This is a genomic window from Rhizobium sp. PP-CC-3G-465, assembly GCF_004343445.1.
Lineage (GTDB): Bacteria > Pseudomonadota > Alphaproteobacteria > Rhizobiales > Rhizobiaceae > Ferranicluibacter > Ferranicluibacter rubi.
In genome coordinates, this window is record NZ_SLYH01000004.1 from 1 (window position 1) to 57671 (window position 57671).

The following is a 57671-nucleotide window of genomic DNA, read 5'->3' on the forward strand; positions in this document are numbered from 1 at the left end:
TCAGTCACAATCCCTTCCGCGGGGTGGAGCAGCCCGGTAGCTCGTCAGGCTCATAACCTGAAGGCCGCAGGTTCAAATCCTGCCCCCGCAACCAAATCAAATAACACAGTCACAAACGCACAAAACCCCCGACGCTCTCGCGTGCGGGGGTTTTGTGCGTTTGGGGCGTTGGAAGTTGTTATCAAACTGAGCTGGTAGGGCGAGAGATGACAACCTGGCGCATCCACGTGACCTGAGCCCCTGAACTTCCTCCAGATTTTGGTAGAGTCCGTCACAATGAGGAGACGGACGAATGAAGCGTTCACGGTTCACGGAAGAACAGATCATCGGGATATTGAAGGAGCAGGAGGCGGGCGCGAAGACAGTCGATGTCTGCCGCAAGCACGGCATCTCGGACGCAACCTTCTACAAATATAAGGCAAAGTATGGCGGCATGGACGTGTCGGATGCCCGCAAACTGAAGGCGCTTGAGGACGAGAACGCCAGGCTGAAGAAGCTGCTCGCCGAGGCCGTGCTGGACAATGCGATCCTGAAGGATGTCGCTGCAAAAAAATGGTGACGCCCGATGTGAAGCGGGATGCGGTGGCTCACGTCTGTGCGCAGCACGGGGTGAGCCAGCGTCGGGCGTGCGAGGTTCTGTCGGTGGATCGGTCGAGCATGCGATATCGCAGCGTGCGGCCTGACGATGCATCCATCCGCGAGGCCATGAAGAAGCTGGCGTCCGAACGGCGGCGCTTCGGTTATCGCCGTATCCACGTCATGCTCGACCGGCAGGGGATCGTCATGAACCTGAAGAAGCTTCGGCGTCTCTACCGGGAGGAGAAGCTGACGGTGCGCAAGCGTGGCGGCCGAAAGCGGGCCTTGGGCACGAGACGTCCTCTGGCTTTGCCGTTGCGTCCGGGCGGGCGCTGGAGCCTGGACTTCGTCAGCGATGCCTTCACCGACGGTCGCCGCTTTCGGGTCCTGGCCGTCGTCGACGACTTCACCCGAGAATCCCTATGCCTGGTTGCCGATACATCCCTGTCAGGCGCAAGGCTTGCCCGCGAACTGGACAGTCTCATCGCCAGACGCGGAAAACCGAGGACGATTGTCTCGGACAACGGGGGGATATGACCAGCATGGCCATCCTCAAATGGTGCCAGGAGACCAAGGTGGAATGGCATTACATCGCCCCCGGCAAGCCGATGCAAAACGGCTTCGTCGAAAGCTTCAACGGCAGCTTCCGCGATGAGTGCCTGAACGAGACGCTGTTCTCGTCGCTCGCTCAGGCCCGCGCCGCAATCACTGCATGGAAGGAGGATTACAACAGAAACAGACCGCACTCGTCGCTGGGCAACATCACCCCCAACGAGTTCGCAATGAAAATAGCTATGGAAAAACAGGCCGCATGAGGCCAGATTAAAAACCCAAGACTCTCTGAAAACTGGTGGGAAAGTGGGTCTCAGGTCAGCATCTCGAAAACCGTCTCTCCCCATGACCTTCATCCCGCTTCCCGTTGTCGTTGCCCTCCTGCCGCCGATCAGCCTGTCGTCAACGCTAAGTGGGTTCATCGCATCATGGGCATGCTGCTGGAGAACCATACGGCCGTTCGCAAAGACCGCATCAACGACGGCAAGATCATGGTCATACGCTCGAACCTGCGCTGGTGCTCCGTTGGGCTGGAGTCCACCTGCTGGAATGGCGAGGTCATTCGTCTCGCCTTCATCATCAACGCCTTCGACCACGAGATCATCGCCTGGACGGCGGTCGCCAATGCAGGCATCTCCGGCTCAGACGTGCGCGATATGATGCTGGAGGCAGTCGAGAAACGCTTCCGCGCAACGAGAGCGCTTCATGCTATCGAGCATCTCTCGGACAATAGTTCGGCTTATACAGCGCGCGACACGAGGCTGTTTACCTAGGCGCTCAATCTGACACCCTGCTTCTGCACGGCCTTTTCTTTTATTATACTTAATTAACGCACTGGAGCAATCTAAGGTTGCAATTTCAAGTGCACGGGGTATCGCGCACTGTTGCGATCAGCCTCGGTAACGCAAAGCCTCCAGTAGGACCGCAAAGGCAGGTGAGGGCAGGCGTCGGCTGGGGTAGTAGAGGTGATAGCCCGGAAAGGGGGGACACCAGTCTTCCAGGGCACGGATAAGCCTGCCCTCGCTGATCGCATGCAGGGCCATGTCCGCTGTGACGAAGGCAAGTCCAAGCCCGGCAATGGCGGCTTTCAGCGATTGGCTCCCGGTATTGAAGGTCAGCTGGCCGTCGACCCGCACGTTCAGTGCCTGGCCATCTTTCTCGAACTCCCAGGCATAAAGCCCGCCAAAGGTCGGCAGGCGCAGGTTGATGCAGTTATGTTCGGTCAGGTCGCGCGGGGTCAGCGGCATGTCGCGGTTTTCGAAGTAGCCGGGTGACCCGACCAGCGCCATGCTGACCTCCGGACTGACCCGTACCGCGATCATGTCCTTGTCGACCTGCTCCCCCAGGCGGATGCCGGCGTCATACCGTTCCGCCACGATGTTGGTGAGCCCGTTGTCGAGGATCACCTCCACGCGGATGTCCGGATAGGCTGGCAGGATCTTCTGCAGGGCGGGACGCAGGATGGCGTCGGCGGGATGTTCGCTGCACGTGATACGGATCGTGCCGGCCGGCCGGTCGCGGAAGTCGCTCAGCGCCGCCAGTTCGCCCTCAATGTGATCAAGATCGGGCCCGATCGACTGCAGCAGTCGCTCGCCCGCTTCGGTGGGCGCCACGCTCCGCGTCGTGCGGGTGAGCAGCCGGACCCCGAGCCGGGATTCCAGTTCCCGTATCGTATGACTGAGAGTCGATTGTGAAAAGCCGAGCTTTGCGGCTGCCTTGGTGAAACTCCGCTCCTGTGCCACCGCGCGCAAGGCCAGCAGGTCGTTCAGGTTTTCGCGTAGCATTCATGGCTCTCCTGCATATGTTCATGCGGATCATACCATCTAATCAGAATGATCTGACAAGCGTATCTTGGCACACATCCGACGGAAAGGATGCGCGCCAACGGACATCGAACGTGACGGCTCTCAGGCCTTCGCCAAGGGGTCCGAAGGGCCCTTCGTCACCGGCAGCGACATCCTGATGGATGGCGGTTTCACCGCTTCCTACCGCTAGGGCGAGCGGGTTCGGAAAGTAGACGTTCGGTCAACCAATCTCAAAGGAGACGCATCATGCAAGCACGTAAACTCGGCACAAGTGGTCTGGACGTTTCAGCGATCGGCCTTGGCTGCATGGGGATCAGCCAATCCTACGGAACGCCGCTCGAACCGTCTGACGGCATCAAGCTCATCCGGGGCGCCTTCGAGCGCGGCATTACCTTTTTCGATACCGCCCAGGTCTATGGACCCTATAAGAACGAAGAGGTCGTCGGCGAGGCGCTGCAGCCGATCCGCGACAAGGTGGTGATCGCCACCAAGTTCGGCTTCGACATCCCCGGCGGCGGCGGCATGGACAGCCGGCCGGACCACATCCGCGCCACCGTCGAGGACTCCCTGAAGCGCTTGCGGACGGGGTATATCGATCTCCTTTACCAGCACCGGGTCGATCCGAACGTGCCGATGGAGGACGTCGCCGGCACGGTCAGGGACTTGATTGCGGAAGGCAAGGTCCGCGCTTTCGGACTGTCGGAGGCAGGTGTCGCCAATATCCGCCGCGCGCATGCCGTCCAGCCGGTCGCAGCGTTGCAGAGCGAATATTCGCTGTGGTGGCGGGAGCCGGAGGAGCGGATCTTTCCGGTTCTGGAGGAACTGGGCATCGGGTTCGTCCCCTTCAGCCCGCTTGGCAAAGGCTTCCTCACCGGCACGATCGATGCGGGCACGAGCTTCACCCAGAACGATTTCCGCAATTCCGTCCCGCGTTTCAGCGAGGAAAACCGTGCCGCCAACCAAGGTATCGTCGATACGCTGGCCCGGATTTCGCAGGACAAGGGCGTGACGCCTGCGCAGCTGGCACTGGCATGGGTCCTGACACAGAGCCCGACATTCGTGCCGATTCCGGGAACCACCAAGCTGCATCGTCTGGATGAGAACATCGCGGCGACGGACATCACCCTGTCAGAAGCGGACCTGGCTGCGATTAACGCCGCCGTTGCCGGGATCGCTATTCAGGGCGAACGTTATTCGCCCCAGCAGCAGGCCCGGATCGACCGATGACCGTCACCGGTCCCAAAGGGATGGTGCTCGGGGCCAATGGACAATGAACACACGCGTTACCTCTAACCAGGTCAGCCGTGCCACGTCGTCCGATGTCTTCGAGATCATTCCGTCTGCGGGTTATCTAGAAGATGACGCGCAGACTGTCAGACGGGCCCGACCGGCTCCCTCCTGACGCGATCCACCGATAGGACTATGAAGGATCGCGTTCCCTCCATATTTTCCCGCGACCTTCAGCGTGAGTGATTTCATCCGTCCTTGGTGGGAAATTTAGTATAGTAATCTTATAGACTGCATTGCCCCATAATCGGAAAGGATTACCCTGAAATCATCAAATTCCAGAGGTGTCTGATGAAAAGCCGAGTCTCCTTAACATCCTTTACTCTTGCAGCCGTTCTGGCTGCCACGGCGGTGAGCGCGTCTGGGGCGCACGCTGCGGAGCCGGTCAAAGGGGGAACGCTGATCTATCTGGAGCAGCAGACGCACACCAATCTCTATCCTCCGGCGGGCGGCTTCTACCCGAATGGCGGCATTCTCAACCAGATCACCGACAAGCTGACGTACCAGAACCCCAAGACGCTGGAGGTTGAGCCTTGGATTGCGGAATCCTGGCAGGTGAATGCGGATGCGACGGAATACACGTTCAAGCTTCGTTCCGGCGTGACCTTCTCCGACGGGAGTCCGCTCGACGCGGCAGCCGTTGCCCGGAATTTCGACGTTTTCGGCGTCGGCGACAAGGCGTTGAAATACCCGGTCTCCGAGGTCGTCAACAATTACGATCGCAGCGAGGTCGTCGATCCCCAGACGGTCAAGTTTTACTTCAAGAAGCCTTCGCCCGGCTTTCTGCAGGGCACTTCGGTCATAGGCTCCGGTCTCGTCTCGCTGAAGACGTTGACGCTTCCGTTCGAGACGCTCGGCGACGCGACGAAGATCGTCGGGTCCGGTCCCTTCGTCGTCGAAAGCGAGACGCTCGGCAAGGAACTCAACCTCAAGGCGCGCGAAGACTATGCGTGGGGCCCGGCGAAGCTGGAGCATCAGGGTCGGGCCTACATCGACGGCATCAGCTACATCGTCACCGGCGAGGATAGCGTGCGGATCGGCGCGTTGCTTGCGGGGCAGGCGGATCTTATCCGGCAGATCCAGGCCTATGACGAGCCGCAGGTGGAAAGCCAGGACTTCCGCATCTATGCGGCCAGCACGCGCGGCGTGAACAACAGCATCGTCTTCCGTCCGGATAATCCGCTGGTTGCCGACGTGAAGGTGCGCAAGGCGCTCTCGCTCGCCACCAACACGAAGGAGATCGTGTCCACGCTCTTTTCGGCCAATTACCCGGTCGCCACCTCCATCCTCGCATCCAGCGCCATCGGCTATGCGGATGAGACCGCGAAACTCGGCTTCGATGCCGAGAAGGCAAAGGCGCTTCTGGACGAAGCCGGCTACAAGCCCGGAGCGGACGGCATCCGCGAGAAAGACGGGCGGAAGTTAGTGTTGACCGCCTACGAGTCGCTGCCGCAGCCGCAAAACCGCGCCACGCTTCAGCTCGTCGCTCAGCAATGGGGCAAGGTCGGCGTGACTCTCAACGTGCTTGCTGGCGACGCCGGCAGCCGCACGGTCGACGATCTCGATCCCCTGAAGACGCCGGTTTCACCGGCCATGGTCGGACGGGCGGATCCGGACGTGCTCAAGAGCCAGTACTATCCGAAAAACCGCGATGTCCTGCGCCAGAAGGGCGGGCCGAGCGACAAGGTCCAGTCGTTCGTCGATCCGAAGCTCAATGGTATCTTGGAGACGATCGCAACGGAGCCGAATCGCGAGAAGCGCCTGAAAGCGGCAGCCGAGGCGCAGGCTTACGTGCTCGATCAAGCCTATGCGATCCCGATCTTCGAAGAGCCACAGGTCTATGCGTCAGCGCCTTATGTCAACGGGCTTGCCTTCGAGGCGGTCGGCCGTCCGAGCTTCTATAGCGTCTGGCTGGACAAATGAGCCTCTGACCGGCGGCGGGATCGATCGCCGGTCAAAGTTCAGAATGCGGAGACGTCATGCTGAAATTCGTTATTGCACGCATCGGACAGGCGGTGCTGGTTCTCTGGGCCGCCTTCACCCTCTCCTTCGTGCTGCTGCAGGCCATGCCGGGCGATGCCGTGCTGATCAAGTTCCTCAACCCCGAATACGGGCTGAGCCCCGAGCAGATCGCAGAAATCAGAGCGGATTATGCGGTGGACGGCAGTCTTTTCGCCCAATATGCGGCATCGCTTGGAAATGTGCTCACCGGCGATTTCGGCTATTCTGTTCGGGCCGGCGTTCCCGTCTCGGCGCAACTTGCGGTCAACCTTCCGGCCACGCTGACACTCGCATCGCTCGGCTTTGCCACAGCCGTCATCCTCGCCGCACTTCTCGCCTTCCTGTCCAGTTTTTCGGCCGGCAGCCGCCTGCGGGATCTCATCCAGTCCATCCCGGCGCTGTTCATCTCCATTCCCGTCTTCTGGCTCGGCATCATGCTGATCCAGATCTTCTCTTTTCGGCTCAAGCTGGTCCCGGTCATCCACCCAGGCCCGTGGGAAAGCCTCATCCTCCCTGTTCTCACGCTGGCTGTGCCGATCTCCGCACCGCTGGCGCAGATTCTTATCCGTAACCTCGACGAGATCGAAACCCGGTCTTTCGTCTCCGTCGCCCGCGCCAAGGGCGCCTCGCGCGGCCGCGTCCTGTTCCGCCACGTCGCCCGCAACGCCGTTCTGCCCGTCCTCACCATTGCCGGCGTTCTCTTCGGCGAGCTTCTGGCCGGCGCCGTCGTGACCGAAACCGTCTTCGGCCTCAGCGGCATCGGCAGCCTGACGGAGCGGGCAGTAAGCTATCAGGACCTTGCCGTTCTCCAGGCGGTCGTCATCGTTTCCGCCGCGATCTTCGTGGCGATCAACCTGATCGTCGATCTCGCCTATCCCTTCCTCGATCCGAGGCTGAAGCCCCGAGCAGGTGCCTGATGACCAGTTTCGACATTCTCGACCGGCGGTCTGTGCCGGCCTCGGCTGCGTCGGCTGCAACGCCAAGCACCGCCGCGCGCTTCAGGGTCTGGCGCGGCATATCGCCCAGTCTCGTCCTCGCTTGGCTGGTGCTCGCCACCGTTCTCCTCTGGGCCATGGCACCCGGCCTCTTCACGGTCTACAATCCCGTGGAAGGGGTGCCCGGCGGACAGCTCAAGGCACCGAGCGCGGCACATTTGCTGGGCACGGATTCGCTCGGACGCGACCTGTTTTCCCGCATCGTGCACGGTTCCGTCCATTCGCTCACCGGAGCGCTCGCCGCCGTCGGTGTCGGGCTTCTGGCAGGCACGACGATCGGCATTCTCGCGGGTTCGGTTGGCGGCTGGATCGACGATCTGCTCATGCGCCTCGTGGATGTGTTGCTTTCCATCCCCACATTGCTGCTGTCTCTGAGCATCATCATCCTTCTCGGCTTCGGCACGTTCAACTCGGCTATTGCGGTCGGTGCGACGGCGATTGCAGGCTTTTCCAGGCTGACGCGCTCGGAAGTCGTTCGCGTGCGCCGGTCCGACTATGTCGAAGCCGCCTTTGGCAGCGGCGGCAGCTTCGTAAAGGTTCTTTGGCGGCATATCCTGCCGAATTCGTTGACGTCGGTCTTCGCCTTCACGGCCCTGCAGTTCGGCTGGGCCCTGCTGCAGATCTCGACGCTCGGCTTCCTCGGCTACGGCGCACCGCCGCCGACACCGGAGTGGGGCCTCCTCATTGCCGAAGGCCGCAATTACCTCGCAACGGCGTGGTGGCTGACGGCGGCGCCCGGCCTTATCGTCGTTATCGTCGTTCTCTCGGCCAACCGCATCAGCCAGTCGTTCGGGAGAGCCGGATCATGACCATGCCGATCCTCGACATCCGCAACCTGCGTGTCTCCTATGATGCGAATGTCCCGCATTGCGCCGTCAACGGCGTCAGCCTCCAGGTCTTTCCGGGAGAGGTCGTGGCACTGGTCGGGGAAAGTGGTTCGGGCAAGACCTCCATCGCACAGGCGGTGATCGGCCTTCTCCAGGGAAACGGCCGGGTGGACGGCGGCGCCATCCTTCTCAACGGAACCGACATCACGCGGTGGAGCCAGAAGCGGCTCGATGCCGTGCGCGGCGCTGTCGTCAGCCTCATTCCGCAGGACCCCACCGGCTCGCTCAATCCGGTGATGACGATCGGTGCGCAGGTGCGGGAAATCCTGACCGTGCATGGGAAGGCGAGGGGAAAGGCTGCAGACAGGAGAGTCATCGAACTCCTGACCAAAGTCGGTCTGTCGCAGCCGGAGGTCCGGGCCCGACAATATCCGCACGAGCTTTCCGGCGGCATGAAACAGCGCGTGCTGATCGCTATCGCCATCGCGCTCGAACCGGCGCTGATCATTGCCGACGAGCCGACGTCCGCGCTCGATGTGACCGTGCAGAAGCGCATTCTCGACCTGATCGACGATCTCCGGCGCGAATTCGGCACGGCGGTGCTCTTCGTCACGCACGATCTCGGCGTGGCCGCCGATCGCTCCTCACGGCTGATCGTGCTGAAGGGCGGCGAGATCCAGGAAGAGGGGGCGACCGCGGACGTTCTTACTGCGCCGCAAAACACCTACACGCAACGCCTCCTGGCCGACGCACCGTCATTGTCCGCCCCGGCCCGCATCGTGCGGCGATCGCGCGCCGGAGAGACGCCCCTCGTAACCGTGGAAAATCTCGTCAAGGATTTCGCACTGCCGGACGGCGGCGTGCAGAGGGCGGTGGACGGTGTATCTTTTGGGATCGATCCGGGCACGACGCATGCGATCGTGGGTGAGAGCGGGTCGGGCAAGACGACCACCATTCGCGCGATTGCCGGCTTCGAGCGGCCGACATCTGGCAGCATCCTCATCGACGGCCTCGACGCTCGCACGTTGAAGGGTGAAACGCTGCGGCAGTTCCGCCGCAAGGTGCAGTTGGTCTACCAGAACCCGCTGGCATCGCTCGATCCGCGCCAGTCGGTGTTTTCCATCATTGAGGAACCCCTCCTGAACTTCGCCCCCGTGGCACGCGACGAACGGGCCCGGCGCGTGGCCGCCATCCTCGACCGGGTCGGCTTGACGCAGGCAACGCTTGCCCGCCGCCCGCATGCTTTGTCCGGCGGCCAGCGGCAGCGCATCGCGATTGCCCGGGCCTTGATCCTCGAACCGAAGCTCGTCATTCTCGACGAAGCCGTATCGGCGCTCGACGTGACCGTGCAGGCGCAGATCCTCTCGCTGCTTGCCGAACTGCAGGCGGATCTCGGGCTCACCTATCTCTTCGTCTCGCACGATCTCGCCGTCGTCCGGCAGATCGCCGACAGCGTCTCGGTGATGCACGAGGGCCGTCAGGTCGATCATGGCTCGGTTGAGGCGGTGTTCGAGCGGCCTACGAGCGCCTACACGCGCGACCTCATCGAGGCCATTCCCGGGCGCCGACGTCAGGCAGAAGGCGCGCGGTCCAATCCGTCCGAGACGGCAGAAGGATATCCGGCATGACCCTGGCAAAAAGCGAAACAGCAACGGCCCGCAAGCGCCTCGGCTTCTTCACCCGCCTCCTCGATGATGTCTCCCCCGGCGAACGCTACAGGCTGGCAGCCGAGCAGATCGGCCATGCCGAGGCGTTCGGCTTCGACAGCGCCTGGATCGCCCAGCATCACTTCCATCCGGAGGAGGGTGGGCTTCCTTCGCCGAGCGTGTTCCTTGGCTATGTCGCGGCGCGGACGGAGCGCATCCGGCTTGGCACCGGCGTCATCACCCTGCCCATGGAAAATCCGATCCGGGTTGCCGAAGATGCCGCCGTCCTCGAACTGCTGTCTAACGGCCGCCTTGAGGTGGGCTTCGGCACGGGCGGTACGCGCGAATCCTTTGAGGAATTCGGCATCGACAGCGCGACGCGCGGCGAGGTCTATGCGCGCAACCTCGCGTTGGTCCGAACGGCATGGGCCGGGAAAGCCTTGCCGAGCGGTAACATGCTCTATCCGCCGGCGCCGACACTGATCGACCGCGTCTGGCTGGCCACGTTTTCGGTTGGTGGCGCCGAGCTTGCCGGCCGCTCCGGCGACGGGCTGATGCTGTCGCGCACGCAGCCGCGGCCCGCCGACCGGCTGGACGCGACACTGCCCGACCTGCAGAATCCGCTTATCGACGCCTATCTCGCGGCATTGCCCAAGGGCCGCGCGCCGCGCATCCTCGGCTCGCGCAGCCTGTTCGTGGCGGAGAGCCGCAAGGAGGCGCTGCGGCTCGCGGACATCGGCCTGACCCGCGTTGCCGCACGCTTTGCCGAAGCGGGGCATCGCATCCCCGGCACCTCGGTGCACGACCTCATCCGCGCCCTCGACAGCCACGTCGGCACGCCGGACGACGTCATCGCCTCGCTGAAGGCCGATGATGCACTGGCACGCACCACCGATCTGACCTTCCAGGTCCACTCCATCGATCCGCCGCATACCGACATCCTTCGCTCGATCGAGCTGATCGCAACGCATGTGGCGCCAACCCTCGGCTGGCATCGCAGTGAAGCCGGCCATCTCGCTGCGGCGGAATAGGTTCCGTCTCTTTCTCTCGCTGAACGACCCCAGAGCGAAGAGGCGAAATACGCCAGACATCTGCACCCAGACATCTGCACAAGGAGACCATCATGACCGATATCATCGATACGCTGGCGGGAACCGCGACCGGATCGCCGCTGGAGGCCCTGCGCTTGCGGCGACCCGTGACGCGGGACAACGCGGAAAAGACGTACCGGGCGCTCTTCCAGCCGGTAAACGTCGACGATGTCAGCCTCGCCGAGCGTTTCGCCGTCGCATTGTTCGTGGCCGTCCTGCATGCCGATACCGCAAGTACCGAGCATTATGGTGCACTTCTGACCGGCCAGCCGGACGGGGAGAGGCTGCTTGCCACCGTTCTCGCTGCCGCCGAGGCCGGTGTCACGAAAGGCCCTTATGGCGCTTATCCGGATGGACCGCTCTCGGTCGAAAACAAGGCGGGCCTCCAATACGCCGTCGCTTCCGCGCAGCGTGATGCGATCGGCGCGCGGCTGGCGGCGGCGCTCGATCATGCGCATCTGCTCGTCTTCCGGCCGCGGGAGGCGAGCCCGGAAGCTCTCGCTGCCTTGGCGGCTGCCGGCTGGAGCAGCACCGGCATCGTCACGCTGTCCCAGCTCGTCGCGTTTCTTTCGTTTCAGATCCGCGTTGTCGCCGGTCTGAAAGTCCTGTCCGCCGCCTGAACGGAGATGCCCTCATGAACGCTCCCCTGCAACACCCCGTCATCACGCCCGCCGTCGAGAATGCACCCGTCGCCTTCACCCAGGATCAGATCGGCTGGACGCCATGGCTGGCGCCGCTTGCGGAAGATCAACTGACCGATCGACACTGGGCGGGTCTGGTCGAGGCATCCCGCGCGAAATCGCCCTATTTCATGCTTCTGGTGCGCGACCCCGATGTTCTGGAGGCGAGAACGAAAACGGACAAGGACATCTTCTACAATGTCGAAGACGGCCTGCCGCGCGCCGAGCGGGAACTGGCAGCGACCGCCGCCTCGCGCGAAAATGGCTGCATCTTCTGTGCCTCCGTGCATTCCCGCTTTGCCTCGCATTTCTCAAAGCGCAGCGAGGACGTACAGCGTCTTCTGGATGAAGGCGTGAACGTCGATCTCGGCGAACGCTGGAATGCGATCATCGCGGCGTCCGTTGTCCTGACTCAGACGCCTCCGGCCTTCGACACCACCCATGTCGACCGCCTGAAGGCTGCCGGCCTTTCGACCGAGGAGATCTCCGATGTCATCCATGGCGCTGCGTTCTTCAACTGGGCAAATCGGCTGATGCTCTCGATCGGCGAGCCTCTGCCCGCCGGCTGAAACTTTCACGTTGCGCGCAGGGAAGCCGTCGACGTCACCGTGAAAAATGTTCGGCGCTTGCTGGCGGGCGTCGCATCGTCCGCGCGGAAAACAGGGTGCCGTTCAGAAGCCGCGGGTGCGGCTCATCTCGTTTCATTCCCCATCCGCCGTCTTTGAGGAACAAGTCCATGACGATTCACACCAAGCCCGTGCATATGCCCACGATCGACTTTTCCCGGTTCTACGGCACGCCCGAAGAGCGGGACCTTTTCATTACGGAACTGACGCGCGTCCTCCATGACCACGGCTTCTTCTACCTGACCGGCCACGGCGTTCCGCAAAGCCTGATCGACGATGTGCTCGCGACATCCAAGCGCTTCTTCGCTATTCCGGACGCTGACAAGCTGTCGATCGAGATGGTGAAATCACCGCATTTCCGCGGATACAATCGCGCCGGATACGAGCGGACACGCGGCGAGCAGGACTGGCGCGAACAGCTCGATATCAACACCGAAGGGCAGCCGGTCGAGGCTGGCCCCGAGACCCCATGGAACCGGCTCTATGGACCGAACCAGTGGCCGGAGGCCCTGCCGGAGCTGCGACCGCTGCTCCTGCGTTACCAGGCCGAAGTCACCCGCATCGGCATCGACGTGCTCAAGGCGATCGCGCTATCCCTCGGCCAGCCGGAAAACGCATTCGCCGATATCTACGAGCCATCTCCCTCGCAGCTTCTGAAGATCATCCGCTACCCGGGTCGAAATGAGGCAGGCAGCGACCAAGGCGTCGGCGCCCACAAGGACGGCGGCTTCGTGACCGTGCTTCTGCAGGATACGGTGCCCGGCCTGCGCATCCGCACGGAAGAGGGCGTGTGGATCGACGCGCCTCCGGTGCCGGGAACCTTCATCATCAACAGCGGCGAGCTTCTGGAACTCGCGACGAACGGCTTCGTGCGCGCCGACGTGCACGGCGTGGTGACGCCGCCCGCCGGCAGCGAACGCTATTCCGTCGCCTTCTTCCTCGGCGCCCGTTACGACGCCACCATCCCCGTCATTCCGTTGCCCGAGAGCCTGAAGCGCGGCGAACGCGGCGTTACCGTCGATCCCCTTAACCCGATCTTCCGCGAGGTCGGTATCAACCACCTGAAGAGCCGCCTGCGCTCGCATCCCGATGTCGCAGCCAAGCACCATCCGGACCTGCTCCACCTGCTGGAAACGCCAGCCAAAATCTGAGATTGAGCCGCGAGCAGCGGTATTCTCAAAGATCGAGAGATGGTCTGCCGTCTGCACGGATTGGCTGTCGGCGTTGCGCGAGTTCGACGTCGAAACGGGAGGGCGGATCTGTAGCGGACATGCGGGCGCAGGCCGAATATGCGCTGGCGGCAGCGACGATGGTGACGCCGCTCTCCGGCGCTCAGGAGGTTGCGCTCGGTCGTTTGGTCTCCTCCATTTCAACGCTCTCACTCTCGAACCATCCCAAGATCTTACGGATGTCATTCAGCCCCTTCTTGATGTAGCAAGATCTGTGGAGGACGGCTGCAGGGAGTGAACGCATCTGATGCTCGAATGGCTTCAGCTTCAACTGTCTGCCGCGCTGCCAGGGCGCTCGACGTCCGACGAGCAGTCGCGGCGGCTGCACGATGCGGAACTGACGGGGTTGGCGACCGCGTTCCGCGTGCGGCTCTGCGCCGTGGCCGTCATTGCGCTCTGGCTTCTGGTCAGCACCGCCTGGCCGCGCAACATCTACTATCTCGCTATCAGTCTCGCCTTCCTTGCACTCAGCTACATCCCTTATGCAACCCGCCGCCATCCGGCCGCCTGGACGATCAAGCTCGCTTGCACCATCCTCGACGTCGCCCTCATCACGTCCACCATCCTTCTCCCGCCCTTCGGCGACTTTGCGTCCGACTGGCCGATCCAGACGCGGACACGCGGCCCGGAATTCCTCTATGTGCTTTTGTTGCTTGCAGAATCTGCGCTGACCTATTCGCCGATCCTCGTCGTGTGGACCGGTGGCATCATAATCGCGGTCTGGTCCTTCGGCATCAACAGCATCTACGACAGGGTGGATACCGTCAGGTTCGGCGATGCCGGCGACCTGACGGAGATGCAGGCGCTGGAGCGGTTTCTCAATCCTTACTTCGTCGGCCTCGCCCAGATGTGGGTGCAGGTGGTGACGACCGGGCTATTCACCCTGTTCCTCGCTATTGCTGTGCTGCGCAGCCGCAACACGCTGATCGCCCAGATCAAGGACAATGCCGTGCGGCAGTCGCTCGCGCGCTATGTGTCGCCCGATGTCGCGCATGCCATGGGAGACGATGGCCCAAGCTTCGGCGCGCCCTCCAAGCGCGAGGTTGCGGTGATGTTCGTGGATATCGTCGGCTTCACGCACATGGCGGAAAAGCGCTCGCCCGAGCAGGCGCTGGCGCTTCTGCGCAGCTTTCAGGAACGGGGATGCGCCGTGCTGCTTCCCAGCGGCGGTACGCTCGACAAGTTTCTGGGCGATGGCATCATGGCGACGTTCGGCGGCGTCGAGCCGCAGACCGATGCGGGCCAGCGGGCGCTCTCCTGTGCCTTCGATCTTTTGGACGCCTATGCCGCGTGGAACGCCAAGCGGACGTTACGCGGCGCCGAGCCCATCCGCGTGGCGATCGGCCTGCACTTCGGCGAAGTCATCGTCGGCAACGTGGGAACCAGCGAACGGCGCGAATTCACCGTTATCGGCGACGTTGTCAACGTGGCAAGCCGACTGGAGCGCGCCACGCGGGATCTCGACGGTCGCCTCGTGGTGTCCGATGCCTGCCTGCGGGCTGCGGGAGGGGTTCCGCCCGGCCGCAGCTTCACCCGCACGCTGACGGTCGACATTCGGGGCCGGGATCATCCGGTGCGCGCGCATCTGGCGTGATGGTGCGACGCGTCAGCCGTCCCGTGCAAACCGGTTGGCGTCGAACGGGATCGACGGAACGGATGCGCCACGCCGACGCCCGGGGATCTCGTCCGGTCGTGCAGAGGCGCTGGTGGCTGTAGCGGCGAAAACGCGGCGCAGATTTCTTGGAAGGACGAGGCGCTGGAGCGTGTCCGTGCGCGCCAATGCCCAGCCGAGCAAGGCTCGGTCAGTCACGGTCCACGCAGGCTGCAGGCTTCCGCGGCCCCAGGCAAGCGTGGTTTCCGCGGGTGTCGGCTGCCGCAAGGCGCGTCCGGCGAGCGCAAGGCCCGCCCGCGCCGTGAACCTCGGGGAGGGGAGGAATGTCGACGTACCCTCGCGAAGCGCGTTGTGATCGCTTTCCGTTATGTCTGCGGCAGGAGGTAGCACGGCGGCGCGGAAGGTCGGAACAGGCACGCTCAGGGCTGCGAGTTTTTGGGCTGCGAGATCGGGAGAGGTCTCCGGACGCGTCTCCGGTATCGGCCTCGTCTGGAGGTCGAGCGCTTTCTGCGCACGGCTCGTCTGTGTCGGCAGCAGTGCCGTCACCAGGCTCGCATCGTTCTTTGTCGTTTCGGGCGAGCGGTGTGGAGCCGCGCTTCCTGCCATGATGATCGATTTGCCGCTGGCCCGACGCTTGTGGTCCGCCATGGCGCTGTCATAGCCGGGCAGCGCCCGTCCGTCGGAGGGCAGATGCAGGGTCTTGCCGTTCGGGAAGATGCGCACGAGCTCCTGCCGCGACATCCGCGGCCATGCCCGGACATTGCCGACGTCGAGATGCACGAAGGGCGAGCCGGATGTCGGGTAATAGCCGACGCCGCCTGCCTGCAACTGCATGGCGATGGAACGGAGCTTCGCCAGGCTCACGCCGGGAATGAAGAAGTCCATGGCCTTACCCAGCGTATGTTGGCTGTTCTTGGCGACGCCCGTGCTGCGGGAACGGCCGCGCAGCATGCTGTTGGTCGCGGGCGAGCGATAGGCGGAGACGATGTTGATGTGGCTCTTGGCACCGCTGCGCTCGTAGACGTCCCAGACGAGGTCGAGCAGGCGCGGGTCCATGCGGGCCGGCTCATTCCGGCGCCAGTCGCGCAGCAGCCGGTTGATCTGCGCCAGACCCTTCGCATCGTATTGCCCGTTCCGCTTGAACGTGATCGTCGCCCGCTCGCCCGTGTGGGTGAAAAACAATTTCAGAGCGCGGTCTTCGGCCACGGCCTCGAACGCTCCGAGTGTCAGCGCCGACACCGCGATAGCGGCAATGGCCGATGCGCGGGCGGCGCAGCGCGCCAGCACCTGAAGAGCCCTATGGGCGCCGGGCGGTAGCAGGCCTGCAAGACGTGCGGCCACAGAACGTTCGAACACGGCGTTTCCGATCTCTGCAAGAAACAATGACGGCCGGCAGAAAGCGTCGGCACGTTCGTCTGGCAGAGATTATGGTCAACGAAGACTTAACAAGACGTTTCCTCGACATCAGAGACATGTCGTGTTGCCGCCAAGAGGCTGTTCGGAAACCCGGCGGCGGAGAGCCGGCGAGGGATTTCCGTCCTGCGGGCAAGACCTTAAAGGGCGATACCCAGATGATCGAAGCGGTAGAGGAACTGGTCGTTTGGCTTCACCACGACATCCCGACCGATGGGCAGGACGAGGCCTCCATGGGTGCGGATCTGCAGGCGACCGGCGCCCTCGATATCCACGACAAGAAACGTGTCGCTACCCAGATATTCGGCGGACGCGACACGCCCCTTCCAACCGCCCCTGCCGCTTTCACCACCCGTATCGGTCACGGCGCGGACGTCGAAATGTTCCGGCCGGACTCCAATGGTGATGGCGCGGTAATGGTCGGCCAACGGCCCCGTGATCAGGTTCATCTGGGGTGAACCGATGAAGGTCGCGACGAAAATGTTGGCGGGCTTGTGGTAGAGATCGAGCGGATGCCCGATCTGTTCGACCTTGCCGGCATTCATCACCACGATCTTGTCCGCCATGGTCATCGCCTCGACCTGATCATGGGTGACGTAAACGGTGGTGGTCGCAAGCCTTTGCTGCAAATCGCGAATTTCCCCGCGCATCTGGACGCGCAGCTTGGCGTCGAGGTTGGAGAGCGGTTCGTCGAACAGGAAGACTTTCGGGGCGCGCACGATCGCTCGACCCATGGCGACGCGCTGGCGTTGGCCGCCGGACAGCGCGACAGGCTTGCGATCGAGATAACGCGTGAGATCCAGGATGCCCGCCGCCGAGGCCACCCGCTTGCCGATCTCATCCTTGGCAAGACCAGCAAGCCGCAACGCGAAACCCATATTGGATTCGACCGTCATGTGCGGATAGAGCGCGTAGTTCTGGAAGACCATGGCGATGTCGCGGTCCCGCGGTGCAAGGTCGTTGACCCGCACGCCCTCGATGCGGATGTCGCCGGACGTGATCGCCTCCAAACCGGCGATCGTGCGCAGCAAGGTCGATTTTCCGCAGCCGGACGGACCAACCAGCGCAAGAAACTCGCCGTCCTCCGCCGCCACCGAAATACCGTGCAGCACCTCCAATGCTCCATAGGACTTGCGGATCTCTTCGAGTTCCAAACGCGCCATCATCATCCTCCCGACACAGTGGCTTGACACAAAACAAAAGTGATTTAATCTAATTTCCACGGCCTGTGAAGATCGTTGTTGGAGGCGAGGAAGGTCGATGGGGAGCGGAGGCGGCAGGCGACAAGCCTGCGGCATACGATATCCACGAGACGAGGATGTGAACGCTGCCGCCGGTTCGGGCATCGCCGTGGGCGAGACGAGGTGCGGACGCACGAAAAACTTTTGGGGAGGACATTCGCATGAACGCCAGAATTCTCACGCTCCTTTCGGCCGTCGCCATGACGCTGCCGGTCGCGGCTTTCGCGCAGGACACGATCACCGGCGACACCGTCGGACCGGCGGATGCGCCGAACAAGCTCGTGTTCCGCATGACGTCGGACGGTCCGCGCAACAACGATCCGGTTCTCGCAGAGGGTTATAGCAAGCTCTTCAATGCTTTCGTCGCCAATCATGCCGGATGGCAGGTCGAGTTGCAGATGATGTCCGGCGACATCAGCCAGGAGCAGGCCCGCATGCTCGAACAGGCCAAGTCCGGCAACGCGCCGGATTGCGCGGCCGTCGATAGCTTCGTCCTGCCGCTGTTCAAGAAGTCCGGCGTGCTGCAGTCGTTTTCGCCCTATTTCAAGAAGGAAGAGATCGACCAGCTGTTCCCGTTCATCCGCGAAGGTGTGACCGGCGCCGACGGTCAGATCTATGCCTGGTGGTGGTCGACCGACCTGCGCGTGCTTTACCGCAACACCGAGATTATTCCCGATGCGCCCGAAACCTGGGACGACACGAAGAAGGCCGCACTTGCCTCCGTCGAAAAGGGCATGGAAGGTATTCTTTTCAACGGTGGCCGCTACGAGGGCACGACCTTCGATTGGCTGGCGAACTTCTGGGGCCAGGGCGGCAAGCTCGTGGACGATGCCGGCAAGCCGGTCTTCGGAGAAGGCGAGAACCGCGAGAAATTCGTGAAGGCCGTCAACTACTATCGCGATCTGGTGGAATCCGGTGCCGCACCCAAGCGCGTGGCAACCATCGGCAATTATGACGACTTCAATGCTGCTGCTGCGGCCGGCACATCGGCGCTGTTTGTCGGCGGCAACTGGCAGTACAGCCAGCTGAAGACGGTTCTGGAGCCGGAAGAGCTTGCCAAATGGACCTTTTCGCGGCTTCCCGGCCCGACCAAGGACGAGCGTTCCACCGGCACCGGCGGCTGGACGGTCGCCGCCTTCTCCAAGGATCCGGCCAAGGTCGAGATGTGCGCGAACCTCGCCCGCGAGATCTACATGGGACCGGCGAACGAGCTACAGGAACAGTTGCCGACGCGGGCCGACTTCTACTCGACCTACAAGATCTTCTCGAGCGATGCCAACAAAGCGTTTGGCGAGGCCTTGAAGGTCGGGCAAGCGCGACCAGGTGCGCCCGTCTACCCGGAGATCTCCAACCAGATCCAGATCATGATGGGCAAGGTGCTCACCGGCGCCGAAACCACGGATGCAGCGGTCGATGAAGCCTTCAAGGCGGCGACCGCGGCTTTCGGCCGCCTCTAGGCACCCAGGTTCGGCGCGGGGTCGGTCCCCGCGCCGCGCACGTCTCGCAAAAGGCCGCCTTGATCATGACCTTGCAGAACGCAACCTTCGAACAGCATGTGGCTGCCCGCCTTGCCCGCGGCAGCCGGCACGATGCTCCGCGCGTGGTCCCCTGGGTACTGCCGCTGATCCTGGTGCTGGGGCTGTTCTATCTCTACCCCGTCTTCGACGTGATGCGGCTCGCCTTCATGCGGGCGACGCTTCTGGCGAATGATGGGACCTACACGCTTTCGACGTTGATCGACACCCTGTCACGGCCGGAACTCGGGCAGATCCTCTGGGTCACCTTCGTCTTCACCGGCTCGAGCGTCGTCGCCCAGCAACTGCTCGGCCTCGTCATCGCCCTCGTGGTGGTGCGCGGGGAGGGGCGGGGACTGTTCGGCACGACGATCGTGCGCACCACGGCACTCGTCGCCTGGGTGGTGCCCGGCATCGCCGGCGGCATCATCTGGAAGATGCTCTTCAACGAGGCCCCCTTCGGCGGGCTGAACAGCATCCTGCGCCTGATGGGTGCCGCACCCGTGCAATGGCTGTCGGACCCCGATCTTGTGATGTGGTCGGTCGTGCTCTCCAACGTCTGGCGCGGCACCGCCTTCTCCATGGTCGTCATGTATGCCGCCCTAAAGGCGATCGATCCCGTGCTTTACGAAGCAGCTTCGGTCGATGGCGCGAATGGCCGCCAGCGGCTGTTCTACGTGACGTTGCCGCAGCTTCGCGCCGCCATCCTCGTCAACATGATCCTGATCACCATCCAGACTCTGAACACGTTCGACGCGATCATCTCGCTGACGGGCGGCGGTCCCGGCCGGGCAACCGAGGTCCTCTCGCTCTATACGTTCAACATCGTGTTCCGGAACTACGACCTGTCGGTCGGTGCCGTGCTGTCGATCCTGATGCTGGCCATCAGCCTCGGGCTGGCTCTCGTCTACGCCGTATTCCTGCCGAAAGGAGACGAATGATGTCCGCCGCATCCCGCGAGAGACTGGGCGACGCGCTCAGCTACCTGTTCATGCTGGTGATCTTCGTCTTCTTCGCATGGCCGCTGCTCTGGCTCCTGTCGCTGGCGCTGCGCACCCGCAAGGAGGTTTTTCTCGGCGTCAGCCGGTTCATTCCGAAAGCGCCGACGCTCGACAACTTCGCCATGATCCTCTCCTCCGACAAGTTCCTCGGCTACCTCTGGAACGCTCTGAAGCTGTCTTCGCTCAGCGCCATCGGCTGCCTCGTCGTCGCGCTGCCTGCGGCCTATGCCTTCTCGCGCTTCAAGTTTCGCGGCAAGGGCGGCTGGATGATGGCCATCCTGTCGGTCCAGATGATCTCGCCGCTGGTGATCATGGTGCCGCTCTATCGCTACATGGCGGCCATCGGCCTGACCGACAGCCATTTCGGCGTCGTCATGGTCTATATCGCGCTCGCCGTACCCACGGTGACATGGATCCTCAAGGGCTCCATCGACGGCATCCCCAGAAGCCTCGATGAGGCGGCGCTGATCGACGGCTGCAACCGGTGGGGCGTGTTCGTGCGGGTCATCCTGCCTTTGTCCACGCCCGGCATCGCCTCGGCCTTCATCATCTCGGTCATTGCCGGCTGGTCTCAGTTCCTCGTGCCCTTCCTGCTCATCACCCGCGAAGCCCTTACGCCCATCGGGGTCGGCATCTTCCAGTATGCCGGCACACAGAATGACAGTTCCATCCAGTTGCTCGCCGCTGCCTGCCTCGTTTCCGTGGTGCCGGCGATCATTGCTTTCCTCTCCCTGCAGCGCCTCATTCTGGGCGCGATGACCGCCGGCGCGGTCAAGGGTTGATCCTTTCATGACACAGACCAGGACTTGAAGATCATGACACTCACACTTGCCCAACGTCTCGAGCGCTTCCAGGTGCGCATGGCCGAACTTGAATTCTGGCGCGTCCGCAAGACCGCGCAGATCGATGGCTGGCACGTCAACGACACGCCGATCGCGCTCGGCCATGCCTGGCCGCAGATCCAGGGGACGCAGCGCTTTTCAGGCTCCGCCGAGGTGCCCGCCGGCTGGCCGCTGGAGGATACCCGCCTCTACCTCGACCTCGGCGGGGAAAGCCTGATCACCATCGCCTCGGACGACGGCATCTCCAAGACGGTCGGCCTCGACCCCTATCACCGCGAGTTCGGCGTTCCCTCCACGCGGTTCACGGTGACGTCGGAAACCGTCGCCCGCCTGCCGTTCGGCGAGCCCGTGCGCAAGCCACATCTGGAACGCGCCGAACTCCTCTGGCTGGAGCCGTCCGTGGACAGGCTCTGGCTGCTGGTGCGCCAGATCGCCGAAGCCATCACGGTTCTCGAAGGTCACGACGTCGTGCCGCATCTGCTGGATGCAGGCGAAGACGCGCTGCGCTCGCTGGATTGGCCCTCGGCGACGGCCGACTACGTCTCGCGCACATCCGCAGCGCCGATGCAGCAGAAGATCTGGCAGCTGCCGGACCTGAAGGCCGAGCCCGACGGTTTGGAAGACCATCACCGTGCCAGCGTCATCAAGGCTTATGATGCGCTGATGGTACGGCTTGCCGGCCTTCGCGAACGCTTCCCGCCGCAGGGCAAGATCGCGCTCACGGGCCACGCCCATATCGATCTCGCCTGGCTCTGGCCGTATGACGAAACGCGCCGCAAGATTCGCCGGACCTTCCACACGGCCCTGTCGCTGATGGAGGGATCGGAAGATTTCCGCTTCAACCAATCCACTGCACACTATTACGCACAGATCGCGGAGGATGATCCGGACCTTCTGGAGCGGGTAAAGGCGCAGGTGAAGGCCGGTAAGTGGGAAACCGTCGGCGGCCTCTGGATCGAGCCGGACACGAACATGCCCACCGGCGAAAGCCTGTCGCGGCAGGTGCTTTACGGCCAGCGCTACTTCGAAAAGACCTTCGGCATTCGCCATACCGTCTGCTGGCTGCCCGATTGCTTCGGCTTCACCGGCGCGCTGCCGCAGATCCTGCGACAGGGCGGCATGACCAGCTTCTTCACGATCAAGGTCAACTGGTCGGAGACCAACCGCTTTCCGGCGGATCTCTTCTGGTGGGAAGGCATCGACGGCAGCCGTGTGCTGGCGCATACTTTCGACAACCCGATGCAGGGCTATAACGGCTTCGTGCGTCCCGACTGCTTCGTGCCGACCTGGAAGAATTTTCGCCAGAAGGACAAGCACGAAACGACGCTACTCTGCGTCGGATATGGCGATGGCGGCGGCGGCGTGACGCCGGAAATGGTCATGCGCGAGGAGCAGCTTCGCGTCTTCCCGGCGATCCCGCAGGCGGAATGGACCCGGGTCGAGGACTTCTTCGATGGCGCACACGAGACGGCTGCCGAGAAGGCGCTGCATGTCTGGCAGGGCGAGATCTATCTCGAGCTCCACCGTGCGACGCTGACGAGCCAGAGCGCCGTCAAGCGCCTGCATCGCAAGGCAGAGCGCACGCTGATCACGGCGGAAACGGTGGCAGGCCTTGCCCATCTGATGGGCGCCACGCGTCCGGAATCCATGGAGCCGACATGGCGCGTCGTCCTCAAGAACGAGTTCCACGACATCCTGCCCGGCTCCTCCATCGCCGAGGTCTATGTCGATGCGGTGCGCGAACTCGACGGCGCGATTGCCGAGGGAACGACGGCGCTCGATCAGGCAATAACCGCCCTTGCGGACCGCCTGCCGGCCGCTTCTGGCGGAGAAAGTGGAGCGGTTCTCGTCGTCAACCCGTCGCTGTCCCCGCGCGCGATCCGGCTCGATCTACCCGAGGGGCTTGTCTCGGCAGAAGGCACGTTGCCGCCGCTTGGCATCGCCATCCTCCCGGCCTCGGCTCTCGCTCCGGCTCCGGGCCTCACGGTCACCGAGAACACCCTTGAGAATGCCACCGTCAAGGTGACGCTCGCCGAGGACGGATCGATCGCCAGCATCCTGCACAAACCGACCGGCCGCGAGGCGATCGACGGGCGCGGCAACCGGCTCTATGCCTATACGGCCGACAAGCCGCGCAACTGGGACGCTTGGGATGTCGAGAACGACTACATCGAGAAGGCCGAGGAAATCACCGGTTTCGATGCGATCGAGATCGTCGAGACGGGTCCTCATCGGGTGGCAATCCGGATTACGCGCACCTGGCGCCATTCCCGCATCGTCCAGACATTGAGCCTCGGCGCCAATGCGCGCCGTCTCGACATCCACACGGAGATCGACTGGCACGACCGCCGCGTCATGCTGCGCAGCCTCAGCGAACTCGCCGTGAAGAGCAAGTATGCGACCTGCGAATGCGCCTACGGCGTGCTCGAAAGGCCAACGGGCTCCAACACGTCCTGGGACGAAGCCATGTTCGAAGCGCCCGCGCACCGCTTCGTCGATCTGTCGGAGCCGGACTTCGGCGTGGCCCTTCTCAACGACGCGAAGTACGGCCACAGCATGCGCGGAAGCGTGCTCGGCCTGTCGCTGTTGCGCTCGCCGATCTACCCGGACCCGATGGCGGACGAAGGCTATCAGGCTTTCACCTACGCGCTCATGCCGCATGCCGGCACATGGTACGAAGGTGGGGTGCGCGAGGAGGCAGAGGATCTGAACCAGCCGCTCGTGGTTCTGCCTCTCACGGATCGGGCCGTCGGTTCCTGGCAGCCGCTTGCCCCCAAGGGCATCGACGCGGCAATCTCCGGCCTGAAGCCCAGCGAAGATGGTGACGATCTCATTCTGCGCGTTTTCGAGCCGGCAGGTCGTCGCGGCGACTTCGCCGTTGCGCTGCCGGAGGGCTGGGCAACGAGCGCACCGGTGACAATCCTGGAGGAGCCGATGGACGGCGTTGCCGCTGCCGGACTCCTTCCCTTCGAAGTCAAAAGCTGGCGCCTCACAAGGACCTGATCTCTCAACCCTTCCTCCCCCGGCCACTTTGGCCTACCTTGGCCTGCGCATCGCGAGATGTGCAGGCCTTTTTCATCCGGCTCGGCCGGTCCAACATGACGGGAGACGTTGCGTGACCTTTGCCGGCTCCAACGGCGAACAGGCGGCAGTTCAGAACCGCGCGACGATCCTCAGCGACATCTATCGCGGGGCGCCGATCTCGCGCACGGAGCTGGCGCAGCGATCGCGGCTGACGAAGCAGACCGTGACCCGCATCGTCGATCGCCTGCTCGACGAAGGCCTCGTGATGGAGGCGCGGCGGCGGCAGGGGCTGCGCGGGCAACCGGCCATCGAACTGGAGATCGATCCCGAAGGCGTCTTCTCGATCGGCGCCAACATCGATCGCGACCACCTGACCGTCGTCGCCGTGGATGCGACCGGTGCCGTCCGGGGGCGCATCCATCACGAAATGCGTTTCATGATGCCGGAGACCTTCGTCGCGCTGATGGGCGATGCCCTTTCGTCTTTCCTCCGGCGCAAGGTGATCCAGGAACCGCGTCTTGCCGGCATCGGCCTTGCCATTCCCGACTGGCTGGGCGAGGTGCCCGTGATCGGCCGGCCGGAAACCTACAGCCGCTGGAGCGGCTTCGACGTGCGGGGCGCCCTTGCCGGGATTACCAGCCATCCCGTCTTCATCGACAACGACGCCAATGCCGCCGCGCTTGGCGAGATCGAATACGGCTTCGGAACGGAGATCAGCAGTTTCTTCTACATTTTCGTCAATGCGTGCCTGGGCGGCAGCCTCGTGATCGATGGTATGCGTCACAAGGGCGCAAGCGGCCTTGGCGGCGAAATCGGCTGGCTACCGGTCGTTATCGAGAACGGTCCGGCTGCCGGCAAGACACAGCCTCTCGGTGAGATGTTTTCGCTGTTCATCCTCTACGATCACCTCAAACAACACGGCATTCGCGTCTCGACGCCGGCCGAACTGGCTGCCTTGACGGGGGAGGCACGAGGACTGGTCAGCGCTTGGCTACAGGCGATCAGCATCACGCTCGCCGAAGCCATCATCGATATCGGGATGATCGTTGATCCTGATGGCGTGCTGATCGGCGGCCGACTGCCGGTGCGGATGATCGACGAGCTTCTGGTCTTTACGCGCGAGGAAATCCTTCGCCGCGGCATCACACCGCCTTCCCTGCACCGGGCGGCAGGCTCCGAAGACGCGGCGGCGCTGGGCGCTGCGACCATGCTGCTCGCCCACAGGCTCTGCCTGCCGACGGCCGAGGCGGCCCAACGGGAACGCGTGCCGCTTTCCGCCCGCGACGGCGCCGTCATCCCGTCCGCGGCAGCAGCAACTCCATCAGTGGCGTCATCGCCGCCCCGATGACGATACCGCGACCTCCCAGCGTGGCACGCCGGATCGGCGGAATCCACAGAGCGGCGACGAAGGTGCTTGCCTGATCGTTGCGTTGATCCTGCATGCGCGCGATGAGACTGTCGAGGACCGGCTCGGGCAGCGTGCCACCGAGAAGAAGGGCGCCCGGTGAAACGAAGCCAGCGATCGCGACCACAGCATCGAGCAGCCGGTCAGCCGCAGTCTCGGTCCAGGCGGCAAGGGCCGAAGGTCCGGCCTCGAGAGCGCAGAGATAGGCGCCGCGATTGGCGACTTCCGTGAGGCTCGGATGCAGACGGCCCGGACGCATCTCGCCGATCTGCCCCGCACGTCCGTTCATGCCGCGAAAGGTATTGCCGCCGATGAAGAGCCCGGCGCGTACGGTGTCGTCGATCAGTATCACCACCAGCCCGCCTTCCGGCTCGCCAAGCCCCAGCAGGCGCTCTCCGGTGAGGCACGCCTCCGTATCCGGCATGAGGAAGACGGGTCGGCCCGGCAGCAGATGCTTGATGCTATCCCCTTGAGGCGTGCATCCCGGCGCGAAGGCCATTCCGACGCCAAGCGGTATCCGGGTGCTCACGGCGCCGAGCATGGACGCAAGTGCATCCGGAAGGCGCTTTTCAACATCCATGCCCTGAAGTTCTGCCCGGGCAACGACCGTGCCGAAAAGATCGACAAGCGCCATCTCAAGCGTTTCTGCGGAAAGGCTGATACCCAAACCCAAAGCACCTTCCGCCTGAAGCGCGAATTCTGCGGCATGGTAGCGTCCGGTGCCGGAGCGCTTGCGTTTCAGCACTAGTCCTTGGGCATCGAGCCGGCTCATGATGCCTGTCACCGCCGGCTCGGTCAGGCCGAGGCGATCCGAGAGTTCCTGCCGTGTCAACGGCCCGAATGTCCTGATGAGGCTGAGCGCCACGCGGGAATTATGGTCTGCAATGTCGCCCGGGCTCATGCCGGGACCGGACGCACCCGCCGATGAGGCCTTCGTCTCGCGCCGTGCAAGCCGCTGCCCCGGCCTCATGCCTGTCGCCTTTCGCTGTCATGGAAGAGCGCCGAGCAACAAAGGGATTTCGCCACTAGACCTCTGCCGATAACGTGTTCAGGCATCTCATCCATGTCTCTCTAAGCCGGACAGCGTCTGTTCCCGGGCTCATAGCGCAGAGTTTCCTCGAAACCGGATCGTTTCTTCCGTAACGAACCTGCAACGTTCCGAACCTTCCGGCAAGGGATGACGAGATTTTTCCCGGAGATGAGATGGAAACATGGTGGGACTCTGAGGACGGAAAGTACCAACTGTCTTGCTGTTTCCTGTCTGTCAGACCGGGCGTCGAGAGCCGACAGGTTTGGCTCGCATGGCGACCGGATGAAACCCTTGACTCGCTTGCTGCAGTGCAGCAATATTTCCTTTGCTGCTGTGTAGAGCACGATGGAGGATGGCCGTGGCTTTCTCGGAGGTTCACAAGCGGGAATTCATCGACGAGACATTCCGGCTGCTGTCGGGCACGATGCGTGCGAGCCGGCTGGTCTTCTATTCCGTCGATGAACAGAAGAACCTCCACAATTTCGTCTGCTCGCGCGTGCCGTCGGATTTCCTGAAGATCTATATTCGCGAGATGCACGCCCACGATCCGCTATCCCCGTCATCCTGCTGATCGTGGGACAGGAAAAGTCGATATCGGCGAAAAGCCTGCCGAAGAGCGGCGCCGTCAATGGCCTGATCATCGACGGAGACGCCACCGAGACGCTCGCTGCGCTCGGTTGACGAGAATAAGCGCAATTCCGGTGGCAGGGCTCTGACCCAGCGGATGTCGAAACCCAGGTATACCACCGGGGCCCTGAGCTGATGAGCGAACCGGTTACCCCGCTTCACGTCCGATGCGGTGGTATGCGCGTCTGTAGTAGATCAGCGGGATGTCGCCGTCCGTTTCGTGGATGCCGATGACCGTGCAGAACAGGACCTGATGGGTGCCGATATCGACGCTCTCGTTCACCGAGCAGTCGAAGGAGACGAGGGCGTCTGCGAGGATCGGCGCGCCCGTCTCGCCTTCCTGCCAAGTGGCTGCAGCGAAGCGCTCCTCCACGGGTGTCTTGCCGCCGAAGAGGGCGGACAGCTGTTCGTGATGGCCGGCCAGCGTGTTGACGCAGAGCGTGCGGTTGGCGGTGAAGGTTTCAAAGACCGAGCTTGAGCGCTTGAGGCAGACGAGAAGCGTTGGCGGCGTATCGGTGACGCTGCAGACGGCGGAAGCCGCGAAGCCCGCCTTGCCGGCCGGTCCATCCGTCGTAATGATGTTGACGGCGGCGCCGAGCCTCGACATGGCATTGCGAAAGGCATCGCGGTCGATAGGAGCGGGTTCGCTCAGGGCCTCATCGACGAAGGGCATTGCAGGCATGGTCTTTCCTCTCGCTGTTCTGGTTCGACCTTAGGCAGCCTCGTGGCGGGAGAACCCGGCCGAAAACGGGCCAAGGGCCAGCGCCTGCTCGATATGCAGGGCCAGCGATGCCGCACGCCGCTCCTGCCAGGGCGGCGCGACGATCTGCAGTCCGACGGGCAAACCCGCGCGGCTGCGGGCCACCGGCAGCGTCACGACGGGCAGGCCGAGAAACGAGAACGGGCGCGTGAAGGCCGTCATGGCGCTGATAATGCGGTTCATGGTGGCACCCGCGCCGACGTCCACTTCGCTTGCTAAGGGCGGGAGGAAGGGCATGGTCGGCACGATCAGAAGGTCGCACGCGGAAAAGACCGTGCGCAGCATCTCTTCCAGCATGATGACGCGGATCTGCAGCGCACGCAGATAGACCGGCGCCGGAATGGCAATCGCCTGGGCAAGCCGCATCCGCACCTGCGGACCGAAATCCTCCGGCCGGCGGCGCAAGGCGTCGAAGTGAACGGCGCCGGCCTCGCTCATCGCGACGACATTGGCAAGCTCCGCGACGTGCGAAAGGTCGGGCGGCAGAACCGGTTCGACCGAACGGCAGACGGGACGAAGAAGACGGGCCATGTCCTCCATCGCCGTTGCGACGTCTCCGGAAAGGGCGTCTGCAAAGACGCCGCCGCCGAGGCCGATGCGCATCGTGGCGATCTCGGTTGTCAGTGCTGCAGGCGTCGGAATGTTGCAACAGGTCGGGTCCCGGCCGTCGACACCGCTGATCAGCTGCAACAGGAGATAGGCATCCTCGACGGTGCGGGCGAGCGGGCCGATGCAATCCTGCGAAAAGGACAGCGGCATGGCGCCGTGGCGACTGACGCGACCCTGGGTCGGCTTGATGCCGACGACGCCGCAACAGGCGGCGGGCAGGCGAATGGAACCGCCCGTGTCGGAGCCGAGCGCTGCAAGAACGACACCGCCGCCGACCGCCGCGCCGGAGCCGCTGGACGAACCCGCCGTGATGCGGGCGGGATCGACCGGATTGATCGCGCGGCCATGATGCGCGTTGTGGCCGGTCGGTCCCATGGCGAATTCCGACATGTTGAGACGACCGATCTGCAGGGCGCCGGCGCTCTCCAGACGCTGAATGACCGTGGAGGTCTCCGCCGCCACATGATCCGCGCGGATTTTCGAGCCGCAACCGGTGATCTTCGCCGCGCGGTCAAACATGTCCTTGTGCGCCAGGGGGACGCCGTGCAGCACCCCGAGCGGCAGCCCGCGGGACCGCGCCTCGTCTGCGGCCTGTGCCGCGTCGAGAGCCGCATCGCGCTCGATCTCGATGAAGGCGTTCAGATGCGGCTGCGAACGGTCTGCCCGCTCCAAGGCGTCCGTGGTCATTTCAACGGACGAGATCCGGCCGGTCGCAATGGCGTCGGCCGCCTCCCGCAGGGTTTTGGGATCAGTGCGGCTCATGCTGTGCCTCCCGCAAGGCTTGTTCGAAATGGGCAGGCTCGACGGCAAAGAGCGCACCGGTGCGCCCGGCCGGATGTGCGGCGACATGCGTGGCGGCGCGTTCGGCCTGTCCCGTCATCGCCGTCAGTTCGGCCTCGTTCGCGTCGCGATCGAGGAACTGGCGGGAGAGGGCTGCGAAAAGACCACGATCCATGGAAGGCTCCTCAGCTGAAATCCTGCGGCTGGCGATTGCGCACCAGTTGCGAAAGGGCGACGGCGATGACGAGCGCGCCGCCGTAGAACAGGTTCTGCACGTAGGCGTCTGCGCCTAGCATGGTGAGCCCGGTGATCCCCGTGACGAGGAAGTAGACGGCGATGACGGCCCCGAAGGCGTTGAACCGACCCGGGGAGATGGTGGTGGCGCCGAGAAAGGCGGCGGCAAAGGCCGGCAGCAACAGGCTGAGGCCGGAGAGCGGATCGGCCGAGCCGGTCATTCCGGCATAGAGCACGCCGGCGAAGGCGGAGATCAGGCCGGACACCATGAAGGAAACCGCCCGGACGCGGTCGACCGCGATACCATTCAATCGCGACACCTCGCGGCCGCGGCCAACGAACAGCAGCTTGCGGCCGGGAATGGTGAATTCCAGCACGTACCAGAGGATCCCGGCGAGAATGAGCGCGTAAAAGAAGGCGAGGGGGATGCCGAGAAAGCGGTTGATGATCACCCAGCCGACGAGGTCCATCGAGACGCCGGAAATCGTCTGCGACTGGCTGATCCACAGGATCAGGCCGTTGACGAATGTGCCGATGCCGAGCGTGACGATGAGCGAATGGATGCGGAAATAGAGGACGAAGACGGCATTGACCGCGCCGATGACGGCGCCGCTGGCAAGGGCGACCAGTATGACCGGCGCGATCGGCCAGCCCTCCCGCACATTGAGGACGGCAATGAGCATCGAGCTCATGGTGAGGACCGAGGCGCCGGAGAGATCGAAATCGCCGGAGGTGAGCGGAACCAACAGGGCCAGCGTGAGGACGACGAGAACTGCCTGCGAGCCGAACATCGTGGAGAAATTGCGCCAGCTGAGAAAAGAGTCCGGCATGAGAAAGCCGAAGATGGCGATGAGCAGCATCCAGGCGCCGAGCAGCGCGAAACGCTCGGTCTCCGTCTTCCAGTCGAGCGGGCGGCGCTTCGGTTTGGCCGGGCCGGCTTTGGCGGACGTGTCGGGCGTGGAGAGGTCGATGGTCGTCATTGCGCGGCCTCCGCTGCGGTTGTCTCGCCATGGAAGCAGGCTTCGGCGATGGATTTCCGGGTGATGTCTGCGCCGATAAGCTCTGCGATCGGCCGCCCGCGGGCAAAGACGATGATGCGGTCGCAGATCTGTTCGAGCTGCTCGTTGTCGGTGGAGGCGCAGAGAACGGCCGTGCCCTGTTCGCTCGCGCGGTGCAGCGCCTTGAAGATCTGTTGGCGCGCGCCGAAGTCCACGCCCTGCGTGGGTTCGTCCAGCATCAGCAGCGTCGGCTTTGTCTGCAGCCATTTGGCCAGCAGAACCTTCTGCTGGTTGCCACCGGAAAGCGCGCCGAGATTGAGATCGGGCCTTGCCGGGCGCACGTCGTAGTCCGTCGAAAGCGTGGCCGCATGCTGGCGCATACCGCGCCGATCAAGACCGAGGCCAAGCGCCGAGAGGTGATCGGCCAGCACAGGCAGGGTGATGTTGTCGGTGATGGGCAGCGATCCGATGCCGGCCGCGCCCAGGCGGTCGCCGGGCAGGAAGGCGATGCCGAGGGACTGGGCCCGTTGCGGTGTCATGCGCGCGAGATCGACCTCCTGGCCGCCGATCCGGATGCGGCCTGCGCCACGACGGGCGCCGTAGAGCATGTAGGGAACGGCGGCGAAGCCCGAGCCGATCAGACCGGTGATGCCCAAGGTCTCGCCCGGGCGGATGTCTACATCGAAGCCGGGGCGACGGCCGTCTGTCAGGTCGCGCACGATGACGGCAGGGGCACCGACGCTCGTCTTTCGGGTCTTCTCGAAGGCATCGACCCGCAACCCGACGATCGTGTCGAGGATGGCTTGCCGGCCGGTCGTCTGCGTGTCGAGGATGGCGACCAGCTTGCCGTCGCGCAGGATGGCGACCCGGTCGGTGATATCCCGGACCTCATCAATATCATGGGTGACGATGACGACGGAGGCTCCGGTCCGCACGATCGAGCGGATGAGGGCGAAGAGCCGTTCGACATCCTGCGCCGGCAGGAAGGGCGTGGGTTCGTCGAGCACGAGGATGCCTTCGCCGCCATAGCCGGCATCGGAGGCACGAAGGTCGTCGAAGGCCCGCACGATCGCGACGAAGGCCCGCTCTACCGGTGGCAGGCTGGCGACGGTCGCGAACGGATCGATGGTAAGGCCGAACTCGGTAAAGAGCGCGCCGACGCGGGCGGCTTCCTTCTTCCAGGACACGCGCCACGGCGTTTTCTGGCCAAGCGCCGTCACCCGCATGTTCTCGACCACCGTCAGCGACGGCACGAGGCTGAGATGCTGGTGCACGAAGGCAACGCCGCGCTTCTTGATGGCCATCGGATCGAGCGGCAGGGGCATCGTCTCGCCCCACAACACGATCTCGCTGCCGGCCTCCGGCTGGTGGAAACCGGCGAGCACCTTGATCAACGTCGACTTGCCGGAGCCGTTCTGTCCCAGCAGGCCGAACACCTCTCCGCGGCGGATCGACAGCGTCACGCCATCGAGCGCGTAGTGGCTGCCAAAGCGCATGCGGATGTCCGACATGCGAAGGACGTCTTTACCCGTCGTTGCGTCAGGTGCGGGCATGTCGGATGCGGGCATGGGTGACGTCCTGAGGTTTGCGGTCCGGGCGGGCTTTCTCAGTTCAGCTTCCACAGCTTTCGGAAACCGTCGAGATAGGCGTCGCCATAGCCGTCGTTGAAATTGGCGGGGATGCCGGCGGTTTTTACGTTGTTCTCGTCGAAGACGAGCAGTGGCACGTTGAGTTTGGCGACGGTGGGCAGTCCGCAGGTCATGCGCATGATGTTGTCGATGGCGGCATAGCCGGCCCAGCCGAGGCTTTCGCCGATGTCCATGTCCACCTGGCCCTCGCGCAACATGTCGAGCACGAAGGGCGTGCCGTTGAAGCTCGCAATCTTGACCGCGCCTTCCGACCCGGTGATGCGCAGGGCAGGGAAGACGAACTGCGACATGGAGTCGTAGATCGGCAGGACGAAATTGATGCCGGGATCGGAGATCAGCGCCGATTGCACGCCGGGCTGGATCTTCGTCGCCCATTCGGACACAGGCACATCGAGATGCTTCTGCGTGCAGTCCGGGCAGAGTGCCGTGAGTTCGCTCTGGATCGCCTTGACGAAGGGAATGGAGGGCAGAACGTCGGACGAGCCGACGATCAGCACGTTCGGCTTGCCCTTGGTCTTCACATAGGCCCAGGCGGCCAGCAGCTTGTCCGGCTCGATGTTCACCGGCGACAGGATCGCCTTGGACGACGCTCCGGTGGTCGCAGCACTTCGTGCAGCCGGCGCCATCCCCTTCGTCATGACGGCAACGACCGAATTTGCCACCGGATCCCCTTTCAATCCGCGCTATGGCGCGGTCGCCAATCCCTGGGACGCGACCCGCTGGACAGGTGGCTCCTCGACCGGCTCCGGTGCCGCCCTTGCCGCGCGGCTCCTGCCGCTGGCGCTTGGCACCGATACGGGTGGCTCGATCCGCGTTCCCTCCTGCTGGTGCGGCACGACGGGCCTGAAACCGAGCCGCGAGCGCGTGTCGCGCGCGGGCGTCGCACCACTCTCCTGGACGCTCGATCATGTCGGCCCCATGGCGAGAAGCGCTGCGGACATCGCCGCGAGCTTTCCCGTCATGACCGCACTGTTCGACGCCGGTCTGAGCGCAGAGTGCGAAGGCCTCCGTCATGGCCCAGCCGATGTCGCCGGCCTGCGGATCGGCGTTCCCTGTGGCTGGTTCACGGACCAGGTGTCGTCCGATGTTCTTTCCAACTGGCGGTCGGCGCTGACCGTCTTCGAGACGCTCGGCTGCCAACTGGTGCCGATGCCGCAGATCGACGTCGAGCCTTTGCACAAAGCGGGGTGGACGATCCTGCTGTCGGAGCTTGCGACCTACCACGAGGAGCGGATCGACCGGGCCGCGCTGTTCGATGTGGGCCTCGTGCATCGGCTGCGGCAGGGCATGGAGATCCGCGCTTCGGACTACGGACGCGCGCTGCAGATGAGGCTTCAGGCGCAGGAGACGGTTATGGCGGCGATGGCCGGCATGGACCTCATGATCACGCCGGGTCTGGGCGGCGAGGCCGGACGGCTCGACACGCTGACGGTGGATGTCGATGGCCGGAACGTGCCCTTCCAGGACATCATCTCCCGGAACACCATGCTTTTCGATCTCACCGGCTTTCCGGCGCTGATGCTCCCCTCCGGTCTCGGACAACACGGCCTTCCCACGGGTATCCAGATTGTCGGGCGGCCGATGGATGACGGCCTCTGCCTGCGCGCCGGTGTCGCCTTTCAGGCGACGACCAGCCATCACAGGGCGTTGCCTCCTCGACTGGAAGTGCCCGCATGATGCCCTTTGACGAAGGGATGGCAACGCACGGAGCAACCACGATGTCCGCCGACGATCTGCTCGATAACTACCGGAATGCCTATGACAACAGGATCGGCTTCGGACGGAAGCCGGCCTTGGTCTTGGTCGATTTCGTCCAAGCCTATTTCGAACCGGAAAGCCCGCTTTATGCCGGGGTCGATGCTGCACTGGCAAGCGCGCTACGCATTCGCGAACGCGCCCGGTCGAAAGGCATTCCCGTCATTCTGACCGGTGTCGTTCTTCACCCGAGCGGCGCCGATGGCGGCCGGTTCTTCCAGAAAGCCAAGCCGCTGGCCTGCTTCACCGCCGGAAACCCGCTCGGCCGCTGGCCGAACGGGCTCGTGCCCGAAAGCGACGAATTCATCGTCACCAAGCAGTATCCAAGCGCCTTCTTCGGCACCTCACTGGCACCACTTCTGACGTCTATGGGCGTCGATAACGTTGTGCTCACGGGATTGACAACCAGCGGCTGCGTCCGCGCATCCTGCGTCGATGCCATGTCGCACGGGTTCATCACGACCGTGGTCCGCGACGCCTGCGGCGACCGCCACCCCGCACCCCACGAGGCCAACCTTTTCGACATGAACGCAAAATACGCCGATGTCGTCTCCGAAGCGGACATTCTTGCGCATTTCGACGGTCTTTCGTGAGAAGGGCTTCTACTGGGAGAAACCACCGGTCCTCCGCCAAGCTGACATCGTGATCGCGGTGGGGAAAGTGCGGATTCGAACTTCTGCAGCCGCGACAGAGCGAGGAAAACGCGAACCAGATCCCACGACACTATCTCCGGCACGGCGTACCCCTTTCGAGCAGGGCGATCTTGGAACCGAAGTCATCGGCGGCGACGCCGTATAGCGGTGGCTGTCCGTGATGTCTGATGGTCGCGGTGTCCGGAGGCAAGCAGCGTGACTGGGCGCAGATGCTCCGGTCTTCGGCCCGGTTACGCCGCCATCGTCGTTGTACCGTAGGTGATGCCCTTCTCCTTCAGCCAGCGGCGATAGGCAATGGACGAGGCGTCGGCGCGCGTCGGGATCTCCGCGCGGGGCTCCATCGGCAAAAGGAGAGGACGCTGGTTCTCGAGGATGATCCGGTCCTGCAGGAAGATCAGTTGCTGGAACTGCACAAGCTCGGTGGTGGTCGAGACGTCGTCGATCAGGAACATCACCGGATGGGCGATGCAGCGGTCGGGATCGAGCGGCTGAACGAACAGGCAGATCACGTCCCAGCGGTTGGCGGCATTCGGGCAGGTCTTGTAAAGCAGCGTCGCAAACGGGGTCATGACCCGGTAGATATAGTCGGTCATGATGCCGGATGTCGCAGACAGCGCTGCCTGCGGCTGGAAGAACTGGCAGTTGGTCGCCCAGACCTCGTCCACGTCGCGGCGGATTTCGGCATTGTAATGCAGCACCTCCGTGTGCGGTTCGGCGCCGAGAATATCGGTGTGGACGAAGGGAAAATGCGCCATGTCGAGGAAGTTTTCCACGATGCGCAAGCCGGAGGCGTGCACCGCCACGGTGCCGCAATTGACCACGCGCCGGTCGGCCTCGTCGGCCTCGGGCAGCGAGAACAGCCCGCCGGCCGGGGTGCCGGGCGTAGCCCAAAGCAGGCCGAAGCGGCGGATCGTCGGCAGCGGATCGTTGCGCCCCTCCGCCATGACGGTGATGGTTCCGTCGCGTGCGCGCGTGACCGCGAAGTCCGTGCCGAGAAGCCGGGTGGCAGTCGTGCCGCAGGGCAGTTCCGCCTCAGTCGCCAGCGGATACCATTGATCGAGCGCGGCCTTGTCCGAACAGGTGTTCATGCGACGCCTCCTATTGGTCCTGGATCCGGTTCATCACGGTCTGATGCCCGGCCGTCCGTCTGTTTGCAGGCACTATAGCCCGAACCACCTGCGCGCGAACAGCACCGCTGACGGTCGCGAGATGGGCGATGTGTTTCATGCGCGGCATGGACAGTCTCCGGTCAGCGGACGTCGCGATAATAGGGCAGGCCGATGGCGGCGGGGGCGGCCATGATGCGGCGCATGCGCTGGAAGGCGAGCACCGGCACGATGATGAAGGCCACGGTGCCGAGATAGGGCAGCATGGAGAGAAAAGCGGGCGCGACCGGCCAGCCGCGCGCCTGCCCGACAAAGCCGAGCGCGGTGATGAAGCCGAACAGGAGGCCCGACAGCACGGCCGGGATCGGCCGGTAACCCGCAAAGATCACCAGCGCCACGGCGATCCAGCCGCGACCGGCTACCACGCCGTCCGACCAGGAGGGCACGAAGGTCAGGGTCAGATAAGCTCCGGCGCCCGCCGCGAGCGCCGAGCCGGCGGTGACATAGGCAAAGCGGATCAGCGTTACGGGAATGCCTGCCGCATCGGCCGCCGCCGGGTTCTCGCCGACGGCGCGCAGGTTCAGCCCGTGGCGAGTCCGGAACATCAGGATCGACAGCCCGACCGGCAGGATGATGTAGATCAGGTAGACGAGGATGTTTTGCGAGAAGAACGCCTTGCCGAGAACGGGGAGGGTGCTGAGGATCGGCACCTCGACGCCCGGGAAGACGGCGCGGGCCGGCATGCCGGAATAGGCACGGCCGATGGTGGAGGCAAGACCGCTGCCCATCAGCGTCAGCGCCAGCCCGCACAGCACCTGGTTGGCGCGCAGGATCACGGTCGCAAAAGCAAACACCATGCCGAACAGCGCGCCGACGGCCAGCGCCGCCAGAAAGCCGATGCTGGGCGAGGGCACGGCGGCGACGGTGGCAATCGCGGTCAGCGCGCCCATCGCCATCAGACCCTCGACGCCCAGGTTGACGACGCCGACCCGCTCGGCCAGCACTTCGCCGAGGGCAGCTAGGGCCAGCACGCCGCCTGCAAGGAAGGCTGTGGTAAAGAGGCCGGTGAGAAGATCCATCGTCTGCTCCTTCACGCCTTGTCGCGCGTGATGCGATAATGGGCGAGTTCGTCGCCGATGGCGGTGAGAAACAGAATGAGCCCGGTAATGGCCAGCACCGCCGAGGTCGTCAGCCCCTGCGTCTGCAGGATGATGCCGGAGTTGAGGATGAAGGCCATCAGCGCGGCCGAAAAGATGACACCGATGGCCGAGGAGCGTGCGAGCACCGCGACCATGATGCCGAGATAGCCGTAATTGTTGGAAATGCCGCCCTGCAGCCGGTGAACGGTGCCTGCCACCTCCAGCATGCCGGCCAGGCCGGCGATCGCGCCCGACAGCAGCATGACCGCGATCAGGTGCCGGCGCACCGGGATCCCCGCATATTTTGCCGCCGACGGATTGGAGCCGACGAGGCGCACCTCATAGCCCCAGCGCGAAAAGGCGAGACACAGGCCGACCGCGACGGCGACCAGAACCGCGATCGGCAGGCCCCAGTGAACCGAGCCCCAGAATTCGGGGATTTCAGCGGACATGCGCGGCGTTGCGGAATTGGCGGTGCGGTCGCGCCAGACGCTGGTGGAGACGTAGAAGACGAGGAGGATGGCGACGAAGTTGAGGAGCAGCGTGGTGATCAGCTCGTTGACATTGGCATAGGCGCGGGCAAGCGTCGGGATCAGGATCCACAGCGCGCCGCCCAGCAACCCCGCCGCGAACATGGCGGGAAGGATGAAGGCCGGCGGGCCGGGCACGAACAGGCCGACCACCGCCGCCCCGAAGGCGCCGGCATAGAACTGGCCCTCGGCGCCGATATTCCAGGCGCCGATCTGTTGAGCGACGGCGACCGACAGGCCGGTCAGGATCAGCGGCGTGACCAGCAGCGCCAGATCCTCCAGGCCGAAGCTGGAGCTGAAGCTCGCAGAGATCACCTGCCAGCCGAGGTCGAGCGGATCGGCCCCGGTCGCTGCCAGAATGAGACCGGCGACGGCGAGGGCCAGCAGGATGGCGGCAGCACGCGCCGCAAAGGCGACGCCGGACGAGGCGGAGGGGATGCGCTGGAAGCGGAAGGTGGCCATGTCAGGCGGCTCCGGGGATGCGCATGCGGCCGCCCATCATCAGGCCGATCTCGTCGATATCGGTCCTGTCGTTGTCGAGGATGCCCATGATCTTTCCCTCGTAGAGAACGGCGATGCGGTCCGACAGGTTGAGCAGCTCTTCCAGCTCTTCGGAAATGAGGACGATGCCGGCGCCGGCATCGCGCAGCTCGACGATGTAGCGCAGCATCGTGTTGATCGCGCCGACGTCGAGGCCGCGGCTCGGATAGGCGGCAACGAGCACCTTGCTGGCGATGCGGATCTCGCGCCGCGCCACCAGCCGCTGCTGGTTTCCGCCCGAGAGATTTCGTACCGGCATGCCGAAATCCGGAATGGTGACCTCGGCGGCGGCCGCGATCTCGCGGGCGAGCGCCGTGGCCGAGGTGGGCCGGTAGATGCCGCCCTGCGAGACCGGCGGTCGCCTGTATTCCCGCATCACGGCGTTGACGGTGATGCTGAGCGCGGGCGCAAGGCCGCTGTGCAGCCGGTCTTCGGGAATGTGGCCGATCCCGCTTTCGGCAAAGGCTGCGGGATCGCTCGCGGCAACCTCGCGGCCCTCGATCAGGATGCGCCCGGCGCTGGCAGGACGGATCCCGGTCAGCACCTGGCTCAGCTCGCGCTGCCCGTTGCCCGCGACACCCGCAATGCCGACGATCTCGCCGGCGCGGATCTCGAGCGAAACGCCGCTCAGCGCCATATGGCCGCCATCGCCGAGGGCGGACACGTTTTCGAGGCTCACCACCGGAGTTGCCGACACCGGGCGGGCGCCCGGCGCCCGCTGGCGCATGTCGGCAAGCACGATATCGCGCCCGACCATCCGCCGCGCCAGCAGGCGGGGCGTGCAGTCGGCCGTGTTTTCAGTGGCGATCTTGCGGCCGCCGCGCAGGATCGAGACGCGGTCGGAGATCTCCAGCACTTCGTCCAGCTTGTGGCTGATGAAGATCACGGCATTGCCGGCGGCGGCGAACACCCGCAGCGCCTTGAACAGTTCGCGCGCTTCGGCCGGCGTCAGCACCGCCGTGGGTTCGTCGAGGATCAGCACGCGGGCATCGCGGGCGAGCACCCGCAGGATTTCCACGCGTTGCTGCTCGCCGGTCGAAAGGTCGCTGACCCGTGCGCCGGGGCGGGTCGCCAGGTTGAACCGGGCGGCGAGCGCCTGCGTGCGCGCTTCCAGGACATGGGCGGAGGCGCGGCGCGGCGTGTCCGACCAGCCGAGATGGATGTTTTCGGCCACCGTGAAGGCCTGAACCAGCTTGAAATGCTGGTGGACCATGCCGATGCCGGCCGCGATCGCCTGCACCGGCGTCGAGAACTGCTTCGCATAGCCGTCGATGATGATCTCGCCGGCATCCGGCTGGTAGATGCCGGTGAGGATGTTCATCAGCGTCGATTTGCCGGCGCCGTTCTCCCCGAGCAGCGCATGGATCTCGCCCGGCATGACCTCCAGATGGACATTCTCGTTGGCGACGACGCCCGGAAAATACTTGGCGATCCCCCTTAACTGCACGAGGGGCGGCGTGCCGGGAGTGGGTTGGAAACGGGGTGCGTGAGGGGATGTCGACAGGGCCGGGGACCTTGTGGGCTGTGATGATGGACGCGGGAACGCTTCGGCTCAGGCAAGGCGGGCGAGGCCGGGTTTCGACCCGCCCCTTCCGAACCGCCTGTCGAGAAGCATGGGGGCGGGGTCTTCACATGATGCGGATCTTAAGAGGTCAGCCCCGAAACGCCCTCGACGGACCAGTCCCAATTGTACAGTTCCAGTTCGGTCATCTTCTGCCCGGCGGCGACGCGGACCGTGCCGGTTGCATCCTTGATCTCGCCCTCGAACGGCGACCAGCCCCCGATAATCTTGTCGCGCACGGCGTCGGCGGCCTTGCCGACATCGGCCGGCACCTTCTCCCCCCATGCGTCGCGGTCGACGCCGGCACCCATGGCCAGCAGCGTCTCGCTCGGCGTCCAGGTGCCGGCCAGGCGCTTGCCGACCTGATCGACATAGAATTTCTTGAAGTCGATGATGACCGAGGAGACGTAGGAATTGGGGCCGTAGCGGCGGATGTCGGTGTTCCACATCGCGGCCCAGACGCCGCGTTTTTCGGCGACCTGCAGGTAGCCGGCCTCGTCCATGATGCCGAACAGGAAGTCGCAGCCATTGTCGATCAGCGCCGTGCCGGCCTGGGTCGCGGCCTGCGGATCGAACCAGGAATTGATAACGATGGTTTGCAGCGTCGCCTGGGGATTGACGGTGCGTGCACCCATCAGGAAGGCGTTTGTGGAGGCGTAGACGGAGGCCACCGGGAAGGACGCGACATAGCCGAGCTTGCCGGTCTTCGACAGGTGGCCGGCGGCCACGCCCAGCACATAGGTCGGATACCAGTGGGCAAGGTAGTACCAGCCCAGATTGTCCATGGTGATATGGCCGTTGCATTCCAGGAAAGCGACGTCCGTGGCGCGTTTGACGACCTCGTGCAGGAAGTCGCCGTTTGACGAGGTGTCGAAGATCAGGTTGGCGCCTTCCGAGACGAACTGCCGATAGGTGCGCGTCGCATCGGCGGAATAGGGAATGTTCTCGACTTCCAGGATCTTCTTGAGCTTTGGATAGGCTTCCTTGACAGCCAGCAGGCCCTGATGGTGCGACCAGGTCCAGCCCTCGTCGGAAATGGGACCGACATGACCGAAGCCGATCACGGCGTCTTCTTCGGCAATGGCCGGAAGCGCGGTCGCCGCCAGCGCCTGGCGGGCAAGGCCGGCCGGCAGCATCAGCGAGGCCGCTCCGACCGCGCTCATATTCAAGAAGCCGCGGCGGGAAAGTGTACGCAGGTCGATCATGGCATCCCCTTCAGGTCGTTCTCTTGAGCGACGTCGCGCCCCAGCCTCGTTTTAAAGCAACTCGTGTGCCAGTTGGCGGCGCCTTGCGGATCCCGCACCCGCAAGGCGCCGGCCAACATGGGAAATCCGCGGGAAACGCATGGACCTGACGCAAGTTTTCGCGGTCTCATCATGCCGCAAAGCCTTTCGGTGTCGGGAAACCCGGCCCCAAAAGGCAGTGGTTGTTCGGTATCGGCGAGTTTTTCCCGCAATAGCGATGTGTAAAAGGCAACACTGGATCGGAGCGGGCGACTTGAATACTGCGGCGAAAAATGCCTAGAATGCCCAAAAGAAAGACGTGCAAGTTTTTTATGCAGTCTGGCGAATTTCAGGGCTCTGGGGATTGGTTTTGCAAGGGATGGGACGCCGATGTCGGAGATGAGCACTGCGGCGCGGTTCACGTTTCGCGGGCGGATGGTGTGCGGAAGTTTTACCGAATTCGCGCTGCACCGCGCCCGGCGGCTGGATATTGAGATCGATGTCGGCGCCTGCGATGCGGATGCGGCCACCTTCCGCGTCCGGGGTCAGGACGACCTCATCGATGCTTTCGAAATGGCCTGCAGCCTCGGGCCCGAGGATTGCATCGTCCTCGATGTCGAACGGAGTTGAGCGCATGAACGGGAGCGGGACATGAGACTGGAAGAGGGGTGGGTGCCGGTCGCCCTGTCGTCGTCGATCGAGGCGGGAACCTCGGCGGGCGCCGTGGTCTCCGGCAGCGAGATCGTCGTGTGGCGCGACACCGGCGGCACGGCGCATGTCTGGGAGGATCGCTGCCCGCATCGCGGCATGCGTCTGTCGTTCGGCTTCGTGCGCGGCGATCACATCGCCTGTCTTTATCACGGCTGGCAGTACGACGCGGCCGGCCAGTGTCGCTATATCCCCGCCCATCCGAAGCTCGATGTGCCGCAGACCATCAAGGTGCCGCTCTACCGGGTCGCGGAACGATACGGCATCGTCTGGGCGACCGCCTCTGCGGATGCGCTTCTGCCTGATTTCGGGGCGGATACCGGCTTCGCCCCGGTGCGCAGCGTCTCGATCGACTGTGCGGCCTCCGCCGTCCAGACAGAGCTGGGGCTCGAAGGTCCCGCGGCGGTGATCACAGTGGATGGAGACACGCTGCTGGTGGCTGTGCAGGCGGTCACTTCTGACCGCACGTGCGCGCATCTCGTCCTCCTCGGCGCGGAGCCCCACCCGGTCGCGCGGCAGAAGCATCATGCGCGCTGGGCGGAGGCGTTGCGCTTCCGGCTGGAAACCACGAGCGAGGTGGCCTGATGGCGCAGCCGACACTCTACCATTACGAACTGGACGAGGCGAGCTATCGCGTCCGCCTGCTGCTGTCGCTGCTCCGGTGCAACGTCGATCCGGTCGCAGTCGATATGTTTCCGGGGCAGGAGCAGTTGAAGCCGGCCATGCTGGCGCTCAATCCGCAGGGCACGCTCCCGGTTCTCAAACACGACGGCCTCGTTCTGCACGGTACGGCGGCGATCCTGATGTATCTGGCCAAGGCCTACGACCCGGCGGGCCGTTTTCTGCCGGAGGCGCCGGCCGAATTCGGCGCCGTCGTCACGTGGCTCGGCTTTTCCGAAATCGCACTCGCACCGGCGTTCCAGGCGCGACTGAACGCGATGTTCGCCGCCCCCGGCGATGCGGACGCCTTGCGTAGACGGGCACGCGCGGCGTTCCGCACCATGGACGACCACATGACGCTGCGGCATTTCGACGGGCAGGACTGGTTCTGCGGCGACGGGGCGACCCTCGCCGACCTTGCCCTTTTTCCCTCTTTCGCACTCAGTCGCGATTACGGCGTCGATCACGACGCGTTCCCCGCCTTGCGCCGCTGGATCCGCCGCGTCCGCGCGCTCGACGGCTTCATCACGATGCCGGGCATCCCGGATTATCATTAGGGCTGGACGATCGGGAGGATCGGCCGGTTCTGCGGGAGAAAAGACAGACAGACCAACCCGTCACGCTCATCTCAACCCATCCCCGGAGATCGCCATGCAGCCTCTCACCCGCTTTTCCGTCCAGCCGCTCTCCACAATGACGCGCAGGCTTGCCGATGTCGCGTCCGGGCGCCGCGATCCCGACCTCGTCATCGGGGACGCGCGGGTACTCTCCACCTATTCCGAGCGGATCCTGCCCGAGCGGGAGATCTGGATTTCGGGCGGACGCATCGCCGCCGTCAAACCCGCGGGAAGCCACAAGGGCGGGGCGAAGCGTTACGATGCGCGGGGCGGGATTCTCGCGCCGGGGCTGGTCGATCCGCATATCCATATCGAATCCAGCATGGTGACGGCCTGCGCCTATGCCGAGGCCGCCCTTCTCAACGGCACGACGACGATCTTCTGCGACAGCCACGAGATCGGTAATGTAATGGACGTGGCGGGTGTGGAGGCGATGCTGGAGGATGCGCGCCATGCGCCATTGTCGATCTTCCTTACCGTTCCGAGCACGGTTCCCGCCACCTCGCCCGAACTTGAAACCGCCGGCGGCGATCTGACGCCAGGCAAGATCGCCGCGCTGTTCGATGCGTGGCCGGAAGCCGTGGCTCTCGGCGAGAAGATGGATTTCGTGCCCGTCGCCATGGGCGACGAACGCGCCCATGCCATCCTGGCGGCGGCGCTCGCGCGCGGCCGGCCGGTCTCCGGCCATGTCTACGGCCGCGAATTCGTTGCCGCCTATGCCGCCTCCGGCGTCACCGACACGCATGAAGCCATCGACCGGGAGATCGCCGACGACCTGCTGGAGGCCGGTATCTGGCTGTTCCTGCGCGGCGGCCCGCCGACGACCGCCTGGCATTCCCTGCCGCATGCGATCCGGACGATCACCGAGCTTGGCGCGTCCCACAAACGCGTTGCCGTCTGCACCGACGACCGTGATGCCGACGACCTCCTGTTCTTCGGGCTCGACTGGGTGGTGCGCGAAGCGGTGAAGGCCGGCATGACGCCCGAACAGGCCTGGTCGATGGGCTCGCTGCATGGCGCCACCCGCTTCGGCATGGACGGCGAGATCGGCGGCATGGGCGGCGGGCGCCGCGCCGATCTCGTGCTTCTGAGCGACGATCTCTCCCCGGTCAGCACCTGGTATGGCGGCGAACTGGTGGTCGATCAGCGGAAGATCACCCCCGTGCTGGAGGAGACCCTGTCCCGTCCCTACCGCTATCCGGACGCCGCCTATAGCACCGTGAAACTGCCCAAGGGCCTGAAGCTCACGCCCGATCTGCCGACCGAGACGGTGATCGCCCACACGATCCGCACGGAGCTGCCCGGCATCATGCTCGGTCATGTGCCCGTCGTGCTCGAACCCGCCAACGACTGGCAGACCCACTTCGACCGCCATGGCCTCTGCTTCGTGACCGTGGTGGAGCGGCACGGCAAATCGGACGGCAATGTCGGCCATGGCCTGCTCAGCAATTTCAGCCTCAAGCGCGGCGCGGTTGCCTCCTCGGTCGGCCATGACAGCCACAACATCATCGTTGCCGGTGCCAGCGAGGCCGACATGCAGGTGGCGCTGGACGCGATTGCGGCTGTGCAGGGCGGGGTCTGCGTCGTCATGGGCGGGGTGGTGACCGCAATGGTGGAATTGCCGATCGCGGGGCTTCTCTCCGACAAGCGCGTCCATGCGGTGGCGGAAGAGGTGAAACGTCTGAAGATCGAATGGGAGAAGGCCGGCTGCACCATTCCCTATATGGGTTTCAACCTCATCCCCCTGTCGGTCATTCCGGAAATCCGTATCACCGACAAGGGCAATGTGCTGGTGCCGCAGATGGCGCTGCAGCCCTTGTTCGAGCGGGTCTGATGGACCCCTACCGGCTCGGCCTCGTCGCCATCCGCATCCACTATTTCCAGCTGGTGGCACGGTTGGGCTCGATGCGGCAGGCCGCCCAGATGCTCAATGTCGCGCCCTCCTCGGTCAGCCGCATCATCAAGCAGCTGGAAGAGGAACTCGGCCTGCCGCTGTTCGAGCGGGTGCGCCAGCGGCTGAAGCTGACGAGCGCCGGCGAGCTGATGCTCTACCATGCCCGCCAGAGCTTTTCCGAGCTCGACCGCGCCTGCAACGAGATCAACGAGCTGCATGGCCTGCACCGGGGCACGGTGTCGGTGGCGATCATCGAAAGCGTGTCGCGCGGACTGATGCCGGAAGCGCTTGAGGCCTTCTGGCGATCGCATCCCGGCATCGCCGTCGATGTGCGGGTGATGAGTTCCCAGCAGGTGGCCAATGCCGTAGCCGAAGGCGAATGCGATCTCGGCCTCGTCTTCGACATCCGGGTGCCGCGCAATGTGCGACGCATCGGCATGGTGTCGCTGCCGCTCGGCGTGGTCACCCGGCCCAACCACCGGCTGGCCGGCAAGACCGACCTGCGCATGTCGGACCTCGCCGGCGAGCGCGTCATCCTGTCGGATGCGAGCCTGACGCTCGGCGCCTGGGTGGAGGAGGCCTTCGGGCGCACCTTTGCCGAGTTGAACCAGCGCGCCCGCACCAATTCCATCGCGCTGATGACGGACCTTGCCAAGCGCGACCTCGGGCTCGTGCTCCAGACCCGCGTCGGCATAGAGCAGGATATTGCCGAGGGCACCTTGGGCTTCGTGCCGCTGCGCGATCCGAAGCTCTCGCTGCGCAAGCTCATGCTGCTCTCGCGCACCGAAAAGGAAATGTCGCCGGCCTCCTCCGCGCTTGGCCGCGTGCTCGGGGGACATCTCGACCGCCTGCGCGACGCCACCGGGGAAGCGGGCTGAGGTGTTGCGCTGGGCGCACCGCTTCGTAACGAAATCATGGACTATTCGGAACACTGTGTTCTTGCCACCCTGTTCGCCTCGAAAGGATGCATCATGAAGCAATCGGCCGTCGATGCGGTGATCCGGGGGTTGAAGAAGGCGGGCGTCAGCATCGTCTGCTACCTGCCGGACTCGCTGTTCAAGGAACTCTATCCGGCGCTCGACGCCGACCCCGACATCCGCACCATCCGTGTCACCAACGAGGGCGAGGGCGCGGCCATCTGCGGCGGCGTGTTCCTTTCGGGCAAGCGCGCCGCGCTGGTGATGGAGAATTCCGGCCTGCGCGCCGCCGTCGAGCCGCTCGCCCGCATGGGTCTCGGTGCCGGCATTCCGGTGGTGATGCTCATGAGCTATCGTGGCGAGCTTGGCGAGAACAACTGGTGGGCGATCCCCCACGGCATCACCATGGAGCCGGTGCTCGACGCGCTGCGCATTCCCTACCGCGTGGTACGCGAGGAAGACGGCATCGAGCGGGCGATCGTCGATGCCTACAATTGGTCCTATGCCGGTTACTATCATTCGGCGATCGCGCTTGGCGGGGAGATCGTGCGATGAAGCGTTTCGACTGCATGACGGCGCTCGCCGCACGGCTGAAGGACGAATTGGTGATCCTGTCGCTCGGCGGCAGCGTCGACGAGTGGTACAATGCCGCCCCGCACATGCGCGCGGCAAGCCTCTTCCAGCAGCAGCTCGGCTGCGTCACGCCGCAGGCCTTCGGGCTTGCGGCCGGCCTGCCGCACCGGCGCGTGGTCTCGCTCGATACCGATGGCGGCATGATGTTCAATCTCGGCATTCTGGCGACGCTCGGCAACGAGCAGCCGAAGAACCTGTTCGTCGTCGTTTGGGACAACGAGTGCTACCAGTCGATCGGCGGCCCCCCGACACACACGGCCTTCGGCCGCGTCGACATCGCCGCCATCGCGCGCGGTTGCGGCGTGGACCATGCGTTTACCGCCCGAACGGTGGAGGAATTCGACGCCCATTGCCAGGCCGGCCTGTCAGCCGACGTGCCTTATCTGGTCGTCGCCAAGGTGGCCGGCAGCGTGCAGCCGGACATCCGGCGCAAGCACAGCGACGGGCGTGAGGACAAGTATATCTTCGTGCGCCATGTGGAGGCCAGCGAGAGCGTGGTCATCATGGGGCCGAGCGAGCACAACTAGACCATGGCGCACCCGACCATCCTGCCCGTCCGAACGCTTGCTCCGGCTTACGACTATATCGTCGTCGGCTCGGGTTCGGGCGGCTGTGCCGTGGCGCGCCGGCTGGTCGAGGGGTCGGACGCGACCGTGCTCCTGATCGAGGCCGGCCCGGCCGGTCTCGATGTCGCGGCACTGGACGATCCCGCCGGCTGGGTGCCGCTCGGGCGTGGCGCCTACGACTGGGGCTACGATTATGCACCGACGGAACGGGTGAACGGCCGCACGATCAGCATTCCGCGCGGCAAGGTGCTGGGCGGCTCGTCGGCGATCAATGCCATGATGTGGTATCGCGGCCATCCGATGGACTACGATGCTTGGGCAGAGGCCGGATGCGAGGGCTGGTCATTTGCTGACGTGCTGCCCTTCTTCAAGCGCGCGGAGGACTGGGAGGACGGCGAGACAGAGCTGCGGGGTGCCGGCGGCCCGCTGCGCATCGAGCGCGGTGCGCCTGTTCATCCGGTCGCCGACGCCATGCTGGGCGGCGCGGCGGAGCTTGGAATTCCGGTCATCGACGATCCGAACGGGCCTGATAACGAAGGGGCGGCGATCGCCAATTTCAACATTTCGGGCGGCAAGCGCTGGAGTTCGGCGACAGGCTATCTCCGGCCGATCCTTGCGCACCCGCGCCTGACGGTGCTGACCGGGTCGCTTGCGGTCTGTCTCGGCTTCGAGCACCGCCACTGCGTCAGCGTGAAGCATCTTGTCGAAGGGCGCCTGTGCGAGACGCGTGCCATCACGCAGGTCGTGCTCGCACTCGGCGCTATCGATACGCCGCGCCTCCTCATGCAATCGGGCATCGGCGATCCCGCGGAACTCTCCCGGCTCGGCGTGGATGTCCTCGCCGCGCTGCCCGGCGTCGGGCGCAATTTGCAGGATCATCCGCTGGTACAGTCCTGCGTGTTCCGGGCGAGGCAACCGCTGGGGCCGGTCGTCGGCAATGGCGGCGGGACCATGATCAACTGGAAATCGTCGGCCGCCCTGCCGCAGGCGGACCTCCATGCGTTTCCGATCCAGGGCAACGGCGCGGAGGCGCGCATTCGTGAGCTTCACGACCTCTCCGGCGAGGTCTTCTCCATCGGCTGCGGCCTGATGCGCTCGAAAAGCATCGGTCATCTGCGGTTGCTCGGTGCCGAGCCCGGCGGTCGGATGGAGATTCAGCCGAACTACCTGGCCGAACAAGCCGATCTCGACGCGCTGGTCATTTCCGTGGAAACTGTGTTGGACCTCGTGCAGACCCGCGCCTATGCCGACTGGTTCGGCGGCCATCTCGCGCCAGCGCCCCGGCTCTCGCGTCGCGAGATCGTCGCCTATATCCGCAATGCCTGCTCGACCTTCTTCCACGTCTGCGGCACCTGCGCCATGGGCGCGGGTGAGATGGCGGTGACGGACGCCCGCCTGCGGGTGCGCGGCGTCGAGGGCCTGACCATTGCGGATGCCTCGGTGATCCCGATCATTCCCACCTGCAACACCCATGCACCGGTGACCATGATCGGCGAACGCGCGGCCGACTTTCTGCTGCGAGCGGCGTGAGACCCATGACCGACAGACCCTCAACCCGAACGGGACCCAGAATGGCAACGGACAAGCAGATCATCGCCGGCGATACGCTCCTGACCATGGACGCCGCAAACAGCGTGATTGCGGGTGGCGCCGTTCTGATCGAGGACAGCCGCATCCTGGCCGTCGGGCCGGTGGACATGTTGACGGCCGTCAACGCAGAGGTGCCGGTGAAGCGGATGACGAACTGCCTGCTGATGCCCGGCCTCGTCAATGCGCATGCCCATTCCGGGTTTCTCCGCGGGACCGCCGAGCATCTGCCGGTCTGGGACTGGCTGACCCTGCACATCAACCCCATGCACCGCATGCTGCGCCCGGAGGAAGCCGAGGCCGCCTCCTTTCTCTGCTACGCGGAATCCGTGCTCGGCGGCACGACGACGGTGGTCGACATGTGGCGCTTCATGGACGGCAGCGCGCGCGCGGCGGAGATCATCGGCAACCGGCTGGTGGCGGTTCCCTATGTCGGCGAACACCCGGATTACAACTATTTCGACACGCTCGACATGAACGAGGCCATGTTGCAGACGTGGCACCGCAAGGCCGGTGGCCGCGTCAATGTCTGGGTCGGGCTGGAGCATCTGTTCTATGCGGACGAAGCCGGCCAGCAGCGCGCCATCGACCTTGCAAAACGCTATGATACCGGTTTCCACACCCATTGCAGCGAGGCACAGATCGAGCTTGCCGAATTCGAAAGGCGTTATGGCAAGCGCCCGATGTTCGCCCTGAAGGATCTCGGCTTCTTCGAGGCGCCGCGCACCATGATCGCCCACGGCGTCTGGCTCGATGCGTCGGAAATCGACCTGATCTCGAACCATACCGTCTCCGTCGCCCACAATCCGGTGAGCAATATGAAGCTCGCAAGCGGCATCGCGCTGGTGGCCGATATGCTCGCCGCCGGCGTGCCGGTCGGCATCGGCACGGATGGCGAGAAGGAGAACAACAATTTCGACATGTTCGAGGAGATGAAGGTGACCTCCCTCCTTGGCAAGCTGAAAGACCTCGACGCCGCCGCCATGGACAGCTGGGACGTGCTGCGCATGGCGACGATCACGGGTGCGCGGGCCATTGGGCTCGACCACGAGATCGGATCGCTGGAAGCCGGCAAGCGCGCCGACCTGATCGCGGTGCGCACCGACACGCCGCGCATGACGCCGGTCTTTTCCGATGGTCCCTACTTCAACCTACAGCACAATCTGGTCCACGCCGTGCGTGGCAGCGATGTCCGCCTGACCATGGTGGACGGCAGGATCCTGGCCGAGGATGGTGTGCTGAAAACCGCCGACCTCGACCACATCATCGCCGACATCCACCGCCTCGCTCCACCCCATTTCGCCCGCCGGGCCGCCTGGCTCGCAGAGAACAGCGAAGGCACGGCGCAGTGGACGAAAGCGGGGCAATGAAAGGACCGGCCGCCGGTCGCGGAGCATTCCGAACACCGGCAAGGGACGATGGAGCGAGACAGGTGGCAAAGACGACCGACAGTGCAGCGCTCGATGAATGGTATGCGGTCGAAACAGCGGCCGACATCGGGACCGCGCCCGTTTTCACCCGCCTGCTCGGGCAGGACATCATCGTGTCGCGCGGCGCCGATGGCATCACCGTCCGCGAGGCCCCTGCCGGCCCGCCACTGCCGGTGCGGGAGAAATACGGTTGCGTATGGACGACGCTCGGCGCGCCGCGCCGGGACATCTTCGACATTTCGGAGGCGCTGGAGACCGATCGCCGGTTCGTGCCCTGCGGCTGGGTGACGATGCGTGCCTCCGGCTTGCGGGTGGTGGAGAATTTTCTCGACATGGCGCATTTCCCCTTCGTCCATGCCGATATTCTGGGCGCCGAGCCGAACACGGAGGTGCCGGGCTATCTCAGCGAGATCCGCCGCGACGTGGACGAGGTGTGGGCGACCAACTGCACCTTCTTCCAGCCGCGGATCGCCGCCACCGAAAGCGAGGGTGGCTTCGTGCAGCTGACCTACCGCGTGCCGATGCCCTTCGTGGTGATGCTCTACCGCGTCTGTCCGACGGCCCCCGACCGGCTCGACGCCATCGCGCTGTTCATACAGCCGATCGAGGAGGATCTCTGTCGGGCACAGCCGGTCATGTATCTGGTGGATACCGCCTCCACCCAGACCTCGCTTCTGCATTTCGAGCAGGTTATTTTCCTGCAGGACCGCATCATCGTGGAGAACCAGCGCCCGCTGCTCCTGCCGATGGAGCCCCGGCGGGAAATTCCGACCCGCGCCGATTCCTCCTCCATCGCTTATCGCCGCTGGCTGAAGGAAAAGGGCCTGCGCTTCGGCACCGTTGCCGGGGCGGGGTGACGATGGCCGATCTCCCGCACCCCTTTTCCCTCGAGGTCCTGCACCCGGCCGGCGTCCGGGAGGCGCTCGACCTGCTTCAGGGCGATGCGCGTCTCGTTGCCGGCGGCACGGCGCTGCAACTGGAGTGGGCCCGCGGCCTGTCCAAGCCGACACGACTGATCGACCTCGGCCGCATTCCCGGCCTCAAGGGGATCACGGGGGATGCGGCGGGCCTGCGGATCGGGGCGTTGTCGCCGCTCGGCCTTCTCTGCTCCAGCGAGCGTGTGGCGTATCACCTGCCGATGCTGCAAGCCGCCGCCCGCACGGTGGCCGGGCCTGCGGTGCGCAACCTCGCCACGGTCGGCGGCAACGTCGTCGCCCGCACCGGCTGCCTCCTGCCGGCGCTACTGGCGCTGGACGCGACGCTGGAGGTAACGGGCAGAGACGGGCGCTTCCGCGAGCCCCTTTCCGGCTGGCTCCGCCGCCCGGCCGACCCGGCCGAGGTGCTGGAGGCGGTGCACCTGCCGGTGCCGGCTTCCCAGAGCCGCTGGACCCAGCGCAAGATCGGCCTGCGTGCTGCCTTCACCCCCAGCGTCATCGGCATTGCGGGCCGTCTCGATTGCCACGATGGCACCATCGTCGCGGCTCGCCTCGCGGTCGGCGGCGGCATTGTGGTGCCGCGCAGGCTGTATGAGATCGAGCGGCGGCTCACAGGACAGGATGTCGCCGGGATCGACTGGCCGGCGCTACGCTCCGCGCTGATCGCGGCGATCGACGCGCCCGACGATGCGTTTCGGTCGGGGCGGTACAGGCGGATGGTTGCGGCCAATGCGCTGGTGCAGGGTTTGCGGGATGCCGGACGATCCCGCCTGGCCGAGGGCCCCGTGCCGCAGAGATCGGCAGAACTGGAGATGCCGCGCACGCCAACGGAGATCCGCCTGTCTCGGACGGACCAGCCGCATCGCTGGCATGTCCGGCCCGACATGGAGCCCAAGGTTTCCGGAACCCTGTCCTACCTGACGGATCGGCGGGAGGCGGGCATGCTGGTCGGGCGGATTTTGCGGGCCGGTCGCCCGCATGCGCGCATCCTGTCGATCGATACCCGCGCGGCCGAGGCGCTGCCCGGCGTCGCGGCGGTCGTCACGCACCACGACATTCGCGGCGAGAATGCGTTCGGCATCGTGGTGCAGGATCAGCCGGCTTTCTGCTTTAACACGGTGCGCTATGTCGGCGATCCCGTGGCCGCTGTCGCTGCCGTCGATGCGGCCACGGCGGAGGCGGCGCTCGCGCTGATCCGGGTGGACTACGAAGACTTGCCCATCGTGACAGACCCCGAAGAAGCGCTGTCGGACACAGCCCCGGCGATCCATGCGGGCGGCAACCTGCAGCGGATCCTGCATTTTTCGCGCGGCGACGTTGCGGCCGGGTTCGGGGCGGCGGCGCATGTCGTCGAGCGGCGCTACGAGACCTCGCGGCAGATGCATGGTTTCATGGAAACGGAAGGCGGCTTTGCGCGTGTCGAACCGGACGGATCGCTCGCCGTCTTCGTCGGAGGCCAGCACGGCGCGCGCGACCGGCTGCAGCTGGCGCGCATTCTCGGGCGTCCAGAGGAAACGATCCGCGTCGTCACCAGCCCGACCGGCGGCGCCTTCGGCGGTAAGGACGAGCTGACGGTGCAGCCGGCGCTGGCCTTGCTGGCGATCAAATCCGGCAAGCCGGTGCGCCTCCAGCTATCGCGGGCCGAGTCGGTAATATCCGGCATCAAGCGTCATCCGATGATCATCCGCATGCGCACCGCCTGCGACGCCGCCGGGCGCCTGATCGCGCAGGAGGTGGACCTGCTCGCCGATGCCGGCGCCTATGCCTCGCTCGGTCCCGGCGTGCTGGAAACCGCGCTCGAGCATGTCGCCGGTCCCTACGTCATCCCGCATGTTTCGACGCGCGGGCGGCTTGCCTATACCAATAACGGCGTCTGCGGCGCCTTTCGCGGTTTCGGCGCCAACCAGATGACCTATGCGATCGAATGCCAGATGGATGCGCTGGCGGAGCTCTGCGGCCTGACGCCCGTGGAGATCCGCCGGCGGAACCTACGTGCAAAAGGCTCACCCGGTTTTCTCGGCCAAACTGTCGCCCCGTCGGAGCGCCTCATGGACATGCTGGAGGCCGCCGCCGCGAGCCCGCTCTGGGACGATCCCGGGCCCGGCGACGGCGAGGAGATGATCGGCACGGGCATGGCGCTGAACTATCAGGGCAATGGGCTCGGCTCGCTGGTGCCCGATCCGGCCGGCGGGCGCCTGCGCTTGCGCGCCGACGGGCTGATCGAGGCGGCCTACGGGCTGGACGAGATGGGGCAGGGGCTGCTCACCTCCGTCCAGGCGGCCGTGTCGGCCGAACTCGGGATCAGCCGCGACGATATCCTGCCCGTCACCGGCGACACGGCGCTTGCCCCGGATTCCGGCTCCACCAGTGCCTCGCGCGGCGGCTATGTCGTCTGGCGGGCGGCGCGACTGGCGGGCCCGGAGTTTTCCGCCCGGCTGACGGATGCCGCCGCCCGCCTGCTCGACCGGCCTGCCGACGGCCTGAAACTGGCCCCCGGTGGCATCGCCGACCGGCGCAGCGACAGCGGCCGGCTGCTGATGCGCTTTCGAGATCTGGCCGAGGCGCTCGCTCCCGACGCACGGCCGTCCGTCACGGTCGCCTTCGACTTTCCAAAGACGGAGTACACGGCCAGCAATGCCCGCTACATCTTCGCCTTCGGCGCCTGCATCGTGCGCGTGGCGGTGAGCCGGATCACGGGCGCGGTTCGCGTCCTCGATATCCACCAGCACACAGCGGCAGGCCCGGTTCTCGACGTCGCCGCCTATCTCGGGCAGATGGAGGGCGGGGCGATCCAGGGGCTCGGCTTCACGCTGACCGAGGACGCGCGGATGCTGGACGGTGCCTATGTGACCGCCAATCTCGACACCTATATGCTGCCCGGCATCCGCGATACGGCGCGCAGCCTGTCAGTCTTCGCGCTGGAAGGGCTGGATGACGGCGACGGTCTCGGCCCGCGCGGTGCCGGCGAACTCGGGATCGGCGCGATCACCCCGGCCATCGCCAATGCCGTCGGAACGGCCATCGGCCAGACCGCCGGCCAGAACGCCGGCAAGACCCCGCTGACCGTCCCCTTCTGTCCGGAAGGCCTTCTGGATGCGATCGGAGCACGCGTATGAGCGCCATCGCCTTTCGCCTCAACGGCGAGATGCAGTCCATCGTCACGCCGGCCGAGACGCGGCTCTCGGAGATCCTGCGCGATCAGTACCTCCAGACGGCCACCAAGGTCGCCTGCGGCATCGGGCGCTGCGGCGCCTGCACGGTGATGATGAACGGCCAGGCCGTCAATGCCTGCCTCGTCATGGCCTGGCAGATCGAGGGGGCCGACATCGTCTCGCCGGAAGGGCTGGACGCCTTCGAGACCGCCCGTATCGTCAAGGCGGCGCTCATCGATGAGAATGCCTTCCAGTGCGGCTATTGCGCGCCCGGCTTCCTGATGGCGCTGACTGTGCTGTTCCTCAGCAACCGACAGGCGGGAGAGCCGGAGATCCTGTCGGCGCTGGAGGGCAATCTCTGTCGCTGCACCGGCTATCATTCCATCCTGCGCGGCGCGCTTTCCGCCGCCAACCGCCTGCGCTCCGGCGCAGCAAGCGAGACCGGAGATACCCCATGACCCTCATCCTTCGCCCGTACAAGCCCGAAAGCGAGGGCGCCAAGGCCTTCTTGTCGATACCGCGTAAACGCCTGCTGATCGGCGGTACCTGGGTTGAGGCCTCCGGCGGCGCGACGTTTTCGACCTACGATCCCGCAACCGGCGAGCCTCTGGCGGAACTGAGCGAAGCGAATGCATCGGATGTGGATGCGGCCGTCTCGGCCGCGAGAGCCGCCTTCGAAAGCGACGCCTGGCGCGGCATGACGCCGTCGGCACGCGCAAAACTGCTCTGGCGCATCGCCGATTTTATCGAGGCGAATGCGGATGCGTTGGCGGAGCTTGAAACACTCGACCAGGGCAAGTCGCTGAAGACCGGACGGTTTGGCGAAATCCCGGCCTCGGCCGAACAGTTTCGCTATTTCGCGGGCTTTGCCACGAAAATCCTCGGCACCACCATTCCCACCTCGATTGCCTACCAGCCGCCGGGCAAAAAAATCTTTGCCTATACGACGCGCGAACCGATCGGCGTTGTGGCCGCCATCACACCGTGGAATTCCCCGCTGCTGATGGCCGCAATGAAGCTGGCGCCGGCCCTTGCCGCCGGTTGCACCGTGGTGCTGAAGCCGGCCGAGGAAACCTCGCTCACCGCCCTTCGCCTCGGCGAACTGATGATCGAAGCGGGAATACCGGCCGGCGTCGTCAACATCGTCACCGGCTCCGGGGCAGTCGCGGGCGCAGCGCTCGCCGCCCATCCGGATGTCGACAAGGTGGCCTTCACCGGCTCGACCGAGGTCGGCAAGCTGATCGTGGGGGCCGCGCGCGGCAATCTGAAAAAGCTGACGCTGGAACTGGGCGGCAAATCGCCGGCCATCGTCTTGGCCGACGCAGACATGGACCTCGCTGTTCCCGGCATCGCCCGCGGCATCTTCGCCAATGCCGGGCAGGTCTGTGTCGCCGGCTCGCGCGTCTATGCCCACCGTGCGGTCTACGACCGGCTGGTCGAGGGGTTGGCGCGGGAGGCGGGCCGGCTGCGTCTCGGCCACGGCCTCGACCCTGAGACCGACCTCGGGCCGCTGGTCAACCGGAAACAGGCCGACCGGGTCGCGCGCTATGTTCGCGGCGGTGTGTCCGACGGCGCGGAGATCGTCGCAGGCGGGGTGCAGGACGGCGAGCAGCAGACCTTCTATGCGCCGACCGTCGTTACCGGCGTGCGTCAGGATATGGCCCTGATGCGCGAGGAAATTTTTGGTCCCGTCGTCGCCGTCACACCGTTCGACGAGGCGGGAGAGTCGCTCGCCTTCGCCAACGATTCCCCCTATGGCCTTGCCGCCAGCGTCTGGACCGCCGACCTCAGTGCCGCCCACCGCCTGTCGGCCGCCATCCGTTCCGGCACGGTCTGGATCAACTGCCACTCCTATTTCTCCCCCGAACTGCCCAAGGGTGGCCACAAGCAATCCGGCTGGGGCTATGAAAACGGCGCGCCGGGGCTGGAGAATTATCTCGAGACGAAAACGGTGTGCGCGGTGGTGTGATACCAACGGCCCGGAGCTTTGGCCTTAGGGCAGGTTCGAGTGGCTATCGATTTGACGGCGGGTTGTTTGCGAAGAAGTTCCAATTTTGGCAGTAGATATCGATGATCGGGGTCTGATCCCTTCAGGAGCATCACCTTTCAGATGTCCGCGAGAAGGATGACTGAGGCGAGGATCAAATCTGATGCGGAATGCCAATCTATGCCCCTTTCACTCTACTGCGGCTGCTGGACGTAAAGACGGCGATAGCAAGACAGACGCCGGCGATCTGCAGTCCCGCGCCGGCGGCCTCGGTCACTGTCGGCCATCGCACCTCGAAGACGAAGCCGTAGCCGAGACCGAAAATCGTTTCGGCGACGATCAACTGGGCGGCGAGCGACAGAGGCAAGCGGCGCGCAGCGACCACCCAGAGCACGGTGGCCAGCCAGGATCCTGCAAGGCCCATCAGCAGTGACCAGAGGATGAATGTCTCGACCTGCGGTAGCGTGAACGCTGTCTGCGCGGCGAGCGATGTGAAGGGAAGCAGAAGAATGCTGCCGATCAGCGCGCCGATGCCCTGAAGACCCGTCCAGGCGAGACCGTCGGGCGCGTTTCCGTCGCTGCGCATGATGGCGGAGTTTGCAAGGCCATAGACCACCCAGACGGCAAGTGCTGCAAAGGACAGGGCCGTGCCAGCGAGAAGGTTCCCCCGGTCTTCCAACGCCACATCCGCGAATGTGCCGAGATTGACGAAGGCGATACCGCCGGCGATCAGCAGCAGGGGGCCTGCCAGCCTGCGCCAGGCCACGGCCTTCTCGCTGAGATTGGCGATCAAGGGCAGGATCACCGGCATCAGTCCGGTGACGAGGGGCGGAATGGTCGGTCCCGAAAGGCCGACGGCGAAGGCCGCGCTGACGAAATACCCGACATAGCCGAGCCCGCCGAGCGCAAGGCCAATGCACCAGTGCCGCAGACCGAGCCCGACCGGGCGGAAGCGGGGATGCAGCATCAGCAGGAGCGAGACGAGGCCGAACAGGCCGTAGCGCGAAACCGCGAGATCGATGGGGGTAAAGGGCGCCACCGCGCGTGCGGCGACGAAGGTGAGGCCCCAGAGCGCGCAAGTGGCGAGCCCTGAGAGGATGCCGATGATCATGGGATAAGCCTTGGAGAGAGAGGCGTTCAGCATCGTCGGATCATCCACCGAAATCCATGGCGGATCGGAGGTGAAACCGCTAATTTCGACCTATGACGAAAGCAAAAGACGCCGAACCCCTTCGATCCACAAATTCCCCCCTCGATGCCATCGACGCGCGCCTGCTGACGGTGCTCGACGCGCAAGGCCGGTTGCCGATGAGCGAGCTTGGCCGTTTGGTCGGCCTGTCGGCCCCGAGCACTGCCGATCGGGTTCGGCGTCTGGAAGCGACGGGCATCATCGCCGGCTTCACCGTGGAGACCGATCCGCGGGCGCTCGGCTATGCGATCCGTGCGCTGGTGCGCATCCGGCCGCTGCCGGGCAAGCTGCATCTGGTGGAAAAGCTCATTCAGGAAACGCCGGAGATCGTCGAATGCGACCGGATCACCGGTGAGGACCCGTTTCTGGCACGGCTGGTCGTGCGCTCCGTCGAGGAGATGGATGCGGTGCTGGAAGGCCTGTCCGACCATGCCGTCACCAGCACGGCGGTGATCAAGGGGCAGTCGGTCAAGCGCCGGCTGCCGCCGTTGTAGGACCTGTCCAAACGTCGAACAGACGGGCGAAAACAGCATTTCTAGAGATGGATGAGCCGTGGGCTTGTTGCAGCAGATGGTCCCCCTGCTAAACTCATGGCAGCCGCCCTTTTTCCGGAGGAAAGAACATGTCCGCCTTCGCAACTGCTCTCCCCGGTCTGAACCCTGATATCGCTGATAAACTTGCCGCCGGCGTGGCCTCCGGTCTGCTGCCGCATCTGCATGCTGTTGTCGTCGAGCGAGCCGGAACGCCGGTCCTAGAACGCTATGATCAGGGTATCGACGAGACCTGGGGGCAGCCGCTCGGGGTCGTCTCCTTCGAACCCGACACGCTGCATGAT

At 64.7% G+C, this 57671-nt stretch carries 49 protein-coding genes, 1 tRNA gene and 2 pseudogenes (1 of these 52 running past the window's edge); 36 read left to right on the forward strand and 16 right to left on the reverse strand.

Annotation, left to right across the window (positions count from 1 at the left end; all coding sequences use genetic code 11):
- The first annotated feature begins 17 nt into the window (after positions 1 to 17).
- From C8J33_RS16060 to C8J33_RS16070, 3 genes and pseudogenes are all read left to right on the forward strand, one after another.
- Positions 18 to 94: transfer RNA gene (locus C8J33_RS16060), tRNA-Met, on the forward strand.
- 198 nt (positions 95 to 292) lie between these two features.
- Positions 293 to 1391 (forward strand): annotated as a pseudogene (locus C8J33_RS16065) (IS3 family transposase).
- Between the two features lie 135 nt (positions 1392 to 1526).
- A pseudogene (locus tag C8J33_RS16070) lies at positions 1527 to 1898 on the forward strand (DDE-type integrase/transposase/recombinase); the annotation flags it as partial.
- 120 nt (positions 1899 to 2018) lie between these two features.
- On the opposite strand, the gene C8J33_RS16075 reads toward C8J33_RS16070, so the two are convergent.
- Positions 2019 to 2912, reverse strand: coding sequence for a LysR family transcriptional regulator (locus tag C8J33_RS16075; RefSeq protein WP_110801461.1), 894 nt, complete (start codon positions 2910 to 2912; stop codon positions 2019 to 2021).
- A gap of 267 nt (positions 2913 to 3179) precedes the next feature.
- On the opposite strand from C8J33_RS16075, the gene C8J33_RS16080 reads away from it, so the two are divergent.
- The 10 genes from C8J33_RS16080 to C8J33_RS16125 all read left to right on the forward strand — a co-directional run bounded on the left by C8J33_RS16080 (position 3180) and on the right by C8J33_RS16125 (position 14909).
- Positions 3180 to 4160, forward strand: a complete 981-nt coding sequence (locus C8J33_RS16080; protein ID WP_132664926.1) for an aldo/keto reductase — start codon at positions 3180 to 3182, stop codon at positions 4158 to 4160.
- Between the two features lie 351 nt (positions 4161 to 4511).
- Positions 4512 to 6143 (forward strand): TIGR04028 family ABC transporter substrate-binding protein, encoded by a 1632-nt coding sequence (locus tag C8J33_RS16085; protein WP_132664927.1) that lies wholly within the window; start codon positions 4512 to 4514, stop codon positions 6141 to 6143.
- 56 nt (positions 6144 to 6199) lie between these two features.
- A complete protein-coding gene (locus tag C8J33_RS16090) occupies positions 6200 to 7138 on the forward strand; it encodes an ABC transporter permease (RefSeq protein WP_110801458.1) in 939 nt (312 codons plus the stop codon).
- Positions 7138 to 8025, forward strand: coding sequence for an ABC transporter permease (locus tag C8J33_RS16095; RefSeq protein ID WP_110801457.1), 888 nt, complete (start codon positions 7138 to 7140; stop codon positions 8023 to 8025). The genes C8J33_RS16090 and C8J33_RS16095 overlap by 1 nt, the downstream gene beginning before the upstream one ends.
- The gene (locus C8J33_RS16100; RefSeq protein ID WP_110801456.1) at positions 8022 to 9671 is read left to right on the forward strand and encodes a dipeptide ABC transporter ATP-binding protein; all 1650 of its coding nucleotides are present in this window, start codon (positions 8022 to 8024) and stop codon (positions 9669 to 9671) included. The genes C8J33_RS16095 and C8J33_RS16100 overlap by 4 nt, the downstream gene beginning before the upstream one ends.
- Positions 9668 to 10720 (forward strand): putative FMN-dependent luciferase-like monooxygenase, encoded by a 1053-nt coding sequence (locus tag C8J33_RS16105; RefSeq protein WP_110801455.1) that lies wholly within the window; start codon positions 9668 to 9670, stop codon positions 10718 to 10720. Before C8J33_RS16100 ends, C8J33_RS16105 begins: the two co-directional genes overlap by 4 nt.
- Positions 10721 to 10812: 92 nt before the next feature.
- Complete coding sequence (locus tag C8J33_RS16110; RefSeq protein WP_132664928.1) at positions 10813 to 11400, forward strand: CMD domain protein; 588 nt, start codon at positions 10813 to 10815, stop codon at positions 11398 to 11400.
- 14 nt (positions 11401 to 11414) lie between these two features.
- The gene (locus tag C8J33_RS16115; RefSeq protein ID WP_422038412.1) at positions 11415 to 12029 is read left to right on the forward strand and encodes an alkylhydroperoxidase domain protein; all 615 of its coding nucleotides are present in this window, start codon (positions 11415 to 11417) and stop codon (positions 12027 to 12029) included.
- A gap of 167 nt (positions 12030 to 12196) precedes the next feature.
- Positions 12197 to 13237, forward strand: coding sequence for an isopenicillin N synthase family dioxygenase (locus C8J33_RS16120; protein ID WP_110801453.1), 1041 nt, complete (start codon positions 12197 to 12199; stop codon positions 13235 to 13237).
- Positions 13238 to 13562: 325 nt separating this feature from the next.
- Positions 13563 to 14909, forward strand: a complete 1347-nt coding sequence (locus tag C8J33_RS16125; RefSeq protein ID WP_110801452.1) for an adenylate/guanylate cyclase domain-containing protein — start codon at positions 13563 to 13565, stop codon at positions 14907 to 14909.
- 12 nt (positions 14910 to 14921) lie between these two features.
- Here the strand turns inward: C8J33_RS16125 and C8J33_RS16130 are convergent, their stop codons facing one another.
- Together C8J33_RS16130 and C8J33_RS16135 are read right to left on the reverse strand one after the other, a co-directional pair.
- The gene (locus C8J33_RS16130; protein WP_110801487.1) at positions 14922 to 16283 is read right to left on the reverse strand and encodes a DUF882 domain-containing protein; all 1362 of its coding nucleotides are present in this window, start codon (positions 16281 to 16283) and stop codon (positions 14922 to 14924) included.
- Positions 16284 to 16480: 197 nt separating this feature from the next.
- Complete coding sequence (locus tag C8J33_RS16135) at positions 16481 to 17503, reverse strand: ABC transporter ATP-binding protein (protein ID WP_132664929.1); 1023 nt, start codon at positions 17501 to 17503, stop codon at positions 16481 to 16483.
- A gap of 239 nt (positions 17504 to 17742) precedes the next feature.
- Between C8J33_RS16135 and C8J33_RS16140 the strand changes: the two genes are divergently transcribed.
- The 5 genes from C8J33_RS16140 (at position 17743) to C8J33_RS16160 (ending at position 25310) form a co-directional block, all read left to right on the forward strand.
- The gene (locus C8J33_RS16140; protein ID WP_110801450.1) at positions 17743 to 19038 is read left to right on the forward strand and encodes an extracellular solute-binding protein; all 1296 of its coding nucleotides are present in this window, start codon (positions 17743 to 17745) and stop codon (positions 19036 to 19038) included.
- Positions 19039 to 19103: 65 nt separating this feature from the next.
- Entirely contained in the window at positions 19104 to 20036 is a 933-nt protein-coding gene (locus tag C8J33_RS16145; protein ID WP_110801486.1) for a carbohydrate ABC transporter permease, read from the forward strand.
- Positions 20036 to 20878: a carbohydrate ABC transporter permease gene (locus C8J33_RS16150; protein WP_110801449.1), complete on the forward strand. Its 843-nt coding sequence runs from the start codon at positions 20036 to 20038 to the stop codon at positions 20876 to 20878. The genes C8J33_RS16145 and C8J33_RS16150 overlap by 1 nt, the downstream gene beginning before the upstream one ends.
- 33 nt (positions 20879 to 20911) lie before the next feature.
- On the forward strand, positions 20912 to 23941 hold the full coding sequence (locus C8J33_RS16155) for an alpha-mannosidase (RefSeq protein ID WP_110801448.1): 3030 nt from the start codon (positions 20912 to 20914) through the stop codon (positions 23939 to 23941).
- Positions 23942 to 24053: 112 nt separating this feature from the next.
- Positions 24054 to 25310, forward strand: coding sequence for an ROK family transcriptional regulator (locus C8J33_RS16160; RefSeq protein WP_110801447.1), 1257 nt, complete (start codon positions 24054 to 24056; stop codon positions 25308 to 25310).
- On the opposite strand, the gene C8J33_RS16165 is transcribed toward C8J33_RS16160, so the two are convergent.
- Positions 25255 to 26337 carry an ROK family transcriptional regulator gene (locus C8J33_RS16165; protein WP_110801446.1) on the reverse strand — a complete coding sequence of 361 codons (1083 nt, stop codon included), beginning with the start codon at positions 26335 to 26337 and terminating at the stop codon, positions 25255 to 25257. The two genes, C8J33_RS16160 and C8J33_RS16165, sit on opposite strands and share 56 nt — an antisense overlap.
- A 418-nt stretch (positions 26338 to 26755) precedes the next feature.
- On the opposite strand from C8J33_RS16165, the gene C8J33_RS16170 reads away from it, so the two are divergent.
- Entirely contained in the window at positions 26756 to 26968 is a 213-nt protein-coding gene (locus tag C8J33_RS16170; RefSeq protein WP_132664930.1) for a hypothetical protein, read from the forward strand.
- A 204-nt stretch (positions 26969 to 27172) separates the two neighbouring features.
- Here C8J33_RS16170 and rutF read toward each other — a convergent pair whose 3' ends face one another.
- The 6 genes from rutF to C8J33_RS27070 are packed head-to-tail and all read right to left on the reverse strand — an operon-like array spanning position 27173 to position 32680.
- Positions 27173 to 27706: an NADH-dependent FMN reductase RutF gene (gene rutF, locus C8J33_RS16180; protein ID WP_207901515.1), complete on the reverse strand. Its 534-nt coding sequence runs from the start codon at positions 27704 to 27706 to the stop codon at positions 27173 to 27175.
- Positions 27707 to 27736: 30 nt separating this feature from the next.
- Complete coding sequence (locus C8J33_RS16185; protein ID WP_165929833.1) at positions 27737 to 29155, reverse strand: amidase; 1419 nt, start codon at positions 29153 to 29155, stop codon at positions 27737 to 27739.
- Entirely contained in the window at positions 29142 to 29348 is a 207-nt protein-coding gene (locus tag C8J33_RS27065; protein ID WP_132713212.1) for a hypothetical protein, read from the reverse strand. Before C8J33_RS27065 ends, C8J33_RS16185 begins: the two co-directional genes overlap by 14 nt.
- A gap of 10 nt (positions 29349 to 29358) precedes the next feature.
- Positions 29359 to 30387: an ABC transporter permease gene (locus C8J33_RS16190; protein WP_132664931.1), complete on the reverse strand. Its 1029-nt coding sequence runs from the start codon at positions 30385 to 30387 to the stop codon at positions 29359 to 29361.
- Entirely contained in the window at positions 30384 to 31973 is a 1590-nt protein-coding gene (locus tag C8J33_RS16195) for a sugar ABC transporter ATP-binding protein (RefSeq protein ID WP_132713210.1), read from the reverse strand. The genes C8J33_RS16190 and C8J33_RS16195 overlap by 4 nt, the downstream gene beginning before the upstream one ends.
- 38 nt (positions 31974 to 32011) lie before the next feature.
- On the reverse strand, positions 32012 to 32680 hold the full coding sequence (locus C8J33_RS27070; protein ID WP_165929832.1) for a sugar ABC transporter substrate-binding protein: 669 nt from the start codon (positions 32678 to 32680) through the stop codon (positions 32012 to 32014).
- On the opposite strand from C8J33_RS27070, the gene C8J33_RS16200 reads away from it, so the two are divergent.
- A complete protein-coding gene (locus tag C8J33_RS16200) occupies positions 32649 to 33731 on the forward strand; it encodes an amidase (RefSeq protein ID WP_245507205.1) in 1083 nt (360 codons plus the stop codon). The genes C8J33_RS27070 and C8J33_RS16200 overlap by 32 nt on opposite strands.
- Positions 33732 to 33772: 41 nt before the next feature.
- Positions 33773 to 34402, forward strand: a complete 630-nt coding sequence (locus C8J33_RS16205; RefSeq protein WP_110801485.1) for an isochorismatase family protein — start codon at positions 33773 to 33775, stop codon at positions 34400 to 34402.
- 290 nt (positions 34403 to 34692) lie between these two features.
- Here the strand turns inward: C8J33_RS16205 and C8J33_RS16210 are convergent, their stop codons facing one another.
- From C8J33_RS16210 to C8J33_RS16230, 5 genes are all read right to left on the reverse strand, one after another.
- Entirely contained in the window at positions 34693 to 35550 is an 858-nt protein-coding gene (locus C8J33_RS16210; RefSeq protein ID WP_132664934.1) for an aromatic ring-hydroxylating oxygenase subunit alpha, read from the reverse strand.
- Positions 35551 to 35711: 161 nt separating this feature from the next.
- Positions 35712 to 36647, reverse strand: coding sequence for an ABC transporter permease (locus tag C8J33_RS16215; protein ID WP_110735248.1), 936 nt, complete (start codon positions 36645 to 36647; stop codon positions 35712 to 35714).
- 11 nt (positions 36648 to 36658) lie between these two features.
- Positions 36659 to 37699 carry an ABC transporter permease gene (locus C8J33_RS16220; RefSeq protein WP_110801434.1) on the reverse strand — a complete coding sequence of 347 codons (1041 nt, stop codon included), beginning with the start codon at positions 37697 to 37699 and terminating at the stop codon, positions 36659 to 36661.
- 1 nt (position 37700) lies between these two features.
- Entirely contained in the window at positions 37701 to 39224 is a 1524-nt protein-coding gene (locus C8J33_RS16225; protein WP_207901514.1) for an ABC transporter ATP-binding protein, read from the reverse strand.
- A gap of 197 nt (positions 39225 to 39421) precedes the next feature.
- Positions 39422 to 40543, reverse strand: coding sequence for a BMP family ABC transporter substrate-binding protein (locus C8J33_RS16230; protein WP_132449051.1), 1122 nt, complete (start codon positions 40541 to 40543; stop codon positions 39422 to 39424).
- A 408-nt stretch (positions 40544 to 40951) separates the two neighbouring features.
- Here C8J33_RS16230 and C8J33_RS16235 point away from each other — a divergent pair, with 408 nt between their 5' ends.
- From C8J33_RS16235 to C8J33_RS16295, 13 genes are all read left to right on the forward strand, one after another.
- Positions 40952 to 41191, forward strand: coding sequence for a hypothetical protein (locus C8J33_RS16235; protein ID WP_245507206.1), 240 nt, complete (start codon positions 40952 to 40954; stop codon positions 41189 to 41191).
- Between the two features lie 21 nt (positions 41192 to 41212).
- On the forward strand, positions 41213 to 41854 hold the full coding sequence (locus tag C8J33_RS16240; protein ID WP_132664936.1) for a Rieske (2Fe-2S) protein: 642 nt from the start codon (positions 41213 to 41215) through the stop codon (positions 41852 to 41854).
- Positions 41854 to 42486: a glutathione S-transferase family protein gene (locus tag C8J33_RS16245; RefSeq protein ID WP_110801430.1), complete on the forward strand. Its 633-nt coding sequence runs from the start codon at positions 41854 to 41856 to the stop codon at positions 42484 to 42486. The genes C8J33_RS16240 and C8J33_RS16245 overlap by 1 nt, the downstream gene beginning before the upstream one ends.
- A 94-nt stretch (positions 42487 to 42580) precedes the next feature.
- Entirely contained in the window at positions 42581 to 44380 is a 1800-nt protein-coding gene (locus C8J33_RS16250; RefSeq protein ID WP_132664937.1) for an adenine deaminase C-terminal domain-containing protein, read from the forward strand.
- The gene (locus tag C8J33_RS16255) at positions 44380 to 45318 is read left to right on the forward strand and encodes a LysR family transcriptional regulator (protein WP_132664938.1); all 939 of its coding nucleotides are present in this window, start codon (positions 44380 to 44382) and stop codon (positions 45316 to 45318) included. Before C8J33_RS16250 ends, C8J33_RS16255 begins: the two co-directional genes overlap by 1 nt.
- Positions 45319 to 45411: 93 nt before the next feature.
- A complete protein-coding gene (locus tag C8J33_RS16260; RefSeq protein ID WP_110735124.1) occupies positions 45412 to 45912 on the forward strand; it encodes a thiamine pyrophosphate-binding protein in 501 nt (166 codons plus the stop codon).
- Positions 45909 to 46517 (forward strand): thiamine pyrophosphate-dependent enzyme, encoded by a 609-nt coding sequence (locus tag C8J33_RS16265; protein ID WP_132664939.1) that lies wholly within the window; start codon positions 45909 to 45911, stop codon positions 46515 to 46517. Before C8J33_RS16260 ends, C8J33_RS16265 begins: the two co-directional genes overlap by 4 nt.
- A 3-nt stretch (positions 46518 to 46520) precedes the next feature.
- Positions 46521 to 48086, forward strand: a complete 1566-nt coding sequence (locus tag C8J33_RS16270) for a GMC family oxidoreductase (protein WP_132664940.1) — start codon at positions 46521 to 46523, stop codon at positions 48084 to 48086.
- 41 nt (positions 48087 to 48127) lie between these two features.
- Positions 48128 to 49513, forward strand: coding sequence for an amidohydrolase family protein (locus C8J33_RS16275; protein ID WP_132664941.1), 1386 nt, complete (start codon positions 48128 to 48130; stop codon positions 49511 to 49513).
- A gap of 62 nt (positions 49514 to 49575) precedes the next feature.
- Positions 49576 to 50430 (forward strand): aromatic ring-hydroxylating oxygenase subunit alpha, encoded by an 855-nt coding sequence (locus C8J33_RS16280; RefSeq protein WP_132664942.1) that lies wholly within the window; start codon positions 49576 to 49578, stop codon positions 50428 to 50430.
- Positions 50431 to 50432: 2 nt separating this feature from the next.
- Positions 50433 to 53624: a molybdopterin cofactor-binding domain-containing protein gene (locus tag C8J33_RS16285; RefSeq protein ID WP_132664943.1), complete on the forward strand. Its 3192-nt coding sequence runs from the start codon at positions 50433 to 50435 to the stop codon at positions 53622 to 53624.
- Positions 53621 to 54118: a (2Fe-2S)-binding protein gene (locus C8J33_RS16290; RefSeq protein ID WP_132664944.1), complete on the forward strand. Its 498-nt coding sequence runs from the start codon at positions 53621 to 53623 to the stop codon at positions 54116 to 54118. Before C8J33_RS16285 ends, C8J33_RS16290 begins: the two co-directional genes overlap by 4 nt.
- On the forward strand, positions 54115 to 55629 hold the full coding sequence (locus C8J33_RS16295; RefSeq protein ID WP_132664945.1) for an aldehyde dehydrogenase family protein: 1515 nt from the start codon (positions 54115 to 54117) through the stop codon (positions 55627 to 55629). The genes C8J33_RS16290 and C8J33_RS16295 overlap by 4 nt, the downstream gene beginning before the upstream one ends.
- A 196-nt stretch (positions 55630 to 55825) precedes the next feature.
- On the opposite strand, the gene C8J33_RS16300 is transcribed toward C8J33_RS16295, so the two are convergent.
- Complete coding sequence (locus tag C8J33_RS16300; protein WP_245420118.1) at positions 55826 to 56791, reverse strand: DMT family transporter; 966 nt, start codon at positions 56789 to 56791, stop codon at positions 55826 to 55828.
- 59 nt (positions 56792 to 56850) lie between these two features.
- On the opposite strand from C8J33_RS16300, the gene C8J33_RS16305 reads away from it, so the two are divergent.
- On the forward strand, positions 56851 to 57330 hold the full coding sequence (locus C8J33_RS16305; protein WP_110801422.1) for an Lrp/AsnC family transcriptional regulator: 480 nt from the start codon (positions 56851 to 56853) through the stop codon (positions 57328 to 57330).
- A gap of 128 nt (positions 57331 to 57458) precedes the next feature.
- Positions 57459 to 57671: the 5' end (the start) of a serine hydrolase domain-containing protein gene (locus C8J33_RS16310; RefSeq protein ID WP_110801421.1), read on the forward strand. The gene runs 822 nt beyond the window's last position; only the first 213 of its 1035 coding nucleotides appear in the window; the start codon lies at positions 57459 to 57461; its stop codon lies off the right edge, out of view.

Excerpts from the sequence above, each read along its gene's own strand:
- rutF (WP_207901515.1), bottom strand. The coding sequence starts at position 27,706 with ATGCCTGCAATGCCCTTCGTCGATGAGGCCCTGAGCGAACCCGCTCCT.
- C8J33_RS16245 (WP_110801430.1), top strand. The coding sequence starts at position 41,854 with ATGGCGCAGCCGACACTCTACCATTACGAACTGGACGAGGCGAGCTAT.
- C8J33_RS16100 (WP_110801456.1), top strand. The coding sequence starts at position 8,022 with ATGACCATGCCGATCCTCGACATCCGCAACCTGCGTGTCTCCTATGAT.
- C8J33_RS16135 (WP_132664929.1), bottom strand. The coding sequence starts at position 17,503 with ATGGCGCGTTTGGAACTCGAAGAGATCCGCAAGTCCTATGGAGCATTG.
- C8J33_RS16240 (WP_132664936.1), top strand. The coding sequence starts at position 41,213 with ATGAGACTGGAAGAGGGGTGGGTGCCGGTCGCCCTGTCGTCGTCGATC.
- C8J33_RS16125 (WP_110801452.1), top strand. The coding sequence starts at position 13,563 with ATGCTCGAATGGCTTCAGCTTCAACTGTCTGCCGCGCTGCCAGGGCGC.
- C8J33_RS16190 (WP_132664931.1), bottom strand. The coding sequence starts at position 30,387 with ATGACGACCATCGACCTCTCCACGCCCGACACGTCCGCCAAAGCCGGC.
- C8J33_RS16270 (WP_132664940.1), top strand. The coding sequence starts at position 46,521 with ATGGCGCACCCGACCATCCTGCCCGTCCGAACGCTTGCTCCGGCTTAC.
- C8J33_RS16185 (WP_165929833.1), bottom strand. The coding sequence starts at position 29,155 with ATGAGCCGCACTGATCCCAAAACCCTGCGGGAGGCGGCCGACGCCATT.
- C8J33_RS16235 (WP_245507206.1), top strand. The coding sequence starts at position 40,952 with ATGTCGGAGATGAGCACTGCGGCGCGGTTCACGTTTCGCGGGCGGATG.
- C8J33_RS16115 (WP_422038412.1), top strand. The coding sequence starts at position 11,415 with ATGAACGCTCCCCTGCAACACCCCGTCATCACGCCCGCCGTCGAGAAT.
- C8J33_RS16230 (WP_132449051.1), bottom strand. The coding sequence starts at position 40,543 with ATGATCGACCTGCGTACACTTTCCCGCCGCGGCTTCTTGAATATGAGC.
- C8J33_RS16265 (WP_132664939.1), top strand. The coding sequence starts at position 45,909 with ATGAAGCGTTTCGACTGCATGACGGCGCTCGCCGCACGGCTGAAGGAC.
- C8J33_RS27065 (WP_132713212.1), bottom strand. The coding sequence starts at position 29,348 with ATGGATCGTGGTCTTTTCGCAGCCCTCTCCCGCCAGTTCCTCGATCGC.
- C8J33_RS16290 (WP_132664944.1), top strand. The coding sequence starts at position 53,621 with ATGAGCGCCATCGCCTTTCGCCTCAACGGCGAGATGCAGTCCATCGTC.
- C8J33_RS16145 (WP_110801486.1), top strand. The coding sequence starts at position 19,104 with ATGACCTTGCAGAACGCAACCTTCGAACAGCATGTGGCTGCCCGCCTT.
- C8J33_RS16195 (WP_132713210.1), bottom strand. The coding sequence starts at position 31,973 with ATGCCCGCATCCGACATGCCCGCACCTGACGCAACGACGGGTAAAGAC.
- C8J33_RS16300 (WP_245420118.1), bottom strand. The coding sequence starts at position 56,791 with ATGCTGAACGCCTCTCTCTCCAAGGCTTATCCCATGATCATCGGCATC.
- C8J33_RS16075 (WP_110801461.1), bottom strand. The coding sequence starts at position 2,912 with ATGCTACGCGAAAACCTGAACGACCTGCTGGCCTTGCGCGCGGTGGCA.
- C8J33_RS16095 (WP_110801457.1), top strand. The coding sequence starts at position 7,138 with ATGACCAGTTTCGACATTCTCGACCGGCGGTCTGTGCCGGCCTCGGCT.
- C8J33_RS16205 (WP_110801485.1), top strand. The coding sequence starts at position 33,773 with ATGTCCGCCGACGATCTGCTCGATAACTACCGGAATGCCTATGACAAC.
- C8J33_RS16305 (WP_110801422.1), top strand. The coding sequence starts at position 56,851 with ATGACGAAAGCAAAAGACGCCGAACCCCTTCGATCCACAAATTCCCCC.
- C8J33_RS16165 (WP_110801446.1), bottom strand. The coding sequence starts at position 26,337 with ATGAGGCCGGGGCAGCGGCTTGCACGGCGCGAGACGAAGGCCTCATCG.
- C8J33_RS16215 (WP_110735248.1), bottom strand. The coding sequence starts at position 36,647 with ATGGATCTTCTCACCGGCCTCTTTACCACAGCCTTCCTTGCAGGCGGC.
- C8J33_RS16255 (WP_132664938.1), top strand. The coding sequence starts at position 44,380 with ATGGACCCCTACCGGCTCGGCCTCGTCGCCATCCGCATCCACTATTTC.
- C8J33_RS16105 (WP_110801455.1), top strand. The coding sequence starts at position 9,668 with ATGACCCTGGCAAAAAGCGAAACAGCAACGGCCCGCAAGCGCCTCGGC.
- C8J33_RS16275 (WP_132664941.1), top strand. The coding sequence starts at position 48,128 with ATGGCAACGGACAAGCAGATCATCGCCGGCGATACGCTCCTGACCATG.
- C8J33_RS16140 (WP_110801450.1), top strand. The coding sequence starts at position 17,743 with ATGAACGCCAGAATTCTCACGCTCCTTTCGGCCGTCGCCATGACGCTG.
- C8J33_RS16150 (WP_110801449.1), top strand. The coding sequence starts at position 20,036 with ATGTCCGCCGCATCCCGCGAGAGACTGGGCGACGCGCTCAGCTACCTG.
- C8J33_RS16155 (WP_110801448.1), top strand. The coding sequence starts at position 20,912 with ATGACACTCACACTTGCCCAACGTCTCGAGCGCTTCCAGGTGCGCATG.
- C8J33_RS16085 (WP_132664927.1), top strand. The coding sequence starts at position 4,512 with ATGAAAAGCCGAGTCTCCTTAACATCCTTTACTCTTGCAGCCGTTCTG.
- C8J33_RS16250 (WP_132664937.1), top strand. The coding sequence starts at position 42,581 with ATGCAGCCTCTCACCCGCTTTTCCGTCCAGCCGCTCTCCACAATGACG.
- C8J33_RS27070 (WP_165929832.1), bottom strand. The coding sequence starts at position 32,680 with ATGGCGCCGGCTGCACGAAGTGCTGCGACCACCGGAGCGTCGTCCAAG.
- C8J33_RS16110 (WP_132664928.1), top strand. The coding sequence starts at position 10,813 with ATGACCGATATCATCGATACGCTGGCGGGAACCGCGACCGGATCGCCG.
- C8J33_RS16285 (WP_132664943.1), top strand. The coding sequence starts at position 50,433 with ATGGCCGATCTCCCGCACCCCTTTTCCCTCGAGGTCCTGCACCCGGCC.
- C8J33_RS16295 (WP_132664945.1), top strand. The coding sequence starts at position 54,115 with ATGACCCTCATCCTTCGCCCGTACAAGCCCGAAAGCGAGGGCGCCAAG.
- C8J33_RS16260 (WP_110735124.1), top strand. The coding sequence starts at position 45,412 with ATGAAGCAATCGGCCGTCGATGCGGTGATCCGGGGGTTGAAGAAGGCG.
- C8J33_RS16080 (WP_132664926.1), top strand. The coding sequence starts at position 3,180 with ATGCAAGCACGTAAACTCGGCACAAGTGGTCTGGACGTTTCAGCGATC.
- C8J33_RS16090 (WP_110801458.1), top strand. The coding sequence starts at position 6,200 with ATGCTGAAATTCGTTATTGCACGCATCGGACAGGCGGTGCTGGTTCTC.
- C8J33_RS16210 (WP_132664934.1), bottom strand. The coding sequence starts at position 35,550 with ATGAACACCTGTTCGGACAAGGCCGCGCTCGATCAATGGTATCCGCTG.
- C8J33_RS16120 (WP_110801453.1), top strand. The coding sequence starts at position 12,197 with ATGACGATTCACACCAAGCCCGTGCATATGCCCACGATCGACTTTTCC.
- C8J33_RS16220 (WP_110801434.1), bottom strand. The coding sequence starts at position 37,699 with ATGGCCACCTTCCGCTTCCAGCGCATCCCCTCCGCCTCGTCCGGCGTC.